Here is a 57,671-nt window from a genome sequence, read left to right on the forward strand (position 1 = left end):
CCCATGCACCCGCTTGCTACACCCATGCACCCGCTTGCTACACCACTCTACCACCACCACCAAAAACCAACGCTTTTTGGCGGTGGGTTCGGTACACATTTATCGGGTGTGTTTATTCATTTCTTGGATTGCGGCTTTTTCGAGTCGGGATACTTGGGCTTGGGATATGCCGATTTCTTCGGCGACTTCCATTTGTGTTTTCCCTTGGAAAAAGCGCATGTCTAGTATTTTCTTTTCCCGTTCGTTTAGACGGATCATTGCTTCTTGGATGGCAATGTGCTCGACCCATGTGGAGTCTTTTTCTTTTTCGTCGCTAATTTGGTCGAGGACGTAGATTGGGTCGCCGCCATCATTGTAGATTGGCTCGAATAATGAGACGGGGTCTTGAATGGCGTCTAATGCGTAGACGACTTCTTCTTTTGGTAGGTCTAATTCTTTTGCTATTTCCATTACGGTCGGTTCGGTCGTGCGGTCTTTTTCTGCCATGAGGCGGTCTCTGACTTGTAATGCTTTGTACGCGGTGTCACGTAATGAACGCGAAACGCGAATCGGATTGTTGTCGCGTAAGTAGCGGCGGATTTCTCCGATAATCATCGGGACAGCGTACGTTGAAAACTTGACGTTGTGGCCTAAGTCAAAATTATCGATGGATTTCATCAGTCCTATGCAGCCGACTTGGAATAGATCGTCGACATATTCGCCACGATTGTTAAAACGTTGAATGACGCTAAGTACGAGTCGTAAATTTCCGTTTACGAGTGTTTCTCGTGCAGATTCTTCTCCGGATTGGAGCTTTTGGAAAAGGATGCGCATTTCATCGTTTTTAAGTACAGGTAATTTAGACGTATCAACTCCGCAGATCTCAACTTTGTTGCGTGTCACATATGTTCCCTCCCACGGCGTCATCGCAGTGAACGGTTCGTTCTTCCTGCTCACGTTCAGTATGTCCGCGGGAGGACTTTTTATGCGATCAATCTTTTCGTTTTATCTTTCAGATAGACAATAAATGGTATAAAAATGGCGGTAATCCTTCGCTTTTTCATTAAACCATTTTATTAAATTCTTTTCTTAGGCGACGAATAATTCGTTTTTCTAGTCTTGAAATATATGATTGAGAAATTCCTAACATATCTGCGACGTCCTTTTGTGTCTTCTCTTTCGTACCCGCAAGTCCAAATCTCAGTTCCATAATTTGTTTTTCACGGGGGTTGAGTGTTGTTAACGCGCGGCGCAATAATGATTTATCTACTTTATCTTCAAGATCTCGTGTAATGATATCTTCTTCGGTTCCCATAACATCTGATAATAATAATTCATTTCCGTCCCAATCAACATTTAACGGTTCATCGAATGAGATTTCAGAACGGGTTTTGTTGTTGCGTCGCAAATACATGAGAATTTCATTTTCGATACACCGCGATGCGTATGTTGCTAGTTTGATTTTTTTCTCGGGATTAAATGTGTTCACCGCTTTAATAAGGCCAATCGTTCCTATACTAATCAAATCTTCAATGTTAATGCCGGTGTTTTCGAACTTCCGAGCGATGTAGACAACAAGGCGTAAGTTCCGTTCAATGAGGCGACTGCGTACTTCAGGATCACCGTTTGGAAGCTTTTCTAAAAGCTCTGCTTCTTCTTCTTTGCTAAGAGGTGGAGGCAACGCTTCACTGCCGCCGATGTAGTACACTTCGTCGGGTTTAATGCCTAGTTTTTGGAGTAGCTTATACCAATGAATCGTAAGTTTCATCTTGGATTTCTTCCACAATGTAAATCCCCCTCCGTTCGGCTTTATTCAGCTGGCACCATTTCAGGTGGGATGATGCATTGAAAACGATCTTCTGATGATACAGCGCGCGTTTCAAATGCAATCAATGCCCGATTTAAAATGTGAGACGAGTCACCACTGACCATTTCAATTTCTGCTGCTTGGATCGCAAATAAAAATCCATGTTCTTTGCCGATCGCTTGATATGGGATGATTCGAACATTTTCATTCCAAGGATTTTCTCCTTCAGTCCCTTCAGCGTTCAACCATGTTGAGAAGCTTTCGAGTGATTCATTCGTTAAAACAGATTCAAGAACGGAAAGAGTCGCAACCATAACTGGCTTTCTCGTAATGGGATCTTTCAAGTGGTTTCCGGTGTCAATGAGTGCTTTTGCATAAACGGATTCAACGATACCGTCCATTTGAATGCGAACGTTTATGATTTTATTTTCATTGCGTTTCTCTTCTTTTAGTGAGTGTTTTGTAATTTGCGTTAAGAGAATCACAACGGGTAATGTGGATAAGACGAGCAGCCCGTGCATATGATCTAACGTAGCCCAGCTTGAGGTCTGTTTCCACGTGTGTAGTAATTGTGATGATTGCCAAAACCACGTCATCGCAATAACGGCCCCGCCAGATAACAATGAAATGACATAAAACGTAAACGTCGTTTTAATGAACCGCGCGAATCGCTTAAAACCAAAAGCAAGGTATACGGTACAGATACAAACGATTACTTGGCTCACTGGATGCAATAACATTGCACCGTAGTCGGTTAACCATAGAAATAGCGGTAAGCTCGTAATGAGTGCGACAAACAATACTCTGAAAAGAGAGAATTCATATCCTTGCCATTTGCCAGTCATGTAAAGGAGACTAGCAGTAACGACCGTATTTAATCCATAGATGACATCTATGTATAAGGTCAATGAACGCCCACTCCCTCCTCTCTAGACGGTTTCTGTTTTTCCTTGATTACTAGTATAGAGAGAATCGATTTCGAAGTATGTCATTTTCTCAGAGCATGTCTCTTACTCTTTTTACACGTTTACGTATAAATGTGTCGAAATCCACGGCGACGTTGTAAGGAACGTCTGATTAATCACGATTTCACCATTCGACAATGCAAACATAAAAAAATAAGAGTCCAATAATTGGACTCTTATTTCTTATCTTCTTCTTCGACGATTGCGTAGAAACGCTGGTACGTCGATCGATTCGTCTTCTTGTTGTGGCTCTGGTTGTGGCGACTCCTCGTAAACTGGTTGTTGTCGTTGTTCACGCGTCGGCTCCACTTCTTCACGTGGTGCTTGTTGGCGTTGCATCGATGAACCGCGAACTTTTTGCTGTTTCGCTTTCTTATCAGCAACGTCATCAAAACCAGTCGCGATAACTGTTACGACGATTTCTTCTTTCAGATTTTCATTGATTACGGAACCGAAGATCATGTTTACTTCAGGATCCGAGGCATCGGAGACAATCTCCGCTGCTTCATGAACTTCAAACAAGCTCAAGTTCGAACCGCCCGTAATGTTCATGAGTACCCCTTGCGCTCCGTCTACAGACGTTTCAAGGAGTGGACTTGATATCGCCTTCTTTGCCGCTTCAGCTGCACGGTTCTCACCAGTTGCAATACCAATACCCATAAGTGCTGAACCTTTTTCACTCATGACTGTCTTCACGTCGGCAAAGTCTAGGTTGATTAAACCAGGAGTAGCAATTAAATCCGAGATCCCTTGTACACCTTGACGAAGAACGTTGTCTGCTTCACGGAATGCTTCAAGCATTGGCGTGTTCTTGTCAACAATCTCAAGCAAGCGATCATTTGGAATTACGATCAGTGTATCAACTTTTTCCTTGAGTGCTTCAATTCCGTCCTTTGCATGAGTCGAACGTTTCTTTCCTTCAAAAGAAAATGGTCGAGTGACGACACCTACCGTTAGCGCGCCGATTTCTTTGGCAACTTCTGCAATGACCGGTGCTGCTCCTGTTCCTGTACCTCCACCCATTCCAGCGGTGATAAATACCATGTCAGCACCTGTTAAACATTCTTCGAGCTGCTCTTTGCTTTCTTCTGCTGCTTTCTTTCCAATATCTGGGTTCGCTCCTGCACCTAAACCACGCGTCAACTTTCCACCTAATTGTAGTTTCGTTTCCGCTTGTGATAATTGCAATGCTTGAGCATCTGTGTTTACAGCAATAAATTCTACGCCTTGTAGACCGTTTTCGATCATTCGGTTTACCGCGTTGGAACCGCCGCCTCCGACCCCAATAACTTTAATTTGGGCGAGTTGGTCCATGTCCATTTCAAACTCTAGCATCTCAGGTCCCCCTCATCAGTCAAATGTGCCTGTCCTATTCAAAAAACACTTTAAAGAAGTTACGTACGCGTTTTTTTTACGCCAGGGCTATCTTCATTCGATTCTTCTACTTCATTCGCAGAATGTCTTGATTTGCGATTTTGTTCTACTTTTGGTTGTGCGGATTCAGTTGTCGCAGCGACCATCTCTTTATTATGCATTCTAACATGCTTGTGAGCAAATTCAATGAGTCCAACTGCATTTGTGTACCGTGGTTCTCTGACACCGATATAATCTGGAATCGCCATCCGGACGTTTCGACCGAGTACATCACGAGCAAGCTCGAGTGTTCCAGGAAGCATAACTCCGCCACCTGTGAGTACGACTCCTCCAGGAATATCACCTTCTGCATCTAACGTATCGTTTACGAGTTCGAAGATCTCTTCCATACGAGGCTCAATGATGTGAGCAAGATCTCGTTGCGAATATTCTTCGCCACTACCTTGACCCATCGGTGTAATTGTCGTAGTGACTTCATCACTACTGTCATCAATAAATGCATGACCGTGTTCCGTTTTCAATTGTTCAGCTTGTGTCATTGTCGTGCGCAACCCAACAGATAAATCATTGGTGACATGTGATCCGCCAATTGGCATCACATATGTTGAGTGCAAACCACCGTTCTTAAAATAAGAAATGGTCGTTTGGCCACCACCAATGTCTACGAGTGCAACACCGAGCATTCTTTCATCGCTTGATACAGCAATTTCACCTGCAGCAAGTGGCTGCAAGAAGATGTCTGTAATTTCAAGGTTCGCTTTTTCAACGCATCGAAGTAAGTTATGTAAAACGGTTTTTGATCCTGTGACCAATAACCCTTCCATTTCCAAACGAACTCCGATCATCCCAGTTGGATCTGTAATTCCGTCATACCCATCAACGATGTATTGTAAGGGTACGATATCAACAATTTCACGATCGTGAGGAATGCTCACGACTGAAGCTGCATCGGTAACGCGATCAATATCTTCTGCTGTAATTTCTTTGTTTGGACTTGATACAGCTACGATTCCGTGTGTTTGATGGAGATCAATGTGGTTTCCGTTAATGCCGACAACCACTTGTTTAATTGACATCCCTACCATTCGCTCTGCTTTATCGACGGCTTCTCGAATTGCATTTACAGTGGCATCTATGTCAACGACTGCACCTTTTTTTAATTCCAGTAGAAGCTGCATTGCCTACTCCAATAATGTTCAACATTCCTGCTGACATTTCCCCGATCATGACACGTACCTCGGCTGTACCAATATCAAGACTGACATAAATTGTGTTGTTGTCCATGAACGGTACCTCCTACTTGTAATGAAACGGCTTCGTTTCTATTACATTTCTTCTTAGTAATGAACCGAAATAAAATGACTACCGTTCTTCTTTAATTCGATTCGGGGATGTGAAAATCCTTTATCAGTTGTGAAAAAGAATTACTATGTACAAGTCTACACTAGAATTGGTAAGGAGGAAAGCGAAAAACGCTCTAGATAAACGCTAGCACGAAAGCCACAGTTCCCAAATGGGAACTGTGTCCATTAGATCAGTTATTTTCTCCTTCTTCAATGGGCTCTTCTGTAACTGGTTCTTCCTCAGTTTCTAGCCCACCATCACCCGTATCAATGTGCTCTTCATGAATCTCCCGGCATACTCTTCAGGATTAAACGCTTCAAAGTAAGGGCTCATTTTCATGTGTAAAATTCCGTCCGAAGGCTCTGAGATTTGCCTTGCAACCGTTGGATAAGGCGCCATGTAGCTTGCGAAGTTTTCAATCGTCGTTTCTACTTCAATTCCGTCATTCATGAATAAGCGAAGAAGTGTAGGATCGTCATCACTCGGATGAATCTCCGATATGTGATTGATCATTCCGCTACCAAGCTTGTCCAATTCAACGAAAAACGCTTCTAACAGCTCTTCGTTTTGCCAGTTAAAAATAATTGGTGCATCACTTGGATAGGTGTCGAGCGATTGTTCTTCCATTAATTTCCCATTCCCATAGACGGGAATAAATTGATCGTTGTTATGCAAATAAGCCGTACGATCCGTTCTTGGACAATAATGCGTAATGTTGTCGGGAGGATCGTTCAATTGTCGCTTCTTCAATGTATGGAATCTGTTCAACTCGCTCTTTTGCACTACCGAGCGATTGTGACCATATGCTCTCACCACTTACGAGTGCACTTTGATCAATAATCTCACGAGTTTCTCCAGTGTAATTTCCTTCAACTTGAATTTGCTGCACATGACTTAGAGGAGATTGAAAGTAGACGACGATCCCAATAAGGATAAAGAAGATACTTAAATAAAAAATGAGACGGCGGTTGGCTCGCTTTTTCCTCTGTTCTTTTAACGCTGGTATTCGGTCGCTCACAGAGACGACATTTTGTTTGTCTGCCATAGAAATGTCCTCCTACCGTCCTACAGCCCTGCTGTTATTCTTTGACTAATGTTTGAATGACTTTGATTAAACGATCACTCGCATCAGGTGTTCCTGCTTTTTGTGCTGCAAGCTTCATGCTGCTTTGCGTTTCTCCGTCAAAAATGTTGCGTAAGTCAGAAGCAAACTGTTCTGCTCCCCATTCATTTTCTTTACGAACAATTGCTGCACCTGCTTTTTCAAGCGCTCGTGCATTGTGTTCTTGATGGTTGTTTGTTACATACGGACTTGGAATCAGAATTGATGGAATCCCAATTGCTGTAATTTCTGAGAGGGTCGTTGCACCAGCACGACTCACGATTGCATCGACACTTTTTAAAACGCTCGGCATATCTGAAATGAACGGACGAATCACAACGTGTTGATTCGTCTCAATCGTTTCTAGTTGCTCTTTCACTTTATCATAATGAACGTCACCCGTAACATAGAGAAATTGACAGATTTTGTCTTTTAACTGCGGAAGTGCTTCCAAAAACGCTTCATGAATCGGTCTTGCGCCTCGACTACCTCCGACAATCAATACAGTAGGTACATTCGCATCCAGTCCATATTCATTTTGTAAATCGACGTTGTCTGCACGTAACGCTTCTTGAGCTCTTGGATTTCCAGTGTATACCGTCTTTTCTTTTGGAAAATAGTTCGTCGCCTCATCAAAGCACGTCGCGACACGATCGACGTATCGACTCAAAAATTTATTCGTTAGTCCAGGAACACTGTTTTGTTCATGAATGATCGTTGGAACGTTTAACTTCGCAGCCGCATACATCACAGGACCCGCAACGTAGCCGCCTGTTCCAATCGCCACATCTGGTTGAAACGAACGAATTAATGATTTCGCTCGTTTCGTACCCGTTAAAAAGCGCTTAATCGTTTTCACATTTTCGAAGGAAAGCTTTCGCTTAAATCCACTAATCTCAATCGTATCAAACGGCAATGGATGGTTCGGAACGATGTTTGCTTCTAATCCATTGGACGTACCGATATATAAGAAATGAGCGTCTGGGTACTGACGTTTAATTTCATTTGCAAGGGCAAGTGCAGGGTAAATGTGACCGCCTGTACCTCCACCAGTTAATAATACTTTCATTTTCCCACCTAATTTCAAAATATTAAACGCTTCTTGCGTGAGCGCTAATGTTTAATAGAATCCCTAAAGCAACGAGCATGAGCGTAAGCGACGAACCACCATAACTTAAGAGCGGCAGCGTAATCCCTGTTACTGGAATTAAGCCGATGACAACGCCGATGTTAATCGCTACTTGTACGAAAAGCATACCAACAATTCCGACCGCAAGATATGTGCCGAATGAATCAGGAGCAAGCAATGCAGCTCGAATCCCTCTCCATAAGATGACTGTAAACAAGAAGATCACCATGCTCCTGCAATAAAGCCACCTTCTTCTGCAATCACGGCAAATATAAAATCCGTTTGAGGCTCGGGTAAGTAAAAGTATTTTTGTCTACTTTCACCAAAACCCATTCCAAACAATCCGCCTGGTCCAATCGCATAAAGTGATTGAATAATTTGAAACCCTGTTCCGAGTGGATCGCTCCACGGATCTAAAAACGATGTGATTCGATCAATCCGGTAAGGTGCAGATGCTATCAACCTACAAATCCTAATACGCCAATCCCACCGAGGACAGCAAAATGCTTAATCCTTGCTCCTGCAACGAATAAAATGATAAATGATGTTGCTACCATGACCGCTCCAGTACCTAAATCCGGTTGCAGCATAATCATGCCAAACGCTACAAAGATCGTTGCAAGCAGTGGCAAAAGCCCTTTTTTAAAGGACGACAGCAGTTGATTGTTGTTAGAAAGCCAGTGGGCCAAAAAAACCAATCATCGCAAGTTTCATAAACTCCGACGGTTGAATAGAGAAAGCACCTACACCAATCCAACTCTGAGCACCACCCCGAATTAAGCCGACGCCAGGTATGAGCACGAGAATAAGTAAACCAAAGCAGACAAAAAGTGCAGGTACGACATACCTTCTCATCTTCCAATAGTCAAAGTGCATCATAATGATGAGGCCAATGACACCGACAAATGCAAAGAGCGCTTGTCGCTTGGAGAAATAGAACGGATCGTTAAAACGATACTCCCCCAAGCGGCACTCGCACTGTACACCATAATAACCCCGATAATTAGCAATGCACCAATGGCAAATAATAGTAAACCATCGACCGGTTGTTTTGTATTTTTCACAGTTTCACCCCGTCACAACGCTGATTATGCTGTTCTTGTTTGAACAGTCCTAATACAGCTTATGACGCGTGTTGCCGTAACATGTCCACCCTTTATTGAATTGCTTCAACAGCTTTCAAAAACGCTTCTCCACGCTCTTCAAAGGTTTTAAACTGATCCCAACTCGCACAAGCTGGAGATAGTAAAATAACGTCACCTTCGTCAGAGATTTCATACGCTTGTTCAACCGCTTCTTCAATCGTTTCATGTAGACCAATCGACTGAACACCTGCCGTTTGACCAGCACGCTTTAACTTCTCTTTCGTCTCACCATACGTCATAAGTGCTTTTACACTCGTTAAACTGGAGACGAGTTCATCAAACTCATTGCCACGATCCAATCCGCCTGCAATGAGTACAATTGGCTCGTTAAAGGCGCGTAGCGCTTTATCAGTCGCTAATATGTTCGTTGCTTTACTATCGTTATAGACTCTTCGTCCATTCAACTCTTTAACGAATTGCAATCGATGTTCAACACCACTAAATGACATTAACACGTGAGCAATCGCTTCTTTGTTAATGTTGCACGTCGTAGCGACGGCGATCGCTGCGAGGATGTTCTCCAAATTGTGCATGCCTGGGAGTACGATCTTGTCAATAGCAATGATCGGCTCGCCATCAACTTGAATGACTTTCTTATTCTCATCTAAACTCACACCGTTTGATAACGTGGACTGGAGTGAGAACGGTAGCGCTTTTGCTTTAGAACGGTTTGCAATTTCCTTTACCGTTGGATCATCTTCGTTGTAAACGAGCACGTCAGTAGCATCTTGAAAAGCGGTGACGTTTGCTTTTGAATCAACATAATCGTCTTTTGTACCATGATAATCCAAATGAGCGTCGAAGATGTTTAACAAGACGGCAACTTCTGGCTTAAAGTTAATCGTTCCTTTTAACTGGAAACTAGACACTTCTGTGACCATATAGTCGTCTTCTTGAACCTTCTCTGCAACTTCACAAGCTGGCAAACCGATGTTTCCTGCTAAAAACGCTCGTTTATCGTCTGCAGCAATCATTTCTTCGATTAACTTTGTCGTTGTCGTTTTACCATTCGAACCTGTAATCGCAATGAGCGTTCCTTTAAGAATCTCACCCGCGAGCTCTACTTCAGTTACAACTGGAATGTTTTGTTGAATAGCTCCAAAAACGATTGGATTATCATAACGAATGCCCGGATTTTTTACGATAAAAGCTGGATTTTGTTCAAGAAGGTGCGGGGGATGCCCTCCGGTTACAAACGTAACCCCGAGGGCTTCTAATGCTTCAACGTTGTTTAACTCTTCTTTTGGCTTGTATTCATTAACGACAACATTTGCGCCATGCTTTATAAGAAGGCGAGCAGCCGCTTCACCGCTTCTAGCAAGCCCTAAAATTAAAATGTATTTATCTTGCAATTGGTTCATCATCATAAATCTAACACCCCAATGTATACGCCAAGCACCGCAAAGATTAATCCAGCGATCCAAAAGACGATAACCACTTTCCATTCAGACCAACCGACAAGCTCGTAATGATGATGGAGTGGACTCATCTTAAATACTCGCTTCTTCGTTAGCTTATAAGACGTTACTTGAATGATGACAGAAAGCGTCTCAATGACGAACACAGCACCAATTAAGACGAGAAGAATTTCCATCTCAATCAAAATTGCAATCGCCGCAATCGCACCACCTAATGCAAGGGACCCTGTGTCACCCATAAATACTTTTGCTGGGTGCGCATTAAAGACGAGGAAACCGAGTACCGCACCAACAACTGCCGCTGAGAAGATCGCAACTTCTGTAAATCCAGCAGCCCATGCGAGCACGGTGAAAGCACCAAATGCAATTGCAGATGTACCTGCAAGCAGTCCATCTAGGCCATCCGTTAAATTCACAGCATTGGAAGCACCGACGAGCATCACTGCAACGAGCAGCAAGTACAACCAACCGATATCAATGGATAGTGAAGTAGCTGGAATGTGCACACTCGTAGAAAATTCATATTGACGAAGTACGAAATAAAAGATCGCAGCAACGACAAGTTGTGCTAGTAGTTTTTGTTTTGAATTTAAACCGAGGTTTCGTTTCATGACAACTTTAATAAAGTCATCAAGAAATCCGACGAGACCAAAGGCTACGGTTACGAGCAACAATAACCATATGCGGTAATCGAGCTCTAGTTGAGGTACGAACGCGATGACGATAAACACCGTCAAAACGATACTAATGAGTACAACGATGCCTCCCATCGTTGGCGTACCACTTTTCTTTTGATGACTTTTTGGTCCTTCGTCGCGAATGCTTTGCCCAAACTTCATACGGTGAAGCATCGGAATAAACAATGGGGAAAGAGCAACGCATAAAACAAATGCAGTTGCAATCGCGATGAGTATAACGGGTTCAAACATGTAAGCTCTCTCCTTTCACCATTGTTTACGCTTGGCTTAACCGTTTCATAATCGCTTCTTTCGCAACTTCACGATCGTCAAAATCATGAAATACGCCGTTTACTTCTTGATACGTTTCGTGACCTTTACCAGCAATGACAATCACGTCATCTTTCGTTGCTTTAGAAATCGCATAATCAATCGCTTCCGTTCGGTTCACGATCACTTCATAACGATTTGTTTGTACACCTGCAACCATGTCACGCAGAATATGTTCTGGATCTTCTGATCTCGGGTTGTCACTCGTGAAAATCGCGAGATCTGCAAAGCTCTCAGCAATTCTAGCCATTTCTGGACGTTTCGTACGATCACGATCGCCACCACAACCAACAACGACATAGACATTTTTCGTTGCAAGGTCTTTAACGGTTTGCATAATGTTGTCAAGGCTGTCTGCAGTATGAGCATAATCAACAATAACAGCATAATCTTGGCCTAGATTCACCGTTTCAAATCGACCCGGAATTGGCTTACTTGCTTCTAAGCTTGATTTAATCGTCTCTAGGGAAATCCCCGAGACGTACGCTGCACTAGCTGCTGCTAACGCATTATAGACGTTAAACCTACCGACCATTTTAAGATCGAGGTCGATCGATTGATCGCCAATTTCTAACGTAAAAAAATGTACCTGAAGGCGTTTGACGTAAGTTCTTCCCGCGAACATCCGCTTTATCACTTAGTCCATACGTAATGACTGGAGCTGCTGTTGCTTGCATGAGTTCTGCACTCACTGGGTCATCGATGTTTAAAACGGCTGCTTTTAACTCATCCGCGTATCGGTTCCCGAGTTGAGAGAATAATAAACTCTTTGCGTGCTTATAATTGTCAATGGTTTCATGATAATCTAAGTGGTCAGCAGTCAGGTTCGTAAAAACAGCTACGTTAAAGTCCGTCCCACGAACACGGCCGAGTGCGAGCGCTTGTGAACTCACTTCCATTGCCACATCTGTGACGCCTGCATCAGCCATGTCACGGAAGGTTTTTTTGTAATAGCAATGATTCTGGCGTTGTGTTCTTTGATTCAAACGTCTCGTTCGCATACTTTGTATACAATGTTCCGATTAAACCTAATGAACGTTTTGCTTCGTTAAAGATGTTTTCAATTAAGTGTGTTGTTGTTGTCTTTCCGTTCGTTCCTGTTACTCCGATCACATTTAATTGCTTTGTCGGATCGTCATAAAACTTCGCCGCGATTTGAGCCAATGCACGATACGAATCTTTTACGACAATAACTGGAATCGAAACGTTAAGTACCTCTTCAGCGATAATCGCACTTGCACCTTTTTGCTCGGCTTGTTCGGCGAACTGATGACCGTCCACTGTAAAGCCTCGAAGTGCAACGAAGACGACCCTGATTGAATTTTTCTAGAGTCCATTTCTACAGATGTAATTGTAGGGTTATGTGAAGTTGATTTTTGGAAGACGAGTAGGTCTTCGGTTAGATCATGTAATTTCATTTTTACCACTCACTTTCATTCTCACAAGCAATTATTATATCATTAATAGCTTCTTATATGGTTACAATTTCTAAGTACACGCAAAAAAACTTACGAAAGACTCTTATGTATAAGCAATCAGCCAAGGAAATTAGTCCCTTGGCTGTTCTTCATCCCCCATAAAGATCCGGACTGTAGATCCTTCTTCCACTCGTTCGCCTGCTGCTGGTGATTGACGTTGGATAAATTCACCATTTCCTTGGATATCAAGTTCTAACGGATAACTCGCATCGTGAATGTCTCGAAGGGTCAATCCAGTAAGATCAGGAACTTCCAAAACCGGTACGTCCGTCCACGTTAATTTCTTCTCGATTTGATCCTCTCGCTTAGGCACACCGATCGCTTCTAAACTATCACCAATAATCTTACCTGCAATCGGTGCGGAAACAACGCCACCGAACTGAACCGTGTTTTTCGGATTGTCTACAGCGACGTAGACGACGATTTGTGGATCATCTGCTGGGGCAAATCCAATAAATGAAACGATATGATTGTTTTCCAAGTATCGACCACCAGAAGCCTTTTGAGCGGTACCTGTTTTCCCACCTACTCGGTACCCATCAACAAATGCTTTTCCACCTGTGCCTTGAGCGACTACGTTCTCAAGGGCACGACGCACTTCTTTAGACGTCTCTTCTGAGATGACGTTACGTTTTGCAATTGGCATTTGACTGTCGATCACCATATCTGTATCAGGGTTAATCCAATCTTTTGCAATAAACGGTTGGTATAACGTTCCACCATTTACTGCTGCGGCAACGGCGGCAACTTGTTGAATCGGTGTAACGGCAACCCCTTGACCGAATGCGGTCGTCGCACGTTCGAGTGGACCGACGTTTTCTTCTTTAAATAGAATGCCAGATCCTTCACCGTCCATATCAATGCCTGTCTCTTCACCGAAACCAAAAGCTCGAATGTAATCAAACAACTTCTCTGTACCTAAGCGCTCCCCAAGAACAACAAAGCCTGGGTTACAAGAGTTTTGTACAACTTCTAGAAACGTTTGACTGCCATGCCCACCTTTTTTCCAACAGCGAAGCCGATGTCCTGCTACTTCAATTGACCCACTGTCGTAATAATGATCGTTATCTAAGTCAACTTTATTCTCTTCTAGTGCTGCTGCAAGCGTTATGATTTTAAACGTTGATCCGGGTTCATACTGCGCCCAAATCGGGCGGTTCTGATTGTAAATCTCTGGTGATACGGCTTGATAATCGTCTGGGTTAAAGTGAGGGCGACTGGACATGCCAAGGACTTCTCCAGATTGTGGATCCATCGCAATCGCGAGCGCACCGTCTGGGTTGTACGTTGCTTCTGCATTATCAAGCTCACGTTCAATAATCTTTTGCACCCGATTGTCGATCGTTAACTTTACGTCCATTCCATTTTGTGGCGGTTGGTATTGATCAGCCATGTCTGGAAGACGACGACCTTGTGCATCTGAGAAGAAGGATACGTGACCACTTTGTCCTGCCAATTTCTCGTCATAAAAACTTTCCAAACCGACTAGGCCTTGATTATCGATACCAGCGAAGCCGAGTACGTGTGCGAGGTGTTCACCTTGTGGGTAATGACGTTTATTGTCTTCAACAATATATACACCTGAATGGCGCATTTTACGAATATCACTAGCCACCTCTTGATCGATTTTACGTCCATCTGGATTAATTCTTACGATTGAGCTGTTCTCAGTCACTTGACGGTAGATTCGCTCTTTGTCTCCGTCTAGTAAATCTGCAAGCATTGCCGCCGTTTCTTCAGGATGATCGATTTGCCGTGGAACGACGAGCACGGACGGTGCACTAACATTCGTTGCTAACACTTCACCGTTTCGATCAAGGATCTCTCCTCGTTCTGCTTCAAAAGGTAAATCACGCTCCATGAATCTTCAGCAGCTCCTGTAAGCCAACCACCAAGACCAAACTGTACATACCCTAGTCTTGCCATTAATACAATTGCCAAAACGAGGCCAATGATTAAAAAGAAAAAGAGGCGTTTACGTACGAGCGTTTTTGTTATTTTTGACATAAAAGGGCCACCTTTAACGAGAGGTTCAAAAAAAAGGAGGGCTAATGTGTAGCGTATACGTTCGACGCTTTTCAAAAGTCCTCCGATTACGGTCTGTCCCTTTTACGATATGCTTGTACGGTTCTAATCAGAACTGCAAACGATTATTCTACTGGTTCCTCTTCTTCTGGTGATTCTTCTACTTCTTCTGTTGGTAACTCTTCAGATGACTCTTCCGCTTCATCTGGCGGCGATTCTTCATCTTCATCATCTAAAGCACTTCGGTCTGTTGTAAATGCAACGTCAATCGTTTCTACTCCAGATAATGACGCCCCAGGTTCTAATGATTGATTCATCGCAAACCCGTTGCCTTCTACACGTATGTCAAGGTCTGCAACGACACCAAACTTCATTACATCTCGTTGCGACCATCCTGTAAAGTCAGGCATGATACTTTCGCCACCCGTATGAAGAAAGATCTTTTCACCTGCTAGAACTTTCTCGTGAGCATCAGGGTATTGTTTTTCAACCCGGTTGCCATCACCAATTACAACTGCATCAAGGTTATGCTCTTGCAACTCTTCCACAGCACGATTAATTCTAGATCCAGTCACATCAGTCACTTCAGCACCTTCTGGTTGATACTCATCAGCATCAAGATCATATGACGTTAAATTCAAGTATTGGATACTCTGCTTTAACACCGTATTAAAAATCTCAGCGACAGCTCCGTTACCACTTCTACCATCAGGCATATTCGGTCGATCTACAGCAACGTAAACGATAAGTTCAGGATCGTCATACGGGGCCATTCCTAAAAAGGAAAAGATGTTTTGATTATGGCCGTTCAAATATCCACCTTCGCTCGGAATTTGTGCCGTACCCGTCTTCCCTGCAACTTCAATTCCTTCCACTTGATACGGTTGCCCCGTTCCAATATCACTGTACACAACATCGCGTAACTGACTTTTCACTTGGTTTGCTGTTTCTTCAGAGATCGGCTGACCTGATAGCTCAGGTTCATGTTCATACGTGACGTCTCCTGTATTCGGGTTAACGATTTTGTCGATTAAATATGGCTGAACCATATCGCCACCGTTGGCGATTGCCGTTGCCGCTTGAACTTGTTGAATCGGTGTAACAGCCGATGCTTGTCCAAACCCTGAATAGATGGCCCCTAAGTCATTTTCAGACATTAAGCCTGAAGCTTCCATCGGCAAACCAATCCCAGTTGGTCTTCCAAATCCGAAGCGTTCCATATATTCATAGAATCGGTCTGCGCCAAGTTTGTCATTAACAATACTTGCAAAAGCAGTGTTTGCCGACCTCGGCATCGCTTCTTTATAGGGAATGTCTCCCCAACCTCGTCCTTGATTGTGGTCACGAATGAGCGGAGTATCACTATATCCAGTGCTATACGTTCCCGATTGGAAATACTCTTCGTCATCGTATACGCCTTCTTCAATCGCTGCAGCCATCGTAAACATCTTCATCGTCGAGCCAGGTTCGAAATGGTCCGACACGGTAAAGTTCATATGGTTCGAGATCGATTGATAATAATTTGGATTAAACGACGGACGATTACTCATCGCGAGTACTTCACCTGTTTTCGGATCCGCAACGATCGCCATCATGCGCTCAGGATCGTACAGCGTTTCAGCAACCGTTAGTGCTTGTTCAACGGCAAGTTGAATGTGCGAATGCAACGTCAAGTAGACGTCTTGTCCATGATACGCTTCTTCCATCTCGCGCGCCTCACCAGGCAATGGCACACCGTTTCGGGCACGTAAATAACTATACGAGCCCCCACTTCCAAGCAGATACTCATCTAACGACGATTCCAACCCCATGCTGGTTCATCCTCGCTTCGATCAAAATATCCAACGACATGAGAAGCAAAGTCTTGGTTCGGATAATATCGTCTTGGTTCCGTTTTGAATTCAATCCCCGCAAGCTCTAAGTCCTCAATGTTCTCTTTTTCTTCATACGTTAATTGACGAGACCCGCTCCCTAATTCAACTTGGAAACGATCTGCATCGACACCTCTTTGCAACATGTCTCTTAATTCGTTCGTTTCAAGACCAATATAAGGCGCTAACTGCTCAGCAGTGTGATCAATATCTTCTACAGCTTCATAGCCATAATCATCTTTAAGAATGGCTTGGACTGAATAAGAGGACACTTCTTCTGCAATGGCACTTCCGTTACTCGTGTAAATCGTTCCCCTTTCACCATGTAACGGTTGCTCACTCGTCCACTGACTTTCTGCATACGCCATATAGTCGTGCTCGCTCGTCCCTTTTGCTACTTGTACATATAAAAAAACGTCCGCCAATTACTGCCAAAAAAAGCGCAGCAACGGCGAACACGGTTAACGCTCGGTATACGATCGTTGTACGTTTCACAACACCACCACCTTGCTCGATGCGTACTATTCGTTACCTGTTACAACCTGCACATTGGCTTCATTTAACTCCATACCATGCTCCTGTGCTAAGTGTAGAATTCGCTCAGGGTCACTTAATTCCGCGACTTGTAAATCCAATCCAGCATTACGCTCTTGTTGAGCTGCAATGTCACGCTCCAACGTGTCAATGCTACTGTTTTGACCGTAAATGGTCGCGTAATTGGAGATCATAAAAAGGGCAGTCGTCACAACAATGGCAAGAATCATGAACATGATGCATTTTTCACCAAGAGTAATTCGTTTTTGAATACGCTTTTTTACGGTACGTACATCTTGACTTTGATGATGCTCTTCAACATGTTGATGTTTATGTGCGAATTGACTCATTGCTGCCTCCCTCGATTTGATTACTTTATTTTTTCTACGACGCGAAGACGAGCAGAACGGGCTCTACGGTTGTGTTCAATTTCCTCGTCACTCGGTAAAATTGGTTTCTTCTTCACCCAGCGCATCGACGGTTCTAATTCTTCCGGGATCACTGGCAAACCTGGCGGAAGCTTTGGTAAGCGACAAAATTCGTCTAATGTCGACTTCGTTAAGCGATCTTCTAACGAATGAAACGTAATGACCGCAATGCGTCCATTCAAGTTCATCATAGATACAAAATCGGATAACGCACGCTCAAACGATTGCAATTCATCATTAACTGCAATACGAATCGCTTGAAACGTTCGCTTAGCAGGATGTCCCCCAGTCCTTCTCGCTGCAGCTGGAATTCCTTCTTTAATGAGCTCAACGAGTTGGTCGGTCGTTTCGATTGGCTCTTTCATTCGTGCTCTTTCAATCGCGCGTGCAATTTGCTTTGCAAATTTCTCTTCCCCGTAGCGATAAATCATCTGTGATAATTGTTCGAAACTCCACTCATTAACGACTTCTTTCGCTGACAACGGTTGACGCCTGTCCATTCTCATATCAAGCGGAGCATCCCCTTGGTAACTAAACCCTCGGGATTTATCATCAAATTGCGGTGAAGATACACCAAGGTCGAACAAAACGCCATCAATCTGTTCAACGCCTAGTGAACGAAGCGTCGGTACCGCTTCTTTAAAGTTGACGTGAGTAAGTATTAAACGCGGTTCATCTGCGAATCGTTCTTTCGCTGACAAAATCGCTTCCTCATCTGCATCAAAAGCGTACAGCCTACCTTGATCATTTAACTGTTCTAAGATGTGCGATGAGTGCCCTCCCCTGCCGAAAGTACAATCGACATAGACACCATCGGGTTTGATATCCAAATAGTCAACGGCTTCTTGTAGAAGCACAGTTTCATGCTTAAAAATCGTTGCACGCTCCTTTCTTTAGAAATCAAGATCTTCCATTGATTCAGCAATCTCGCTAAACGATTCTTCCGACTCAGTAAAGTAGGCTTCCCAAATAGAAGAATTCCAAATCTCAACTCTTCTTGAAACACCAATAATGGCACATTCCTTCTCTAAATTCGCATAGGTTCGAAGCGGTAGCGGGATGTTGACTCTCCCTGTTTATCAAAAGATGTCTCTTGAGCACCCGAAAAGAAAAAAACGGGTAAACGCTCTGGCATCCTTTTTAGTAAATGGCAATGATTTTAACTTCTGTTCAAGTAGGTCCCATTCAGATCTAGGGTATACGAAGACACACTGGTCCATTCCTCTCGTTACGACAAACTGGTCCCCCAATTGTTCGCGAAACTTTGATGGAATAATGAGCCGTCCTTTTTCATCGATGGCGTGGGTATACTCTCCCATGAACATGTTCGCCATCCCCCTCCACTTGATATTTTTAACTTACCACAATCCCCCACTTTACACCACGTTTTATACTCGATTTTTTTTACGTCAATTTCTTTACAGTTTTATTACCTTATGAAATGACGCTAATTTTGTCGTGATTACAAACGAGAATAAGCACGGGAAAACCTTGACAAATCAGGCTTTACCGTGCTCTCATAACTACAGCTTTCACTTATTCAGTAAATGTATCACTATTATCAATCTCACTACACGCTAAATACCGTGAAAATTGACGTAAACTTCACGGTGCATTTTACTCGATGTCGAGGATCGTTTCATTCCTGCTGTAAGTTTTGACGGGCTCTGTCTAATTAGACGTTTCTTCCGACGGATTCTACAGTCTTCAGACATCGCTTTTTTTCATTGCCTTACGATAAAAGACAAATAATTCAATCAATAAAAAGATAAAAAAACCGGCACTTTCCTTCTACATAGAAGAAAAACACCGGTTTAATCGATTAACCCACTTTACTCGTGGGGACAAGTGGGGGATTTATTCGTAATAGACGAGATGTTGATACTCTTCAAACGTCGCACTAAAGAGAAGGGTTCGTAAACGTTCAATCCCAATCTCATTTATCACTTGGACGATCGTTAACATTCGCTCTTGCGGTTTACCGTTAGGCGATAAGTGAGCCTCCGCATGAGTTAGTTTGTTAATATCAACGTTCGCTTTGTGGTATTGCCAGCTGTCGATTCTGTCTCGCATCGATTCAAATGTTCGTTTCATTTCATTTAAACGACGATCACTATATCGTTCTTCGCTTTTAGAAAATGAAAGAAGCGCTTCTCTCATTTCTTTCTCCGCTTCTTCTAGAAGACTGACACTACGTTCATACAGTTTCTCACTGTCCACTTTATGGTAATTCTCTTTTAGCTCTTCTCTTCTTGCTCGTGTACCTTCTGAAACGATTTCTAAAGGCGTTTTTTTGGCTAATACGAACGCCCTTTTCGCTACGTCGGTTTACAAACGTTTGTTGTAAGCGCAAGGTGACAGGAGGAACTTTGCGGTTAAATTGATGGAACAATGGCTTAAGCATCGACCAATATTTAATTTCACCTGGTCCCGCTACGAAATACAATACAGGCAACATCTGCTCTTGAACAAACGGCCTCGTAAATACGTTGCTACTAAAGCGCTCAGGATATTCTTGAGCTTCTTTTGCCCATTGTTTCGACGATTGATTAAAGCGATGATCACTAATTGAAAGCGTTCCGTCTTCATTTGCAACCAGCTTCTCTCGATAGCCGTCAATATGGTAAAACAGATGAGCGTGATCTTTGGAAAGGGTAATAAACGGCTCTTCCCCTTGCTCTTCCATACGCTCACTGCTTCTCACAAAACTTTGACGTACATCGTCATTTTGCATAAGCAGCGTTTCAAATATGTTCCCCATCATCTTTCTAAAAATGGGTTCTTCAGGGTCAATGAGCACGAGTCCTTCATCTTTAAAGATCCAAGACATCATCTCAGCAAAGAAATGAGTAAACGTGCTAGAACGTGCCGCGAACTGTTGCAGCTTGTCACGCAATGATTTCGTGTGGTCCGTCTCACCGAGCGCGATTAGAATCTCATCAATCATCTTCTCCATCGCTTCTTTGTTAAGAGGCTGATGCGTGACTGGCGCCCCTGCTTTCGTCTCTCCAGTATACTTCACTCGCTTGACACTACCCGTTGTGCTGTGTACATACACGTGGTTCACTTCATCAATATCATGATCTTCTCCAGCGATCCAAAAAAACTGGGATCACTGGCGTTTGCAGACGCTCTTGTTCGATCTTCGCTTTTTGGATGATCGTTAAGGCTTTCGCAATTGTATAGATCGGTCCAGTAAAAAGACCTGCTTGCTGTCCCCCTACGATGACCGTAGCGTTTTGATCTTTTAATTTCTCAATTTGCGCTAACTGCATGTCATTGTATTCAAACTGCTGATGATATTCGTGCAGCGCCTGACGCAAATCATCGTGGTTTAACTGATAACTCTTTAATTCTTCAAAACGTTCGGTTGAATGACCGATCGGTCGATAATCAAACAAACATTGAACTTCATCATCGCCACTTGCGTATCCACTCAACCATTTATCCAAATTCATTGAATATCTTTCTATTGTCATGATTCCCGACCTTTCTTGACGAGTTCGTGCGTTCACATCAAGCTTATGCTGTGAAATATGTAGTTACACTCGAAAGGATTCCGATGCATAACAACGTAACATACATCGGCACTAAAACGATAAAATACGTTCGCCAAATCGCTGTAAATAACTTTCTACCGTAAAGATCGCCGAACTTCTTCCACTGGGCAAATGTTAACCACATACCAATGAATAAAAATACCAAGGCAATCCAAATAAAGCCGATCGTAAACAGTTCATACCAAATCATCATTACTGCAAAAAAAGAAAAATGGCACACTACAATCTGCAGCAATTTTTAACGCCCTCGTTTTATTGCTCATAAAACGTACGAGCAAAACTGATAGTAACAAAAAAACGACGAGCGGAAAAGTAATAAGCACTGTAAGTAAAGTAATCATCGTCAAGTCTCGCTACAACTCCCTTCGAGCAGCAGCAAAGGTGTCTATTCTTTTGGTGTACGCAGCCCATTCTCTACTACTCAGTTTAGCATAACCCAATCAAGAAATGCTTAACTGTCTTTCAACGATTTTTGTCGTCACCTACGACAAAAATGTTAATTTATAGTAGTATAGAATTGTAATACAGACAGCGAAGGAGGCACTTCATTGGACGTACAAATTGAGCAACTCCGAATTAATTACAAAACACTTGAGGATTTTAAAGCATTCCGGGAAGTTGGAATCCAAGAACTTTCTATGAAAGAAGAATTAGAGCAAGATATGATTGAAAATAACAGCAAGTCTCCTTTTTTTCGGCATTTACATCGGTGACAGGCTCGTAGCGAGAATGTGTTTATATGAGATTGACAAGGCCTATGACTTGTATTTCTCCCCAGCACAAAAATACTTAGAGCTTTGGAAACTCGAAGTTCTTGAACCTTATCGTAACCAACGATTCGGTAAAGCACTCGTTGAACACGCGAAATCATTTGGTTATCCAGTTAAAACGAATGCACGCCAAGGATCTGATCAGTTTTGGCTAAACATGAAATTTGATGCGGTACATTACGATGAAATTCGTGATCGTGGAGAGAACCCTTACGTTTGGTACCCATCTAATGTAAAAGCACAAACCTTACAAAAAGACGAGTCGCAATAATTGCGACCCGTCTTTTTTATATTCGCGAATGACTTTTCGCTTTTTCTAGAAGTGAGATAAACGATTGGTAATCATGTTGAACAGCTTTTAGTTCTCGTTCTACTTTCGTAAGCTTTGAGACGAGTGCTTCGTTTTCTAATTGCTTTTTCTGTAATTCACTTTCGATCCGCTTTGTGTACAACTCTGATTCATCGAGTGTTTGCAAGTAATCAATAACATCTTTCATACTACTTAACGTAGAACTTGTTTTAGTTGGTACATTTACATCCGCTACACTTGCCACTTCCGCATGCGCTTGTTCATAATGACGATTCTCTTTTGCAGCCTCAATTTCTTTCGTATATTGCTTTCGAATGGTCGCATTCCAGCGAAAGCCACACGCAGCTGCCGTTCGCTTTAAGCGACTGCCTACCTCTTCAAAAGCTTGTAATTGTGTTTTGCCTTCTCGAATGTGAGCTAATACGAGGTCACTTAGTAACTGATCTTCCTCTTGGCTCCATGCGTCTTGACGAATTGCTGTCATTTCCATCCCTCCAACCCTCATAGTAAGTAGAATCCGATATGTACTTTTATGCAAGAATTCGTAAGTCTATGATTCATAAGAGAAATAAAAAAAAGCCCCTCTATCATATTGATAAAGGGACTTCCTTACTGTTTACGCTTCTACAACACTTTCACCTTTGTACGTTCCGCATGATTTACATACGCGGTGTGAACGCTTAAGCTCTCCACATTCCGGGCATTTTGTCATACCTGGTACAGCAAGTTTTACGTGCGTACGGCGTTTGTTTTTACGAGTACTAGATGTTTTTCTTTTAGGTACTGCCATGTCTCTTGCCACCTCCTTTAACAAATCGATACTACCTTAAACATTATCCATTTCAACATGCATGAAGGCTACGCGCAACCATCTATGATCATCTTCATTATTGATCGTTTTGAAAATACTTAGCTAAGTCTTTCAAACGGGGATCAATGGCGTTTTGGTCATCATCATTCTCTTTGCTTTGCTTTTCGCTTAATTCCCAACCGTTCCCAGATGTTAGTCCATCTTTTTTAAGGTCTTCATCTTCATTAATGACACGAATTGGAATTACAAGTAGAATGTTCTCCTTAATATATGGGAGAAGATCAACATAACCATTTTCCGGTTCATGCAGCGTTTCATCTTCATCATCAGTTACTGGCAAACCATCAATTCGAAATCGCTCAATGATGTCAATTTCAAATGGCGACGTTGTATCGACCAACGTGCGAGCGCAAGGTAACACGAACGTACCTGTCGCTGTAAACTGAAAGGTCGCATACTGGCTAGTAATCTGAACAAAACCTTTGATATGAACAGGCGAGATATCACGCAGTTCTTGATCGCGTTCTACAAGTTCAGATACGTTCACATCCTTCTCGAAAGGGATCGTATCTTTACGGCTTGTTAGAAGTTGTTGAATCGTCCAGCGCATTAATTATCACCTCAAAGCAACAAAAGTAATTATAGCTGTCATTATGCTTGTTTGTCAACATTTTTTTCTTTACATTATACTGTAAGCGAACGATGATTTCACATTCAAATTACGAAAGAAGGGTAATTATGAAAGCAATTGGGCTTATCGTGGAATACAACCCTTTTCATAACGGTCATCTCTATCATTTACAAACCTCAAAAAAACATGCGAAAGCAGACGTCGTCGTTTGTGTCATGAGTGGGTATTTTTTACAACGCGGCGAACCTGCAAGTTATTCGCGACAAACGCGAACAAAGCTAGCCCTTGATGCAGGTGCTGATCTAGTCGTTGAACTCCCCTACGCTTATTCTAGTCAACATGCAAGCTTATTTGCACGAGGTAGCGTTTCAATTCTTAACGACTTACTCATCGACTCGTTTTACTTTGGCAGTGAATACGGTGATATCGATGCATTTATGGAATTAGATCTGTTTATGCAACAACATGAACAAACGCTAGAATCGCACGTAAAAAAACGCATGAATGAAGGAGCGTCATACCCTAGAGCACAGTCTGAAGCATTTCTTGAATTAACACCACCTACGACATTCCCAGATTTAAGTCAACCGAATAACATTCTAGGTTATCAATACGTGAAAGCCGCAAGAGAATTAAACGCGTCAATTCAGCCTGAAACGATTCAACGCACCGGAAGTGGATACCATAGCGAAGACCTTGAAGAAAAAAAGTTCAATCGCCAGCGCAACTGCAATTAGACGTGCACTGTCAAACGATGAACTTGAAGACATTCGCCCTTTCGTGCCAAATGAAACCTACGCTGTGCTAAACGAGCATCCACTCGTGTCTTGGGATGACTATTACAAGTACTTACAACATGAATTATTAACGACTGACATCACGGTTCTTGCTTCTTACTATGACGTTCAAGAAGGATTAGAATATCGGCTAGTCGACGCAGCAAAAAAAGCGGACAGCTCCAATCGTTTATGAATCTCGTAAAAACCAAGCGATACACCTGGGTTCGAATTCAACGTACACTCGTCCACATTTTAACAAAAACGACAAAAGCGAGCATGGCTGACACATTAGGTGCGAATCGCCAACCATCTGCGGTTCGTTTATTAGGATTTTCTAAGGCAGGACAAGCTTATTTAAGCAAAATTAAGAAAGAAACAACGCTTCAACTGTACGACCGTCCACCGAGGCAAAAAAACGCACAAATGCGACTCGATGAAAAAGCCGCATTTGCTTATTGGAGCTATTTACCAACTTCAATCCGCCCTGACTTCTACCAACGCGAATATGAAAAACCGATCGTTTTAAGCGATAGAACGTAAATAGTCAATCGCTTCTTGAAGTGTAGAAATTGGAACGACTTGCATGTCGGTATTGATGTCTTCTGCTGCTTCTCTGGCTTGTTGATAGTTTGAAAGTTCACCAAGCTCTTCATCATTAGGCGCAAAGAAAATGTCAATGCCGCTTGATCTGCAGCAACTACCTTTTGAGAAATGCCTCCGATTCTGCCAACATTTCCGTCTTCATCAATGGATCCTGTGCCTGCTACGTTAAGTCCCCTTGTAATGTCATCCTCTTGCAATTGATTATAGATTTCTAATGAAAACATTAATCCTGCTGAAGGGCCACCAATGGCTCCTGCTTCAATCGTAACTTCCGGATCAAATGTCACGGTGCGGTCATTAACAGGATAGATAATCCCTAATCCGACTGCATCCTCTGGCTGACCATTTTCATCTCCTGCATTCGGGAATGATTGCATCTCAACATCAACTTGTATTTGTTCCCCTTCACGAATGACGCTTAACGCCGCTTCTTCACCTGCCGTTTTCTCAGACAATGCTTCGGTTAACTCTGTGAAATTTAGAATCGTTTGCTCATCAACGCCAACGATTAAATCACCGGCTTCTAGTACATCTACTGCACCCATTCCATCAACAAACTGAGTAACAAAAACCCCATTTTCTTTAATATCTACACTTGCTCCCGCTGCTCGGTAGGCTGCAATTTTTGCAGCATCTTGAGATTGCCTCATCGATTCGACTTGGCGATGATGGTATTCTTCATCACTTTCGTTCTCAGTCATAATCATCTCTTCTGGTGTTAACACGCGGTACGGGCTTAAAAACGACCATAAATATAAAAAGGGGTTGGCTCTACTTTGCAAAATTGTCGTTAAGTAAAACTCTCCCTCTTCAAGGTCTGAACCCCCTTCAACCGTAATGATTTCTTGAAGACCAGTGGCATCTCCAGGTTGAGAATAATAATAACCAATTGGGATCTGTTGAATCAAAAGTACAGCGAGTAAGCTAATTGCTATGATCCACAGCGTCTTTGTAGGTTTACTTCGGTTGTTCTTCTCGCTCATCGCTTCTCCTCCCAATTTAATATGCGCCGCCTTATGTCTTCTACGTAATGACTGGCTTCTACTCTTCCTTGTTCAACTAGTGCTTCAATTTCTTGAAAAGCGACAGTACTATGCTGCTTCAAAATCGGTCGCATCAGCACATCAGCTTGGAGCCATTTGCTTTCAACGATCTCTCTTCCCATAATTTCCATACTTTGCATTATGACATCATAAATAGACGTGATCGGTGGGTCCTTTGGAAAAAAATGAAACATCAACCGCAATCACGATATCTGCGCCCATATTGCGAACCGCTTGAATCGGTACACGATCGACAATCCCACCATCAACGAGAATCTTCCCATCATATTGTACGGGTACAAAAATGCCAGGAATGGAAATGCTCGCTCGAACGGCTTTTGAAATGCTACCTGAATCTAGAATGACTGATCTCCCTTTTTGCAAATCTGTCGTAACGATGGAGAGTGGGATCTCTAAGTCTTCGATATTTTTGCCTTGAGTGAGCATATAGATTAATTCTTCAATCCGCTTCCCATTGATGAGACCCATTTTCGGAACCGTAAAATCAACAAAGTACTTTCGTTTAAACAAAGATGCTAATTCTTCCAAATCAGTCGCTGAATGCCCAAGTGCAAATAGCGCACCAACAAGTGAACCCATACTACTGCCTGCAATATAATCAATCGGAATGTTTTCTTTCTCAAATACGTCAAGGACTCCGACGTGAGCAATTCCCCGCGCTCCGCCAGAACCTAAAGCAAGACCAACTTTCGGTTTTCGTTGTTCCACATTTCACTCCTCCGTTTAATACCAAAGAAATGACTTCTATGATAGCTTACCAGTTCTTTCGAGACTCATTCCTTATTTTAAAAGAAAACGAGAGCTCGTTCTATTTTTGTGAACGAAACGTAACTATGAAAGTACAATGCCTTGTCCTGAGTCCACCAATGAGGAGGCTGTTCTTTTGTCACTTTCAAAATGGAATTCTCTTTTTCTAGCTTGTTCTGTACTTTTAATGGCAGCCTCATTGATGCTCTTCCCTCAACATTCATTGGATGCATCATTACGAGGGTTATCGATTTGGTGGGAAGTCGTTTTTCCGTCGTTACTACCGTTTTTTTTATAATTTCTGAGCTTCTCATCGCCTTTGGCGTCGTTAGTTTTCTAGGCGCTATATGGAACCATTAATGAGACCGTTATTTCGTGTGCCAGGCACTGGTGGTTTTGTATGGGCGATGGGACTTGCCAGTGGCTACCCAGCAGGTGCAAAACTAACCGCACGCCTTTGGAAAGACAAACGAATCACGACAATTGAAGCTGAACGTCTCGTTGCATTTACAAACTCTTCAAACCCTCTATTTCTGTTCGGGGCAATTGCGATCGGTTTTTTTCACGACCCTGCTCTTGGAATTGTTCTTGCGTTTGCCCATTACGGAGGCAACGTCCTCGTCGGAATTATGATGCGATTCCACGGAAGAAATCACATACAGACGAGACAAAAAAAAGAAAAGTTTTCCTTCCTTAAAAGAAGCTTTTCACATGTTACATGAAGAACGTCTTCAAGATACGAGACCGATCGGACAAAAACTTGGCGATGCCGTTCAATCATCGGTACAGACGCTATTAATGATCGGTGGTTTCATTATTCTATTCTCTGTGTTAAATGAAGTTCTATCTTTGCTGCACATTACGCAATGGTTGGCACTGATCGTGACATTGGCATTAATGATTTTCCAATTTCCGACTGAGTTAAGCGTACCAATTATTTCAGGACTTTTTGAAATGACGCTTGGTAGTCAACTCGTCAGCACAACGACAGGAGCAACACTAAAAGAGCAAGCCATCATCGTTAGTTTCTTACTCGCATTTGCAGGATTTTCCGCTCAAGCACAAGCTGCTAGCATTCTTGCGGCTACGGATATTCGATTTAAACCATTCTTTTTTGCAAGGGTCATGCAAGGTGTCTTCGCTGCAACGTTAACGTTTTTCGTATTTGATTGGCTGTATCAACCCGTGTGCAAGAAACGGCGTCTGGAGGCGCGTCACAAAACTTCCTTGCAACGTTCATGGATGGCTTTTACACGTGGGGTCCGATCGTTACACTCGTTACATTGCTCATCTCTATTGTCATTTGGCACCAAAGACTGATCATGAATCGTTAACGTTGATATTTTTCACGTAGCGCACGCTCCACTGGAGGTGGCACGAGGTCTTCTGCATTTCGCCCATATCGAGCCACTTCTTTTACGATGCTTGAACTTAAGTAAGAGTAATTGTTATTTGTCATCATGAAAAACGTCTCAACTGACGATTCTAATTTTCGATTAATTGAGGCGTTTTGCATTTCATATTCAAAGTCACTAACCGCTCGTAACCCTCTCACAATGACACTTGCATTCTTCTCTTTCACATAGTCAACGAGCAAACCTTGAAACGAGTCAACGGATACGTTGGTAATATGTGTTAACGACTCTTCTAACAATTGCACACGCTCTTCCACTGAAAACAATGGTGTTTTTCGTTGATTGTTTAAAACAGCGACGATAATTTCGTCAAAAACTTTTGCGCCGCGCTCAATAATATCAATATGTCCATTCGTAACAGGGTCAAAACTGCCTGGATAAACTGCGATCGTCGTCATATCCTTATTCCTCACTTTCACTCATTCGATACATCGTAATTGTCGTATCTCGGTAGCGTTTTTCATGAACCGTTTCAAGCGACTCGATCACTTTCGGTAACGTGACACCCGAATCGTGTTCACATACAATTACACCATCTGGATGCAAGAGAGTACCGTCTACAATCGCTTGAATATCTTCTTCAATCATTTGCTGTTTGTAAGGTGGATCGATATAAATAAAATCAAATTGGATACGTTCACTGCTTAAACGTTTAAGTACTGATTGCGCACGTCCTTGTTGAATCGTTAAGCGTTGGTCGACACGGCAATGTTTCGCATTTTTCGTAATCGTTGTAATCGCTTCTTTTGAAAGTTCTACAATGTGCATTCGTTCCATTCCACGACTGATCGCCTCAATCGATATGGCTCCACTACCCCCATAAAGATCAAGACCAATGCCTCCATCAAAGTAAGGTCCAAGTCGATGAAATAACGCCTCACGAACTTTATCAGCAGTCGGCCTCGTTGTATTTCCTTTTACAGCTTGTAATCGCATCCCCCGCTGTTCTCCTGCTATGACACGCATCATTAACTTCCTTTCTATCTTGCATTCATAAAACCCTTTTAGTTTATCATACCTTGAAAGTGACAATTCAAGAAAAAGATTCACATCGGTTTGTATATTCTTGCACGTTTACGGACATGATAGAGTTAGCAACATGATCCCATGTTGCAAGTAACCGCGGAGAACGCTTACGTTTCCCCATAAGCGCTTCCTCCGGTTTCTCCTCTCCCATTGCCTGTCGATAACAACAGGCTCCGCGTGTCCATAAGGGCGCGCGGCTTTTTTTTGTATAAAAGAAGCTTGAGTATGAGTACTCAAGCCATTAAGTATGCAAATGTTCATTTGTTCTTTCCAATTGAGTGTCATCTTCGAAATTCAAATCAAGTTCCCTTCGAACCGACCATTCTAAGTTGTGGACAAAATTCAATCGTCCAATTTGTTCGGATACACTGTTGGCATCGTCGACATTGCAATATAAGACAACATATTTCATTTTCTTAGATACGTATTGGACGTGTCCATACTTGCGTAAATGCCTGACGTGTTTTAACGATTGTACCCAGACTACTAGTCCCTGTCTTTGTTGATACATACGTACCGCCCCTTACGGTAAAACCGGAATGTTATTCCATTAGTTTATCATGGGAACAAGTTAGTGACAACGCCGTTACAACGTTGCCAACGTTTGTACTCATGACTTCGTTCAAAAACAAGAGTGAAGATCAATCATTTTCCAAGAAAAAGCAACGAAGCCTCACGCCATTGTGCTTGCAAGCCTATAGAGAAAATGATATTATATGTTCACTTTCATATGTACGTTAATGATCGAAATGCGATGACAGGACAAGTAAAAGGACGTTATGCTACAGAGAGCGAAGCACCCGCTGAAACCTTCGCGCCACTAACTCCTTTGAAACCTACCTTGAGCAGTCAGTTAACCGCTGACCGTCTACTCTGCGATAAAGAGTACAAGTGAACCACATCGCTGTGGTTAATCAAGGTGGTACCGCGGAAAAGCTCCTATTTCGTCCTTAATACGGATGAAATAGGAGCTTTTTTTCGATTGAGGTGACTAACATGAACACAAAACGCATCGTCATAAAAATTGGCAGTAGCTCACTGGCAAAGCGTGATGGTGGAATTGCTCACGAACGAATCATTCACTATAGTCGTGCAATTGGTGAATTACACCAACGAGGGTATGAGATTATTCTTATATCTTCAGGCGCCGTTGCTGCAGGCTTTCAAAAAATCGGCTACCGAACACGACCAACAACGACTGCCAAAAAACAAGCAGCCGCAGCAGTTGGCCAAGGGTTGTTAATGGAAGCTTACGAGAAAGCGTTTCTAAAACAGTCAATTGCTGTAGCGCAATTGTTATTAACGAGAAGCACGTTTTCCCACGAAGAGCAATACAACAATGCCTATCAAACATTGGCTGAGCTTCTCAGAAGACGAGTCATTCCTATTATTAATGAAAATGATTCCATCGCCATTGAAGAACTAACGTTTGGTGATAATGACTGGCTTTCAAGTCTTGTTGCTGGTCTATTAAACGCCGATCAACTGCTTCTACTTACGGATGTTGATGCGTTTATAACGCCCATCCAAGTCAACCTGACGCAAAAAGAATTGAGCAGTTAACTGTCATTACCGATTCATTTATCAATGAGATGGATGACAAACGATCAAGCCTTGGAACTGGTGGTATGAAATCGAAGCTAGAAGCCGCAAAACGAGCGCAATCGTTAGGAATTAATACGTTCATCGGTCGTGCAGAAAGTGAAGAAGAATTAATCCAAGCAGTCAATGGAAACGGCAAAGGAACGTACGTTGAGCGTCAACCGAATACATGGACGAAAAACCGCCAATGGGTTGGTCTTCATTCAGAAATTGAAGGGCGTATTATGATTGATGATGGAGCAAAGGATGCGATGCTCTACCGTGGCAAGAGCTTACTAGCGGTTGGAATTAAAAAAAGTCGAAGCATCATTTGAAAAAGGAGCCATTATTGCAGTCTACGACCGTGACGGGTTACTCGTCGGTAAAGGTCGTTCTTCATTGTCTTCAAATGAATTAGGAACAGCAAACGAGACTTCAATCGTTTGTATTCATAGAGATCATTGGGTAAGCCATCAGAAAGGACAGATGATTGATGAGTCTAACAAAACAACAAGCGACCGCTTGTAAACGAGCGAGTAACGCTATTGCAAACGCAAGCCTCGAAAAGAGAAATGAAGTATTACGTCTGATTGCACAAGGTTTAGATGAAGCGAAAGACGCCATTCATGATGCGAACGTAAAAGACATCGATGATGCCGTACAAAACGGAATCTCAAATGAATTAATTGATCGCTTAACGTTAACGCCAGATCGAATTGAATCAATGAAAGAAGGGTTATTTACTCTTATTGACAACCGGACCCATTACGAAAAGAAAACGAACAATCGTGGACACGAGAAGACGGACTCGTCATTAAAAACGTCCGCTCTCCGTTAGGCGTTATAGCAATGGTGTATGAAGCCCGCCCAAATGTCACAATTGACGCAGGAAGCCTTTGTCTAAAAGCAGGTAACGCTTGTTTACTAAGAGGAAGTTCATCAGCGAAACGTTCAAATGAAGTGCTCGTAACGGTGATGCAAGATGCCCTTACGAAAGCAAGCTTATCCCGAGACATCGTTCAACTCATCTCTCCAGATTCAAGGGAGAGTGTGAATGAACTCGGTCAATTACGAGGACTTGTCGACGTGATGATCCCGAGAGGAAGTGCCTCACTGATCCAAACCGTTCTCCGTCAATCAATCGTCCCTGTGATTGAAACTGGAGAAGGCAACTGCCACCTTTATATTGAAGGAACAGCCGATAAACAAATGGCCATTGACATTGCCATCGATAGCAAAACCGACCGTCCTTCTGTCTGTAATTCAGTCGAAACCATTCTCGTAGATCGTGAATGGGCGACCCTTCACGGTCATGACTTGATTCACGCGTTAATTGATAAAGGCGTGACCATCTATGGTGATGACACGTTGCAAACTTTAAACGAAAACGTCTTACCTGTCACCGAAGAACACTTTGAAACGGAGTTTCTTGATTACGTCGTTGCAATGAAAACCGTTAACGATAGCGGAGAAGCGATCCGTCACATTGATCAGTATAGTAGTCATCATTCAGAATCGATTGTCTCGAACAACGAAGCGATCGTCGAGCGTTTCCAACAATTGATTGACTCAGCTGCTGTGTACCATAACGCTTCGACCCGCTTTACGGATGGTGGAGAATTCGGATTCGGTGCAGAGATTGGCATTAGTACGCAGAAGCTTCATGCAAGAGGACCTCTTGGCCTTGAAGCACTCACAACGAACAAGTACGTCATCCAAGGAAGTGGACAAACGAAAGGAGTTCAATATAGTCATGAAACCTAATCTGTTGTTTGTTGGAGCCGGGGCTATGGCTGAAGCGATCATCGCTGGTGTACGTGCGACTGATCAAACGAAACAAACGACGATCAAAGCGATGAATAAATCCAATCAAGAACGCTTAGCGTATATGAAAGAACGCTATGAGATCGAAACATTAACCGATGTTAAAGAAGCAATGAACGAAAGTGATGTTGTCGTGCTGGCAATGAAACCAAAAGACATTGAATCTGCGATCATTCAACTACGACCTTTTGTAACGAAACATCATGTATTTTATTCTGTACTTGCAGGAACAAAAACGGACTATATTTCCTCATTACTCGGTACGAAAAATGCCGTGATACGAGCCATGCCAAACACTTCCGCAACGGTCATGCAATCAGCAACTGCGATTTGTAAAGGTGAATATGCAACGGATGAAGACGTTGAACTTGCACGATCGTTGTTTTTACACGTCGGTACTGTAACGACGGTAACGGAGACACAAATGGATGCCGTTACCGGCATTTCTGGTAGTGGTCCTGCGTACATGTACTATGTTATTGAAGGCTTGATGGAATCAGCAGAACGCGCCGGGATTGGTTCTGATGAAGCGAAACGATTAATCGTTCAGACGATGATCGGTGCTGCCACTCGCTTTAGTCACACTGAACAAACACCAAAAGAGCTCTATAAAGAAGTGATGAGCCCTGGCGGGACGACTGAAGCAGCATTTAAGCATCTCGAAATGTTTCAAGTGAAAGAACACATTGCTAAAGGTGCCGATGCGGCCATCGGTCGATCAAAGCAACTTGGCGACTACGATGTGGATCATACTTCAATCGGAGGTTAAGTGATACGTGAGCTCAGATAAACATTGGCGCCTCAAACTTCAAGACTTCGTTGAGCATCGCTTTTTTTACGATTGTCGTGATGCTCTTTATCTTTGTTAATGCGGTTATCGTCGGTCTTGAAACGTACCCAGAACTGTACATTCCTTATCAAGAATGGTTCTACATTGCTGACCGTGTGTTGCTTTGGATTTTCACCGTTGAAATTGTGTTACGACTCATTTCAAGCGTCCCATTTTATACTTTTTTTCAAGAGCGGTTGGAACTGGTTTGACTTCTTGATTATCTTAGCCGGTCACCTGTTTGCAGGTGCACACTTCGTGACGGTTCTCCGAGTGCTTCGTGTACTTCGAGTGCTTCGTGCGATCTCTGTCATTCCGTCATTACGAAGACTCTTGATGCACTTATGCGCACGATCCCTTCCCTCTTCAACATTATGTTTTTAATGAGTCTCGTCTTTTACATCTTTGCTGTCATCGGTACGATGTTATTTGCATCAATTTCTCCGGAGTATTTCGGAAGCCTCGGGCGCTCTATATTGACGCTCTTCCAAATTGTAACGTTAGATTCATGGACAGAAGCGGTAATGCGACCGATTTTAGAGATTGAGCCGTGGAGTTGGATTTACTTTATTGCGTTCGTTTTAGTCGGTACGTTTATTATCTTTAACTTATTCATCGGGGTTATCGTAAACAACGTTGAAAAAGCAAACGAAGAAGACACCGCAAAACATAGCACCGAAGAAACAGACTATCAAAAGCTTCAAAACGAATTACAAGAAGTAAAACAAATGCTTCGAGACATAAAAAACTCGGATCCAAAATAGGATCCGAGTTTTTTGTTATTGGGTTACTTTAGCGAAGAACTCTTTGTATAATGCTTGTAGTGCATCATCGGCTTCACGCTCTTTTACTCCAAATGTAAGCGATACTTCTGAAGAACCTTGATTAATCATTTCTAAGTTAACGCCTGCACTTGATATCGCTTGAGTTGCTCTTGAAGCTAGACCAACGGTCTCATGCATGCCTTCTCCTACAACCATTAACATCGCAAACCCGTGCTCAATGTAGCAGTCATCGACACCGAGTTCATTTTGAATGCGATTAATAAGGCGATTCTCGCTATCAATGGAAAACTGAGATGTTCTTATGATGACCGACGTATCATCAATTCCAGAAGGTAAATGTTCATAAGATAGGCCTTCTTCTTCAACCATTTCTAAAAGCCTACGTCCAAATCCAATCTCGCGGTTCATTAAATACTTTCGAACGTAAATAATACTAAACCCTTTATCAGCAGCGATCCCAGTGACAGGGAAGTACGTATTCTCTTCTTTACGACGAGCGGTAATTAATGTCCCTTCACTTGATGGGTTATTCGTATTCTTAATGCTTACTGGAACGTCATGTTGAAATGCTGGAATTAACGCAACATCATGAAAAACTGAAAAACCAGCATACGAAAGCTCGCGCATTTCGCGGTACGTCATATGGTGAATCTCTTCTGGATTTTCAATGACATTTGGATTTGCTACATAAACCGAATCAACATCTGTGAAATTCTCATAAAGGGAGGCCTTTACACCAGCAGCTACAATGGCACCTGTAATGTCTGAACCACCTCTTGGGAATGTCGTTAAGATCCCATCCTCGGTATACCCGAAAAAGCCCGGGAATACGATCACGCGCTCTTCATCACGTAATGCTTTTAATTGTTCGTAAGCTTCTGGAATCACACTGGCGTCCCCAGGTTCGCCTTCAACGAGAAGTCCAGCTACTTTCGGATTCATATAAACTGCATCAATGCCTACATTCGAAAAGTGAGCTGCGATTAGTTTCGCATTATTATCCTCGCCTGCGGCTTTCATTTGATCCATAAATTGATCATCATTGTCCGCTTTGCTATAAAAGTCAACGCGAGCGTGAAGATCTTGTTCTACTTCTTCAATTGCTTCACTTGGCAATGCGAGCTCTTTTGCAATCGATTGATAGCGCTCAATCACTGCTGCCAGCGCATCGTCTGTTGATTGACCTTTAATACACTTCTCACCTAAGTCAATCAGCATGTCGGTTACTTTAATGTCGTCTTTCGTTCGTTTTCCCGGCGCTGAAACGACAATAATTCTTCGTTCAGCATCTTCTTGTACGATATTCGTGAGCTTTTCAATTTGTGGCCCACTCGCCACTGATGTTCCGCCAAATTTTACAACTTTCATTTACTCTCTCTCCCTTTTTCTTGGTGTACATTCATAGCTATAGACGGTCTTCTTCCGACCATTGTTGTTCTCCTAGTCCAAATAATTGCAGCATCGCGAAAAAGATGGGGACGTCTGATTGAGTGTAAAAATCAGTGGAGCATGAAGACTCTGCATCATAATCCAACGATTTGGCATGGCCAAACGTCGTCTCTTGAAGGAAGTTCGTCATTTCTGCTTCATCAAAACACGAAGGAGCTGCATACGTTTGTGTCGTATGATCAAGGATCGTGCGAGTATCACTCGGGGCACTCACGCTGATTGGCACAAACATTCCACCGATGATAAGAATTGCAACAACAGATAATAGCGTAATGACAATTTTTTTATCCTTGCGTTTCATATACAATCCCTTTCGTTCCTATATCTTCTTTTATTATACTTAGATTCTTAATTAGAATCTAGGAATATCCTTTATTAAGACCGTGAACCGTCGTTCATTTCTTGACAATTTTTCAAGGAACTTCTACGATAATACATAAGATTGTAAAAGTAATGTGTTAATTTTTCTTCACTCGTAAGGGGATCTGATGCTATGACGCTCAACGTTTTGAAAAATCGTCAACTGATGACGAAAGAAATTAATGATCTAATCGTCTCTCACGAAAAAGTTGCACACGTTCAACTAGAGAACCGACTTGATCATGCATTACTTGTTCTTATTAAATCGGGATATACAGCCGTACCTGTACTTGATCGTGACTACCGAGTAAAAGGTCAGATTAGTAAAACAGAAATCTTAGACTCTATTCTCGGTTTAGAGCAATTGGAGATGGAGCGTCTTCATGATATTACTGTGGAGACGGCCATGAACAAAAACATCCCACGATTACGCACGGACGCTACATTCCAAAAAGCATTAACGACGTCAATTAATCATCCGTTCATATGTATTGTTGACGATGACGATGCCTTCGTCGGAATTTTAACGAGACGATCAATTCTCGCCTTGGTTCACAGATATTTGCAATAAAGAAAAGCTATTAAGAATCAACTGTTCTTAATAGCTTTTTTATGGAATCAACTACAGCTACAGCTCCCACCTGATCCACATCCCCCACTACAAGACGAAGAGTCAAAGTAAGGATTTGAAGAAGGAACTTTAATAAACGGCGACACTGAGCTTGCCAGTAGCTCACCAATCGAAGATAACAACTTCTCTAAGTCCCGTTCTGCTTTTCGAAATGCAGCGACTGTTTCACACATGTCCATTTCGCGCTTTGCTAGTCGCATAGCTTTCGTTACTGTATGATAATCTGGATGGTATTTACCAAACCGTTGAACTTCTTCAAAACGCACCTTTTCATCATTAAAGGCTACGATACAAGACGTTGCATAAGCATCTTCGTTCATTTCTCTTTTTGTATCGAGATAAGTAGTGTACACATCACTACGAGTGATCATAAAAGAAAGTTCTTCGGAAACATCCAACAGGTCAACAGGTGTTGATACGACACTTTGCACTGTAAAACACCTCCAAACCCCAGTATAACATGCGTAGAGTTACAATTGAATGGTTTCCTCATATTCATGTAGTAACGAACCTTTTTCATCATAGAGTTCGATGACTAATTGGTGCTTCCCACTCGGAACGTCCTTAAGCATAAACGCGGCTTGCTCGACTTTTTCTTTTTCCCCATCAAGAGTGACGATGAAATAGCCTTTTGGACGTTCCTCATCATGACGATTAAACGTCACTTCAGGGACGTACGTTTCAACGTAAATCGTACTCCCAATTTGGTGCGTTTGTATTTTTGTTTCAGTATTCTCAGTAGACACTTCTTGAATGGCTGGCAACGGTTCAATCGTTATATCGCTTTGCACGAAAGGTGACATGAGTAACATAATCATCCATACGGACATAAAAACGACCTCCTTTGTCTTATTATGCCAAAGAAGGTCTAAAACTATGCTACCTACGGAACATGCTTAACAAACTCATCGTCATCCCAAGTCCTTGGTTTACTTTAGCTACTCGTTGGGGCCACGTTTGACCGTTGAATACTTTCGCTTCTTTCTCCATGTCAACGAGCTGTTCAGGATGCCGTGCGAGCTTACGGTACCATGTCGGTTCTGCACGTAAATAGCGCTTAAGATCTGGACGACTCCGAATGTATTCCATTACGTCACTTCTCATCGTATCAACCGCCTTTTAAAACCCTCTAAAGGAAAACGGATTATCCCTCGTGCTACTACGAACTGGAGCACCTGTATTTTGGAACTGCCCCATCAGTTGTTGCACGTTGTTCATCACACCACTAAATTGACCTAAATAACCTTGAAGCTCGTTTACGTTCATTTGACCGAGTTTTGAGACGACAGAGGCAACGGTTGGGTTGTTATCAAGTAAGCCTTGTAAATTGCTCGCAGCTCCTCTTCCATCTGCACTGGCAGCTGCTTGTTCTTGATTGGCGCCTACTCCTACTTGTTCAGTTGGAGCTGCTGCGGTACGCGCAAATCCTTGCCAGCTTTGATCGTCTGATCCTAAGATACTCCAATCTTGATATAACCCATTCCATGAACGGCGTCCTTCACGGACTTCCTGAATTAACCCTGGATGATTTTTGATAAATGCCTTAAAATCAATCACCGAAGGGTCCATGTGCTCATCTGGCATGATACCCCCTCCTTTTGCTTTTACATTACGCATCCACTCTTGTCTATGTTCATCAAAATTCCTTATGCTAGCAATTGCATATTTAAGCGTTTTTCTATAAAATAAAGATTGGATTGAGCCTTTTAGGAGGGAACGGGATGAAAATAACAGACTTCAACTTTCCAGACAAAGAATTGAAATTTGGAAACTTGCTTCCAGTCATGGACAAGCACGGATTTATCCACGCAGAACAATGGGATTACGAACGTGTTACCTTTGATTATGAAATGAAAGACGAACGCGAAGGTGCAACGTACTTCTTACGAGTACCTGCCTACGCAATCGACGGAGATATTCCAGGGGAAGATACTGTCGTGAAATTAATGACACCGATTCTCGGTAGACATTATTACCCACACGGTGTCGAGTACGATGAAGAATTCCCAGACAAAATCGTATCAAAAGTGAAGTCTAAACTTCAAGGCGTTGAAGAAGGATTGAAAGACTTCTAAACCGTTAAGACAGCTGTATACTCAGCTGTTTTTCTTTTTACGAAAAAAGCGGCCACGCATGAATTGCGTAGCCGCTTTTTGTCATTACCCGTAATAAGGTGAGATCATAATGTAGATTAGTACCCCTGTAATACTCACATAAAGCCATAGTGGCATCGTCCAACGAACAATTTTCTTATGCTTTGTTACTTGATTTGTCATTCCCCAGATGACTGAAAACAGTACGAGCGGTACGATAATAGCCGCAAGTGGAATGTGTGTAAGTAGAATAAAGTAATAAATCCCCGCCATAATTCCTTCTCCACCGTAAGTGTAGAGTCTGCAAGTAAATGGTGTGCCACATACGTTACGAGGAATAGCGTTGTTGTTGTTAACGCTGCATAAATAAACCGGCGATGTACTTTTACGTTGCGCTTTATGATTGCAAAGAGTGCCGCAAGTAAGAACACCGTCGTAAAGCTATTGTAGATCGCATTCATCATCGGTAAAATCGTCACATCAAACGACGCGTCCGCGCCTAGCCCGTCCATAAAAAAACAATAGAGCGATTAAACCATTAATAACGATGGTTAGCGTGACGACAATCCACGTGTAATTTTTGTTTGTTTTCGGTACATAATCTGCGTTTCCCAAAGAAAACAACCTCCTGTCGTTTCCATTATACTGCAACGACTACTCACACTCAAAACGTCTCCTTGACGATTATATGACAAAAGAGCGACCGAATTCGGCCGCTCTTTCTTGTCACTTAATATTTCGTCACACCGATTAGAAGCATTAACGCAACAATCGTAGGAATAACGAGTACGATTCCGGACACAATAAACGTATTCGGCCAACCGTGGTCTTTATCCTTTAAGTGCATGAAATAGTACAGTTGTAAAAACAACTGGATCCCTGCTAAACCTAGAATAAACGGAATCGCAAATGATCCTGGAACGACATCAGCACCAACAGCAATAAATGCAAGTAGTGTGATTGCGATCATAAAACCAAATGCAATCGTTTGAATTCGTTGCTCCCGATTAATCTTTCTAATTTCTTCAGGAGTCATTGAGCTTTTCTCAAACGGTTGAGATAAATTTTCACCCATTTATGATCAACCTCCGATTCCCATTAGGTAGACAACCGTGAAGATGAAAATCCACACGACGTCGATAAAGTGCCAGTAAAGACTAGCTACGTAAAACTTTGGAGCATTCGTAAGCGTAATTCCCGATTTGTTGTAACGGATTAATAGTAAACTGATCCAACATAAACCGAACAATACGTGGGCTCCGTGCAAACCTACTAGCGCATAGAAAGATGATGCAAATGCACTCGTCGTAAAACCAAGTCCATAATGTACATATTCCACAAACTCATAGATCTCAAAACCTAAGAATGCAGTACCGAGAGCAACTGTCACCCACATCCAAATCTTCATCTTCTTAAATTGATTTTTCTTCATCGCAAACATTGCGAACACACTCGTTAACGAGCTTGTAAGAAGAATCATCGTCATAATAAAGACGAGTGGCAGTGAGAATATATCCGCCGCTTCCGGACCAGATCCTGTTCCGTTACGTAAACCTAAGTACGTTCCAAAGAACGTGGCAAACATCGTTGTTTCACCGGCAAGGAAGACCCAGAAGCCAAGAAACTTGTTCTTGCCTTCTAAGGTTGCCTTTTCCGGGTGGGAAGGAAGTCCTTTGGATAAATCAGTTGTTTCAGCCATTCGTTCCCACCTCTTTCTCCATCTGCTCAACGGTTTCTTTCGAAATATGATAACCGTGGTCTTCTTTCACAGAATGCAAGGCCATTGAGCCGAATGTAATAATTCCACCGACAGCAATTACAATCCAAGGACTAATAATCGCATTTTCCATGTTTAACATAATAAAACCAAATCCGGCGAAGAATAGTCCAAGACTAATCGTAAACGGATAGATTGAACCGTTTGGCATGTGAATGTCACCAATTGGCTCTGCTGGCTTCATCGTTCCATCACCATGAATCTTTTCATAGAATAATGGATCAAGAGAACGAACTTGTGGTGTTTGAGCAAAGTTGTATTCAGGTACTGGTGTTGGTGTCGCCCACTCAAGTGTACGACCATCCCAAGGATCTCCACCTTCGCGAGGTGATTTCATTGCAGAATATACAACGTTAACCACGAGCAAGATAATTGCCGCACTCATGACAAATGCACCAATCGTAGAGATCATGTTCATCGATTCCATCCCTTGACCTTCAAGGTATGTATACACACGACGTGGCATACCGATCAGTCCAAGAATGTGTTGAACGAAGAATGTTAAATGGAAACCAACATAGAACATCCAGAACATAATTTTACCTAATGTTTCATTAAGCTTATGACCGAACATCTTCGGATACCAGTAGAACGTTGCACCGATGAGTCCAAGAACGATACCACCTAATATGATGTAGTGGAAGTGGGCAACAACGAAATACGTATCGTGGTACAAGTGGTCAACTGGTGCCATTGCAAGCATAACCCCTGTTACACCACCGAGTACGAACGTCGGTACGAATGACGATGCACAAAGCATTGCCGTATTAAATGTGAGCTTACCGCCCCACATCGTAAAGAGCCAGTTAAAGATCTTAATACCGGTAGGTATACCGATAATCATCGTTGCAATCGCAAACACAGAGTTTGCAATCGGACCAATTCCGACGGTAAACATGTGGTGCATCCATACCATGAAACCGAGGAAACCGATGATTAGTGTTGCAAAGACCATTGCTGTATAACCGAAAAGACGTTTCTTAGAGAATGTCGGGATAATTTCAGAAATCATACCGAACGCTGGTAATACGAGAATGTATACTTCCGGGTGTCCGAAGATCCAGAAGATGTGTTGCCAAATGACAACATTACCACCCTCACCAGGGATAAAGAACATACCATCAAACATACGGTCTAACATAAGAAGTGCAAGACCAGCTGCAAGTGGTGTAAATGCAAATACGATTAAGATTGATGTAACGAGCGTCGTCCAACAGAAAAGTGGCATACGCATCATCGTCATACCAGGTGCACGCATGTTGATGATCGTTACGATAAAGTTAATCCCCGATACGAGTGTACCAATACCGGACACTTGTAAACCGAGTACGTAGAAGTCAATTCCAAGTCCACCGTAATCACGGCTTGCGAGCGGAACGTACGACGTCCACCCTGCATCTGGTGCTCCTCCGAAGAACCAACTCAAACTTACGAGTATTCCCCCGAAGAAGAACAACCAGAAACCGAGGGCGTTCACGAACGGAAATGCTACGTCTCGTGCACCGATTTGCAGTGGCACGATGTAGTTCATAAACGCAAATAATAATGGTGTTGCTGCTAAGAATAGCATGATCGTACCATGCATCGTAATAAATTCATTAAATGTCTGACCACTTAAAAAGTCATTCATCGGGAACATCAATTGAATTCTCATAAAGACTGCCATTAGGCCGGCTTTTAAGAAGAACAACGTACCCGAGATGAGATATAAGACGGCCAGCTTTTTATGGTCGACAGTCGTCAACCAATCCCAAAGCACACTCTTTTGGAGCGTGTTTGTAGCCTCTCTTACCACGTGGATTAGCCTCCTTTATGCATACCCTTAAGCGATTAGTCTCGCTCAAGCCCTTCTTTCGTTTCAGGGTCTAACTTCTCTAACTGATTTAAATAAGCTACAAGGGCGTCAAGCTCTTCATCGCTTAAATCTGGATAAGCAGGCATGTTGTTCCCTTGCTTTAATGATTGAGGATCTTGAATCCAAGCTTTCAAGTTCTCATCAGTCACGTCAAGGTAGTTCGCGATTGTCTCACGATCTCCAAAGTTCGCAAGTGATGGACATTGCGCCTCCATCTCCATCTACTGCGTGACATTGCAAGCAGCTTTGCTCTTCAAAGATTTCACGACCTTCGTTTGCAAGTGATTCAGTTGGAGCTTCTTCTTCTTCTTGCATTGCAGTTGCCCACTCGTCGAACTCATCTTGCTCAAGAGCGATCAGTCTGAAGTCCATTAGCGCGTGTGACGGACCACAAAGCTCTGCACATTTTCCTTTGTATACACCTGGCTCACTCGCTTCAAGCCACATGTAGTTCTCAATTCCAGGAATGTTATCGACTTTACCCGCAAGTGCAGGTACCCAGAATGAGTGCATTACGTCTTCTGCTTCTAGAACGAATGCAACTTTCGTGTCAACAGGTACGTATACTTCGTTACCTGCTGTAAATGAGTCATCGCCAAAGTCATAATCAAACTGCCACCAGAATTGATGTCCAGTCGCTGTAATCTTCATGACATCGTCGCCGAGCTCTTCAGCACTTTCAGCGTCCAATTCTTCTTCATCAACCTCTTCTTCGTTTTCAGCTTCTTGAGCTTCAAGACCAGTGTTTGATAAGTAAAATTGTCCAGTTACTGTAGGTACAGCTAAAATAGCTAATAAAAATAGCGGAATAACTGTCCAAGCCACTTCTAGCTTTGTACTTCCGTGAACTTGTTCAGGGTATTCATTGTCTCCTTCTTTATGACGGAAACGAACAACTACGATAAAGAACAGTACGAAGACGACAATAATAACGATCGCCATGACGTAAAGACTTAAAATCATGTTGTCATAAATCCATTGCGACTGAGGACCCATTGGGTCTAAAGCCGTCAATCTTCGCTCACCACAGCCTGCCAAGAAAAGGAAGACTGCCATAAACGGCGCAAACTTGAAAAGTCTTCTCAAACCATTCATGAGTGATTAAACCCCACTTTCTTTCTGTTGCTGATAATACAAGTGTAACCGTTGACTCGTAAATTCATGTAAAAACATGATCGAATTCACATCAGACTTAATCCTCCGTATAAATAAAACGAACACTAGGAACGCTTATTGTTATACGAAGTCATCCGAAGGGGCATCCAAGTACATACAGCATGTTTTAGCCCGTCTTACAGTGACGAGCGTGGTCCAAAAACGAATTACAATTGCCGGTTAAATCTACTGAGGAAACGTACAACTTACACATCTAAAGTGAGCGCTATACGGTCACACCAACTGTAAACAAGTTGATGTTACTGACAAACGGTAGTAGTCGTATTCATTCTCTGTCGGACAAAAACGGTACAATCATTATTATGTAACTACTTGATCACACCATCTGTGAACGCGAAGCGTCATAGCGAGTACTCCTCAACCAAGAGCGGCAAAGCCCCGTTTATCGCTAACCGTGTCACCCCCTTTAAATCGTAAGAATGGCAATCAAGTAAATTCACTTGGACCAATCAAACCTACTACAGTCTACTACAAAAGTCATATAGAGCGTAGAGGTTATCATTTTAATGCTATTATAGCCTAAAATTAAAATGGTTTCATCAAGTATGACCAATCTGATGAATATTTCACATGAATTGCCACTAAATGTTCACTGAACGTAAATTGACTTCTGATGATAAAGTTCTTTACTATTTACATGAGTGGTTCTTTACGTGTCGAAACATGTCGCTCGTAATAGCCTATTTTACGTAATCATACTCTAATTGTTTTGTCAACAGGTTTTACCCTACTTATGAAAAGGTGATCATCTTGAACAGAGGTTTGAAGTTTTTTTGGGATTCTAACTTCAATCGGTATGATTATTGTACTTTTACAAGGTGCAATTGTCACGAAAACCGATTCTGGTGACGGCTGCGGAGAAACGTGGCCATTATGTTTTGGAGAAGTTCTCCCAAGCAACATGGTATTTGCAACAATTGTCGAATATAGCCACCGTCTCGTTTCAGGAATTGTCGGGTTGCTCGTTATTATCTTGGCAATTTGGTCGTGGCGAAAGTTACGTCACACTCAGGAAACGAAGTTCTGGGCGCTAATGGCCGTCTTATTCATTGTTTTCCAAGGGATGATGGGTGCAGCTGCTGTTGTGTTTGGTCATTCGAATATCGTCCTTGCATTGCACTTTGGTATTTCAGCCATTTCTCTAGCAACTGTTGTCATCTTAACGATTCTATCATTTGAGAACGACAACCGACCACAGCCTCGAGTCACGAAAGGCTTTAGAAATTACGTATTTGGTGTACTCGTTTACGCCTATGCGGTCATTTACACTGGTGCTTACGTAAAGCATACCGGCTCAACTTACGGTTGTACGAGCTTCCCTAATTGCGATCCACTTTCATCGTCGATTAATTTTCAGGCACTCGTCCAAATCATTCACCGCTCTGCGGCAATCTTACTTGTCGTTCTACTCGTAATTTTAGCGATCAAAGCGATGAAGTTTAAGAGTGAAAGTAAAACATTATCCATTAGTGCGTGGACAGTCGTTGCTCTCGTCCTCATTCAAGCTACTGCTGGGATTTTAATTGTTTACTTCCCAGATCAATACATGACGTTTGCACTCATTCATTCACTCGTCGTTTCGATTATGTTTACGATGATTTGCTACATCGCTACAATTATTGTAAGACGACCTGCTTATTAACAAAAAGCCCTCGATCGAGGGCTTTTTGTTTTTTAGAATGCATCCAACAAGTTCGGCTTATACTTCGGTATTGCCCGCTCTAACAACTGTGCAGTATCATCACTGATTGATAGTTGCCCACGTTCTCTAAGAATTGAAAGGTCGATATATCGAAATAACAATGGCACGAGTGTACGAATATCTACAGTGATTGCATCACTTCGCGCATCAGCTAATGTTTCAACATGTGTGCGTTCTACATGATAATTGCCATTGTTCCACTCAGCAAACTCATCCGTAATCGCAAACGTCACACTTTCACCATCTTCTAACTGAAATGGGTACTGCTCTAAAAACCGCTGCGCATCCACAATACGTGCCATGAAAAATGGCTTACGCTCTTCTTTCACTTGAGGGTTATCCAAATAAAATTGCCACGGTGTTTGCGATAATTGTCGCACTTTTATCGTCTTTGCCATCGAATCATGGTCTGCAATAAATCGCCATAGCTGTTCATAGGCTTCTTCGTTCAACGCAACAAACTCTGGCACGACAAGTTCATTTTCTTTTATCTTATAAAAAAAGATAGCCTCGGTCTTCACCATGCTGGTCTACGTAAATGATCGCACGATATGTTTTAGTGAAATGATTAAACTTACGGTTTAACCACCACCATTCATCCCGATTAATCATCCCGGTGTAACGTGTCGCTAATTGCTGATAGACATCTTGCAGCCTTTGCCAATTTTCTTTTGTAACGTGATCAAAACTTCCAGTACCGTCTTTTGATGGTTTTGGAAATTGTTCTTTACTCGTAAACACAGCGGTCGAGTGATCACAATACAGTTCCCAACCGAATTTTCTGTAATAGCCGACAGAAAAGGGATCAAGTAGAGAAAGCGTTTGTCCTTTCTCTACCATATCCGTCAGCGCATGTTTTATTAATGTACGAACGAGTCCTCCTCGACGATGCTCTGGCCACGTCGATACGCCTGTAACCCCGCAAGCTTTCATCGCTACGCCTTGAACGTATACGTTCATCGGTAACATTGACACTTTTGATGCGAGTCGCTCACCTTCAAAAGCGCCCCAAATGTTTGAAGGTTCAATACGAGAGCGTATATCTTCTCGATCTTCCTTTGAAAAGTTACCTTGGAAAGCAAATTCACCAAGTTCAATGACTTGGTCTATTTCATTGTCATTTAACCTACGGATCTCCATTAACTACTCCTTTGTTAGCTCTCGAACTCTAGCAGTAAATCACCTGCTTCAATCGCTTCATTGTTGCTTATATGAACCGATTTAATTCTGCCGTCCTTTGGAGCTTGTACTGTTGTCTCCATCTTCATCGCCTCAGTAATAATCAGGTGATCACCTTTTTTCACATCTTCACCTTCTTTTACGATCACGTTTAAAATGGTCCCTGGCATCGTTGCTGCGATATGTGCAGGGTTTTTCTTGTCAGCCTTAGCTTTTTCTCTGACGTTCGTTTTAATACTACGATCTTTAATCACGACTTCACGTGGTTGGCCATTTAATTCGTAATAAACAATTCGGTCTGCTTTTTCGTTTGGCTCTGATACTGAAATCAATTTAACGATTAACGTCTTTCCTTCTTCAATGACGACTTCAATCTCTTCACCTAAACGAAGCCCGTAAAAGAACGTGCCAGTATCAAGAACCGATACATCCCCAAATCGACTTCTAAACTGCTCAAATTCCTCAAATACTTTCGGATACATCGTATGATTTAATACGTCATGCGCCGTTACTTCTCGTTCCAGTGACTCGAACAGTTCTTTTTCTACTTGTTCAAAATCAACCGGGTCCATATGTTTTCCTGGACGATCTTTTAGTGGTTCACGGTTTTTTAAGATGATCTTCTGAAGCTCTTCTGGAAATCCACCGTGAGGTTGTCCGATTTCACCTCTGAAAAGTTCAATCACTGATTCCGGAAAATCAAGCGACTCTCCTTTTTCAAAAATGTCTTTTTCTGTTAGCTCGTTTTTGACCATGTAAAGTGCCATGTCTCCAACAACTTTCGAAGAAGGCGTCACTTTTACAATATCGCCAAACATTTCATTGACTCGCTTATACATGTCTTTCACGTGATCCCATTGATTTTTCAAACCGACTGCTTTTGCTTGCTGTTGCAAATTGCTATACTGTCCGCCTGGCATTTCATGTTCATAAATCTCAGGATGAGGCGCGAGCAAACCATTCTCAAAGCCTTTGTAATAATGACGGACGTCTTCCCAGTATCCCGTGAGTTTTTTCACATCTGTCACATTCATTTGAGGTTCTTTGTTCGTACCCTTCAAGGCATAATAGAGACTTTCCATACTCGGTTGTGATGTTGAGCCTGCCATCGAACTAATGGCCGTATCAACAACGTCGACACCTGCATCGATTGCCCGGCTATACGTAAATACCCCATTTCCGCTCGTATCATGCATATGCAAATGAATTGGCAGCGAAGTTGCTGATTTTAGTTCTCCGATCAATTGAAACGCAGCTTCTGGTTTCAAAAGACCTGCCATATCTTTAATCGCCAAAATATGTGCGCCTTCACGCTCCAGTTCTTTGGCAAGGTTTAAATAATAATTCAAGTTGTATTTCGTTTGTTTCCCTTCGAGTAAATCTCCTGAATAACAAATCGCAGCTTCGGCGAGTTTACCACTCTCTCGAACGGCTTTAATTGCAGGTTTCATTCCTTCTAGCCAGTTTAATGAATCAAACACACGGAACACATCAATGCCCGCTTCTGCTGATTTCTTCACAAACTCTTCGATAACATTGTCAGGGTAGTTTTTGTAACCGACCGCATTAGCCCCACGCAACAACATTTGGAACATCACGTTTGGAATTTTTTCACGTAACGTGACGAGTCGTTCCCACGGGTCTTCATGCAAGAAGCGCATCGACACATCGTACGTTGCTCCTCCCCACAACTCTAGCGAGAATAAGTCAGGCATGAGCCTCGCCGTTTGATCAGCAATCGCTTTTAGGTCGTGTGTTCGTACACGTGTAGCTAAAAGTGACTGGTGCGCGTCTCTATACGTCGTATCTGTAATTAGCGTCCGCTCTTCTTTTTTTTAAGCCACTCAACAAATCCGTCAGCTCCTAGTTCATCAAGACGTTGTTTCGTTCCCGCTTTAGGAGTCTTTGTTAAATCAACTTCTGGAATTCGAGGGGCCAAATAAATTGGCTTCTTCTGCTTTTCTAAATCTGGGTAGCCATTCACAATCGTTTCACCAATAAACGTCAACATCTTCGTTCCCCGGTCTTTCTTTCTAGGAAATACGAACAATTCTGGTGTCTGATCAATAAATGACGTATTGTACTCCCCATTTAAAAATGAAGGGTGTGTAACGACATTTTCTAAAAATGAAATATTCGTTTTAATCCCTCTAATTCGAAACTCTCGTAAATTTCGGAGCATTTTCTGTGCAGCAACTTCAAACGTTGTTGCCCACGTAGAAACTTTTACGAGTAACGAATCATAATGGGCACTAATGACCGCTCCTTGAAAACCGTTACCAGCGTCAAGTCGCACACCAAATCCACCACTTGAACGGTACGCATTAATTCTACCCGTATCTGGCATAAAGCCGTTCTCAGGGTCTTCTGTCGTCACACGCGACTGAATCGCAAAACCGTGCAACGTAACTTGATCTTGTTTAGGTAACGCGAGTTCTTTGCCGAAAAGCGTTGCACCGTCTGCAATGTACAATTGTGCATGAACGATGTCTACGCCTGTAACCATTTCAGTAATCGTATGTTCCACTTGAATCCTCGGGTTGACTTCAATAAAATAAAATTCCCCATCAGCGCCTACTAAAAACTCGACCGTACCTGCGTTATAATAATTAACACTTTTCGCAAGTTGCACCGCTGATTCACAAATTCGTTCACGTAACTCATCTTCTAAGTTAATGCTCGGCGCAATTTCTACGACTTTCTGATGGCGTCGTTGGACTGAACAATCACGCTCATACAAATGCAAGATATTGTCACTATGATCACCGAGAATTTGAACTTCAATATGCTTAGGGTTTTCAATTAATTTCTCAACGTAAACTTCATCGTTGCCAAATGCACTTAGCGCCTCTGATTTGGCACGATCATACGACTCTTTTAACTCTTTCGCTTCCCTTACAATCCGCATACCGCGACCTCCGCCGCCTAAACTCGCTTTAATAATAAGCGGATAGCCGTGTTCGCTCGCAAACGCTTCCACTTCGTCTAAACTTAATACCGCACCGTCACTCCCTGGAATTACTGGAATGTTTGCGTTAATTGCAGCTGTACGTGCCCGTATTTTGTCACCGAACATTTCTAAGTGTTCTGACTTTGGACCTATGAATACAATCCCTTCTTGTTCACATCGCTTCGCAAATTCTGTATTCTCTGCTAGAAATCCATATCCTGGATGAATCGCATCCACACCGATTCGCTTCGCGAGTTTTATCATCGCTTCAATATCTAAATAAGCCTCAATCGGCTTTTTATCTTCGCCTATTAAATAGGCTCATCTGCTTTATAACGGTGAAACGCTCCTGAATCTTCTTTCGAGTACACCGCAACAGTACGTATGTCAAGCTCCGTACAAGCTCTAAAAATACGAATCGCTATTTCTCCACGGTTTGCAACGAGTACTTTAGAAATCGTTTTTAATTTACTCATCGAAGTTCCTCCCACCAAATATGTATTTCTCGTTCTAGATGTATATCATATCACGTTCATTTCTAGGTCGGCTACTAATCGGCACATGATTGTGTCGAATGTACTCGTAAAAACACTAAAAAAAGCCATTCTATGTAGATAGAATGGCTCTATTTATTCACGACAGTTGCATCATGTAACGCGGCTAATTTACGTTCTAGTTCTGACAATATGTTCTTTCCAGCTGTCTCATCAATAAGATTCAATCGAATCGCAAAATCAATTTCACGAGACAAACCATACATCTGTGTATCGAGCACTTCCTCATACAATGGGCATTGCGGCATCGTTAGGTTATCCATCTGCACTTCGATCAATTGCCTGATCTTCTCAGCATCTGCTTTTAGGATGGCGAAGGCCTGCTCTCTGCTGTCCATCACTGTCTCCATCTGCACATGCATCCCTCCAGTTTGAACTCTCTTACCATCATATCGGCTACAGCTAGAAAATGCAAGTTGAATCCTACAAGTAACCGCTTAAAAAAATGCTAAGATCGTAATTTTGTGAAATGCGCTTTAAAAGTTCAATCCCTACGACGCTATTTCCCTTCTCATCTAACGCCGGACTGTAGATGCCTATGCCAATGCCACCAGGTAAAGTACCTAAAATTGCACCTGACACACCACTTTTTGAGGGAATGCCTGCTTCGATCGCTAATTGACCTGAACTGTTATACATGCCACACGTTACCATAAACGTCTTAACGAGTTGAGCAATTCTCGGTGAGACGAGCTCTCTTTCATGTAGTGTACTATATCCCCTGTTGCCGAGCACTTGACCGATTCTAGCAAGGTGACAACAACTCATTTCAATTGAACATTGTTTCGTATAAATATCAATCACTTCATCAATGTCGCCTTCTAGAATGTTGTTCGCCTTTAAATAATAAGCGAGCGCTCGATTTTTGTCTGTTGTGTCATATTCACTTTGCGCAACGTCTTTGTTGTACGTAATGTCTTCATCGTCGGCAAGTTCACGTATAAAATGCAAAATCCGCTCAAACTTCTCTTCTTTTGTATTGCCTTTAATCATGGATGTAATCGTCAGTGCTCCGGCGTTAATCATCGGGTTAAGTGGCTTTGATTGGTCGGTTAACTCAAGCCTTGCCATTGAATAGTACGGATCCCCTGTAGGTTCCATACCGACGCGCTCAAACACATACTCTTTCCCACGATCTTCAATCGCTAATGCGAGCGTCAACACTTTTGATACGCTTTGAATCGTAAACGTTGTCCCGACGTCACCAAAGCGATGACAAGCCCCGTCTTTTGTAAAGATCGAGCAGGCAACAATCGACGGGTCGCTTTTTTTTCAGTGCAGGTATGTAATCAGCAACATTCCCAGATGATGAAAGCAGACGAACTTCTTCAATTGTTTTTTTCATTTCTCTTACAAAATTCTCAGTTAACATACACTACCACCTCCTATTTAGTAAGTTGCCCTTTCTCTTCTATTATCATCATAATAAAGTAGCATAAACGAAGACAAGCTGTTACGATTATTGATGTAGGAATTAGAGGAGGATTCAAATGGATCAACACATACTTACACTATCGGGAGAAAGTAAATTCACGATTACCATCGACCAACGGTATGGATCTTTGATAATCGCAAACTCGATGTGGACCAACACTTTAACGAACAATCAGGACAAGATAAGCCAGAAGAGCCAGAATTCGGACCGAGAAGATGGCAAACGAATCAAATCCGCACGAAAAAAGAAGCCCTCATTGAAGGCTCCTATGGATGGTTCTTAAACCTTTTATTGAAAATGCTGAACCGACAGAGCAAGCGAAGACGCTCGTTGCTATTCGCCGAAACGGTGAAGAATACAGTGCGCCTATTGACGTTGCGAAAGAATGGATCGCAGTATTCTCTGAAAACGGTCAAGTCATTAAAACGAGTGGTCCTCTTCACATTTATTATGGTGACGGTTCCAATCGCGAAAATCCGATCACTGATGTTGTCGGGCTTCGGCTTGATGCATAATGAAGATCATCTCTTAAAGAAGATCTGCTGCTAATTGGGCTAGCGCTGAGCGCTCGCCCTTTTCTAATGCCGTATGACCGCTAATTGAAACGTTTTTAAAGCGTTCAATCACGTACGTCAGTCCATTGTTATACGCATCCAAATACGGATGGTCAATTTGCTCTGGGTCTCCAACGAGAACGACCTTACTGTTTTCTCCGACACGTGTAAGAATGGTCTTGGCTTCGTGTTTCGTTAAGTTTTGCGCTTCATCAATAATAATAAATTGATTTGGCAAACTACGGCCACGAATATACGTTAAAGCTTCCACTTGAATGCCACCCATGCCAGCTAAAATATGATCGAGTTCCTCTGGCTTGTTCGTATTAAACAAGTACTCCAAATTATCATAAATCGGTTGCATCCACGGGCGAAGCTTTTCTTCTTTCTCCCCTGGTAAATACCCGATATCTTTCCCTAGTGGCACGACGGGTCTTGCTACGAGTAGCTTTTTGTAACGTCCTAAATCTTCAGCTTGATATAGTCCCGCTGCAATCGAAAGCAACGTCTTGCCTGTCCCTGCCTTTCCAGCAAGGGTGACGAGTGGTAATTGCGGGTCCAGCAACAATTCAATCGCCATTTTCTGCTGAACATTTCTCGGCTTCACTCCCCAAATGTGCTCACGCTCATATCGGAGTGGTTCAATATGTGTTGCAGAGTGGTTCACTTTTGCTAAACCTGAAACAGAAGGTTGCAGTCGATTCTTTAACACTAAAAACGTATTTGGCTCTAGCTCACCACATTTCAATTCGTGAACTGGCAACGTTTGATTTCCATAAAAACTCTCAAGTACTGTTCCATCAACTTCAAGACGGCGATATCCTTTGTACAATTCGTCATTCACGACAACACGATCATACAGAAAATCTTCCGCAGTTAAGCCAAATGCTTCGGATTTAATTCGAACGAGCGCATCTTTTGAGACGACAATGACTTTCCTTGCTTGCTCAGCCGCTTGTTGTTCCACGTTTAAATTTAATGCTACTGCAATTAAACGATTATCATTCGTTACATCCGGAAGAGTCACGCCAACGGTTTTGTATGAGCTATGATTTAATTCGACTCGCACAAAACAATCGCTTCCAACTTTAATACCTTTATGAAGCGGTCCTTCTTCTCGCAACTTATCAAGAATCCTTGCCACTTCTCTTGCATTTTTTCCTAGTTCATCCATGTTCTTTTTTTTCGCATCAAGCTCTTCTAATACGACAGCTGGAATAACAACATCATGAGGCTTAAAGGAAAACAGCGCGTATGGATCTTGCAAAAGAACATTGGTATCAAGAACGTAAATATTCTTCAATCGATTACCTCCCGGCATTGAGGGTCCCCATCCGTCATGCATTGATCCTCTACTACTTTTTTATGCACAGAGAGCTTCAATGTTGACAAGTCTTTCAATTTCATTGCACGATTACTATATGAAAAACGATTTTTATCTTTTTTTGAACGAGGTGAACGAAACGTGCGAGCGAAATGCTTACTATGTGATCGCGTTGATTCTCTAAACGACGAAGACCCACAAACAAAGAAGTTACGTAACCGACCGATTCATACGTACACGTGTAAAGATTGCTATGAGCGCATTGCTAAACGAACAGAAGAGCGTCTTGCGACGGGCAATTATCACATCCCCCATCATAAAAACAATCCATAAAAGAAAAAACGGTACAGGTGAGAGTCCTCACCTGTACCGTTTTAATTTGTCTGTTCTTTTTGCGGTTTGCTCCGTTTGTGCATTCGTAGTCGGATTCGGTAAATCCCGAGTATAAGACCGGCTACAATGAGTGATTCAACTACTGGATAAAACACGCCAAAGAACGCAATAATTAATGAGCCTATTAAAAGCGCTGCATAGACGACGATGTTTTTTAGAAGCGGTAGTTTCCTTGCAAACCCAAGGTTAAACACGACAATTGAAAGGATTACGACGGTCAAATATAACAACCAAAACCCTAATGCAATGTTTTCGTGTAAATTAAATAATCCCGCTGCAAAAGACACATCATCTACAGTCATCTCTCGACCTTCCACGATCGATTCCTCCTTTTCCTAATCAAAGGTTACGAGGTTTTCTTTTTACGTTTCGTTTCACGTTCACGCATTGCCGTATTTAACGTCTTCTTACGTAAACGAATGGAATCAGGTGTTAATTCACAGTACTCATCATCACCTAAATACTCTAATGCTTCTTCAAGTGTGTGAATACGAGGTCGTTTTAACGTTGTTGTTTGTTCTTTGTTTGCTGAACGAATGTTGTTTGCTGCTTTTTCTTTCGTAATGTTTACAGCAAGATCGTTGTCACGATTGTGTTCACCAACAACCATTCCTTCATATACTTCAGTACCAGGTTCGATAAACATGACACCACGATCTTCAAGTTGAGTCATGCTGTACGTCGTTGCTTTTCCTTTATCATTCGAAATTAAGACACCTTCACGACGCCCTGCGATGCGACCGTCAAAAGCAGGTTGATACGAATCGAACGAGTGGTTAATGATTCCGTAACCTTTTGTTTGACTCATAAATTCTGTACTGTACCCTACGAGACCTCTAGACGGGATCTTAAACTCAAGACGAACTTGTCCATCCCCTTGTTGCTCCATGTTGAGCATCTCGCCTTTACGTGCACCGAGCGCCTCCATAACAGAACCTGTATATTGGTCTGGAACGTCTACTTGAACGTGCTCATAAGGCTCACATTTCACACCGTCAATTTCTTTAATAATAACTTCTGGCTTTGATACTTGTAGCTCATAGCCTTCACGTCTCATGTTCTCAATGAGAATCGACAAGTGCAATTCACCACGACCTGAAACCGTCCAAACATCTGGTGATTCTGTTTGCTCAACTTTCAAACTAACATCTGTTTCTAACTGACGGAACAGACGCTCTTCTAATTTACGGCTCGTCACATGGCTGCCTTCAAGTCCTGCAAATGGACTATTGTTCGTAAGGAACGTCATTTGTAGTGTCGGCTCATCAATTCGAACGAGCGGTAGCGGGTCGATGTTGTCTTCGTGACAAACTGTCTCCCCTACGTTGATATCATCAATACCGGCAATGGCAATAATGTCTCCAGCAGAGGCATGTTCAATTTCAACCTTCTCTAAACCGTGGAAACCGAACATTTTACTCACGCGGAACGATTGCTCTTTCCCGTCACGTTTTACAACGACACAACGATCACCTTTGTTCAGTGAACCTCGAAAAATACGCCCAACACCAATACGGCCTAAGAAATCGTTGTACTCAAGCATCGTTACTTGGAATTGTAATCCTTCGTCACTGTTTTCAACAGGTGCAGGAACTTCTTTTACGATCGTGTCAAAGAGAACTTCCATACCGCTATCCTCTTCGTCTTCTGGACGTTTAGAGATTCCTTGAATCGCTGATGCATATACAACAGGGAAATCAATTTGCTCATCTGTCGCCCCGAGCTCGATGAAAAGATCTAGCACTTCATCTACAACTTCGTCTGGACGTGCGTTCTCACGGTCAATCTTGTTTACAACAACAACAGGCGTTAATTCTTGTGCTAATGCTTTCTTTAATACGAAGCGCGTCTGTGGCATACAGCCTTCGTATGCATCCACGACGAGAAGTACACCGTCTACCATCTTCAAGATCCGCTCAACTTCACCACCGAAGTCGGCGTGTCCAGGTGTATCTAGAATGTTAACCTTCGTATCGTTGTATTGAATCGCTGTGTTTTTTTTGCGAGGATCGTAATGCCTCGTTCTTTCTCAAGATCATTCGAGTCCATCGCTCGCTCAGCGACTTGCTCATGCTCTTTAAATGTCCCTGATTGCTTTAATAATTCGTCTACAAGTGTCGTTTTTCCATGGTCTACGTGTGCGATAATCGCTATATTTCTTAATTCATGTTTATTGTTCACTAGATGACTTCTCCCCTTATAATCCGTTACTTATACTGTTCAACTTTTCTATTTTAGCACATCTCTCTTGACAACTCCACTTCATAAAGTGCCTTTCCAATTACGACAATTTCCGTTACACTAAATGTAGAATAATAAAAGCAGGTGAAAATGTTGAAGAATATTCATTGGCCCGTGTTGCTTTTAGCCGTCCTAGCTGTATTAGGTATTGCCACATACGGTGTTGCTGTTGCTGAACGCAGTTTCTTGATTGCCATCTTGGCAACTGTTATGGTCGTTATTGCCTTTATGGGTTCTTCCAAATATCGATCCCGTAATACTGCTTCTTAAACGTTAAAGAGCGTTCCACATCGGAACGCTCTTTTTTTTATGATTGTAATCGACTCAAAAACTCTTGGCTTACGTTTGGCACGGCGGCTAAGTACGTACTCTGGTCTTCAATAGAGATTGGTGAACCATCGACTTTTACGCATTCACAGCCGGTTTCTTCTAACAACACTTTTGCCGCAGCAAAATCCCACGGTGATAGACGTAAGCTCATATAGCCGTCTAGACGCCCTGCAGCAACATACGCACTTTCAAGAGCTGCTGAACCATACGAACGTACCGCACGCACGTCTCGTACAATCGTCTGAAATCCTTGTTTTAATGATTCGTCAGCTTTACCGACGAGCCACCTTGCGTTAAAACCTAAAATCGCTTGCTCAAATGGCACCGACGCTCTTTTTGGCAATCGCTTCCCGTTCATGTACGCCCCGAGACCGCGGACCGCTGTAAACCACTCTTCACTTTTCACATCATAAACGATCCCAACATATCCAATGCCTCGTTGATAAATTCCAACGGATACGCAATAGTTCATCGACTGATGAACGAAATTCGTCGTCCCATCAATTGGATCAATAATCCACGTAATCGTGTCGTCGTTATGAACATCGTCATGATCTCCTTCTTCCCCGACAATGCGATGCGTCGGATAGAACTTTCGAATTTGATCGGTCATCAGGCGTTGAATTTCAATATCTTTATCTGTCACTAAGTCATCTGCATCTTCTTTCGTATCTATATGTAAGGATTCACGCTCCACATCGACAATGCGGGTTGCTGCAGTTTTTACAAAAGATACCGCCTCGTCTTTTAAAGCTGACCAGTTCATTTGTTGCGTCTCCAATTCACTCGCTCCTTCTCCCAGCCATCCATTTCTCTTCCACTTAGTTTAGCTTACATGACATTGAAAGTAAAAAAAAGCGGGCTTCTGCCCGCTAAAAACTCCCTATATGATTAACCTTCAAGCCGTAATAATTCCTGCGTGAGTTTCTTCAATTTAAGCTTCACTTGTTCTATTCCCTTTTCATCATTCGCTACCATATAATCGTGTAGGGTGACCAATTCATAATCAATCTCTAGACGTACAACAGGAATTCGTTTCTCAGCGTCGTTTCTCTTCATCGCTTGAATCACTTGTTCCATTACATACACCCCTCATTTTTTTGTCCGAAAAACTTAGGGCCGCCTATGAACTTGGCGGATGGCCAAGCCTTTCGATCACCTGCGACACATGATTAAAAATTCTGATTTCGGATATTATATCATATGCGCTTCGATTTTCAAATGACATTCTAATTCGATGTTTTAGGTAAATGCACGTACACGAATTGTGACTCATTGTATGACAAGACATCCTCAACTTAGTACAATATAAATAGAAAGGGGATCA

At 42.5% G+C, this 57,671-nt stretch carries 57 protein-coding genes, 13 pseudogenes and 1 other annotated feature; of the genes and pseudogenes, 15 read left to right on the forward strand and 55 right to left on the reverse strand.

Annotation, left to right across the window (positions count from 1 at the left end):
* Positions 1-99 precede the first annotated feature (99 nt).
* From sigG to JCM19055_RS31675, 24 genes and pseudogenes are all read right to left on the reverse strand, one after another.
* Positions 100-882 carry an RNA polymerase sporulation sigma factor SigG gene (sigG, locus tag JCM19055_RS11415; RefSeq protein WP_042359814.1) on the reverse strand — a complete coding sequence of 261 codons (783 nt, stop codon included), beginning with the start codon at positions 880-882 and terminating at the stop codon, positions 100-102.
* 160 nt (positions 883-1,042) lie between these two features.
* Positions 1,043-1,747 carry an RNA polymerase sporulation sigma factor SigE gene (sigE, locus tag JCM19055_RS11420; RefSeq protein ID WP_042359894.1) on the reverse strand — a complete coding sequence of 235 codons (705 nt, stop codon included), beginning with the start codon at positions 1,745-1,747 and terminating at the stop codon, positions 1,043-1,045.
* Between the two features lie 41 nt (positions 1,748-1,788).
* Complete coding sequence (locus tag JCM19055_RS11425; RefSeq protein ID WP_042359815.1) at positions 1,789-2,694, reverse strand: sigma-E processing peptidase SpoIIGA; 906 nt, start codon at positions 2,692-2,694, stop codon at positions 1,789-1,791.
* Between the two features lie 240 nt (positions 2,695-2,934).
* Positions 2,935-4,086, reverse strand: coding sequence for a cell division protein FtsZ (ftsZ, locus tag JCM19055_RS11430; RefSeq protein ID WP_042359816.1), 1,152 nt, complete (start codon positions 4,084-4,086; stop codon positions 2,935-2,937).
* 59 nt (positions 4,087-4,145) lie between these two features.
* Positions 4,146-5,303, reverse strand: coding sequence for a cell division protein FtsA (gene ftsA / locus JCM19055_RS11435; RefSeq protein WP_370543091.1), 1,158 nt, complete (start codon positions 5,301-5,303; stop codon positions 4,146-4,148).
* Positions 5,263-5,409 carry a hypothetical protein gene (locus tag JCM19055_RS31670; RefSeq protein WP_370543092.1) on the reverse strand — a complete coding sequence of 49 codons (147 nt, stop codon included), beginning with the start codon at positions 5,407-5,409 and terminating at the stop codon, positions 5,263-5,265. The genes ftsA and JCM19055_RS31670 overlap by 41 nt, the downstream gene beginning before the upstream one ends.
* Before the next feature lie 306 nt (positions 5,410-5,715).
* Entirely contained in the window at positions 5,716-6,204 is a 489-nt protein-coding gene (locus tag JCM19055_RS23760) for a cell division protein FtsQ/DivIB (protein WP_193745397.1), read from the reverse strand.
* On the reverse strand, positions 6,137-6,514 hold the full coding sequence (locus JCM19055_RS23765) for a cell division protein FtsQ/DivIB (protein WP_052366250.1): 378 nt from the start codon (positions 6,512-6,514) through the stop codon (positions 6,137-6,139). Before JCM19055_RS23765 ends, JCM19055_RS23760 begins: the two co-directional genes overlap by 68 nt.
* A gap of 34 nt (positions 6,515-6,548) precedes the next feature.
* Positions 6,549-7,640 carry an undecaprenyldiphospho-muramoylpentapeptide beta-N-acetylglucosaminyltransferase gene (gene murG / locus JCM19055_RS11445; protein WP_042359895.1) on the reverse strand — a complete coding sequence of 364 codons (1,092 nt, stop codon included), beginning with the start codon at positions 7,638-7,640 and terminating at the stop codon, positions 6,549-6,551.
* 22 nt (positions 7,641-7,662) lie between these two features.
* Positions 7,663-8,764: pseudogene (spoVE, locus tag JCM19055_RS11450) on the reverse strand (stage V sporulation protein E).
* Positions 8,765-8,856: 92 nt separating this feature from the next.
* Positions 8,857-10,212 carry a UDP-N-acetylmuramoyl-L-alanine--D-glutamate ligase gene (gene murD / locus JCM19055_RS11455; RefSeq protein ID WP_265182054.1) on the reverse strand — a complete coding sequence of 452 codons (1,356 nt, stop codon included), beginning with the start codon at positions 10,210-10,212 and terminating at the stop codon, positions 8,857-8,859.
* Positions 10,209-11,192, reverse strand: a complete 984-nt coding sequence (mraY, locus tag JCM19055_RS11460; RefSeq protein ID WP_042359817.1) for a phospho-N-acetylmuramoyl-pentapeptide-transferase — start codon at positions 11,190-11,192, stop codon at positions 10,209-10,211. The genes murD and mraY overlap by 4 nt, the downstream gene beginning before the upstream one ends.
* A gap of 25 nt (positions 11,193-11,217) precedes the next feature.
* A pseudogene (locus JCM19055_RS11465) lies at positions 11,218-12,688 on the reverse strand (UDP-N-acetylmuramoyl-L-alanyl-D-glutamate--2,6-diaminopimelate ligase).
* A 130-nt stretch (positions 12,689-12,818) separates the two neighbouring features.
* A pseudogene (locus tag JCM19055_RS11470) lies at positions 12,819-14,755 on the reverse strand (stage V sporulation protein D).
* A 143-nt stretch (positions 14,756-14,898) separates the two neighbouring features.
* The gene (locus JCM19055_RS11475) at positions 14,899-16,584 is read right to left on the reverse strand and encodes a penicillin-binding protein (protein WP_052366251.1); all 1,686 of its coding nucleotides are present in this window, start codon (positions 16,582-16,584) and stop codon (positions 14,899-14,901) included.
* Positions 16,563-17,069 carry a hypothetical protein gene (locus tag JCM19055_RS23770; RefSeq protein ID WP_152549850.1) on the reverse strand — a complete coding sequence of 169 codons (507 nt, stop codon included), beginning with the start codon at positions 17,067-17,069 and terminating at the stop codon, positions 16,563-16,565. Before JCM19055_RS23770 ends, JCM19055_RS11475 begins: the two co-directional genes overlap by 22 nt.
* A gap of 96 nt (positions 17,070-17,165) precedes the next feature.
* Complete coding sequence (ftsL, locus tag JCM19055_RS11480) at positions 17,166-17,528, reverse strand: cell division protein FtsL (protein ID WP_042359818.1); 363 nt, start codon at positions 17,526-17,528, stop codon at positions 17,166-17,168.
* Between the two features lie 20 nt (positions 17,529-17,548).
* Complete coding sequence (gene rsmH / locus JCM19055_RS11485) at positions 17,549-18,481, reverse strand: 16S rRNA (cytosine(1402)-N(4))-methyltransferase RsmH (protein WP_042359819.1); 933 nt, start codon at positions 18,479-18,481, stop codon at positions 17,549-17,551.
* Between the two features lie 18 nt (positions 18,482-18,499).
* A pseudogene (mraZ, locus tag JCM19055_RS11490) lies at positions 18,500-18,931 on the reverse strand (division/cell wall cluster transcriptional repressor MraZ).
* 532 nt (positions 18,932-19,463) lie between these two features.
* On the reverse strand, positions 19,464-19,883 hold the full coding sequence (gene bshC / locus JCM19055_RS11495; protein ID WP_152549851.1) for a bacillithiol biosynthesis BshC: 420 nt from the start codon (positions 19,881-19,883) through the stop codon (positions 19,464-19,466).
* Positions 19,828-20,673 (reverse strand): bacillithiol biosynthesis BshC, encoded by an 846-nt coding sequence (gene bshC, locus JCM19055_RS11500; protein WP_193745399.1) that lies wholly within the window; start codon positions 20,671-20,673, stop codon positions 19,828-19,830. Before bshC (JCM19055_RS11500) ends, bshC (JCM19055_RS11495) begins: the two co-directional genes overlap by 56 nt.
* Positions 20,674-20,683: 10 nt before the next feature.
* Positions 20,684-21,085: a bacillithiol biosynthesis BshC gene (gene bshC, locus JCM19055_RS11505; protein ID WP_081833636.1), complete on the reverse strand. Its 402-nt coding sequence runs from the start codon at positions 21,083-21,085 to the stop codon at positions 20,684-20,686.
* Between the two features lie 43 nt (positions 21,086-21,128).
* Complete coding sequence (locus tag JCM19055_RS11510) at positions 21,129-21,359, reverse strand: DUF3397 family protein (protein ID WP_152549852.1); 231 nt, start codon at positions 21,357-21,359, stop codon at positions 21,129-21,131.
* Entirely contained in the window at positions 21,343-21,507 is a 165-nt protein-coding gene (locus JCM19055_RS31675; RefSeq protein WP_152549853.1) for a DUF3397 family protein, read from the reverse strand. The genes JCM19055_RS11510 and JCM19055_RS31675 overlap by 17 nt, the downstream gene beginning before the upstream one ends.
* 207 nt (positions 21,508-21,714) lie before the next feature.
* On the opposite strand from JCM19055_RS31675, the pseudogene JCM19055_RS11515 reads away from it, so the two are divergent.
* A pseudogene (locus tag JCM19055_RS11515) lies at positions 21,715-22,207 on the forward strand (N-acetyltransferase).
* 16 nt (positions 22,208-22,223) lie between these two features.
* On the opposite strand, the gene JCM19055_RS11520 reads toward JCM19055_RS11515, so the two are convergent.
* The 3 genes from JCM19055_RS11520 to JCM19055_RS11530 all read right to left on the reverse strand — a co-directional run bounded on the left by JCM19055_RS11520 (position 22,224) and on the right by JCM19055_RS11530 (position 23,667).
* Complete coding sequence (locus JCM19055_RS11520; RefSeq protein WP_042359824.1) at positions 22,224-22,730, reverse strand: RsfA family transcriptional regulator; 507 nt, start codon at positions 22,728-22,730, stop codon at positions 22,224-22,226.
* A 132-nt stretch (positions 22,731-22,862) separates the two neighbouring features.
* Entirely contained in the window at positions 22,863-23,036 is a 174-nt protein-coding gene (gene rpmF / locus JCM19055_RS11525; protein ID WP_042359825.1) for a 50S ribosomal protein L32, read from the reverse strand.
* A 97-nt stretch (positions 23,037-23,133) separates the two neighbouring features.
* Positions 23,134-23,667, reverse strand: a complete 534-nt coding sequence (locus JCM19055_RS11530) for a DUF177 domain-containing protein (protein ID WP_042359826.1) — start codon at positions 23,665-23,667, stop codon at positions 23,134-23,136.
* Between the two features lie 128 nt (positions 23,668-23,795).
* Between JCM19055_RS11530 and JCM19055_RS23775 the strand changes: the two genes are divergently transcribed.
* Together JCM19055_RS23775 and JCM19055_RS29425 are read left to right on the forward strand one after the other, a co-directional pair.
* Positions 23,796-24,425, forward strand: a complete 630-nt coding sequence (locus tag JCM19055_RS23775; protein ID WP_052366253.1) for a nucleotidyltransferase family protein — start codon at positions 23,796-23,798, stop codon at positions 24,423-24,425.
* Positions 24,364-25,007: pseudogene (locus JCM19055_RS29425) on the forward strand (nucleotidyltransferase family protein). Before JCM19055_RS23775 ends, JCM19055_RS29425 begins: the two are co-directional and overlap by 62 nt.
* Here JCM19055_RS29425 and JCM19055_RS11540 read toward each other — a convergent pair.
* Both JCM19055_RS11540 and JCM19055_RS11545 read right to left on the reverse strand, forming a co-directional pair.
* Complete coding sequence (locus tag JCM19055_RS11540) at positions 24,959-26,053, reverse strand: PDZ domain-containing protein (RefSeq protein WP_052366256.1); 1,095 nt, start codon at positions 26,051-26,053, stop codon at positions 24,959-24,961. The pseudogene JCM19055_RS29425 and the gene JCM19055_RS11540 sit on opposite strands and share 49 nt — an antisense overlap.
* Positions 26,050-26,842, reverse strand: a pseudogene (locus tag JCM19055_RS11545) (patatin-like phospholipase family protein). The gene JCM19055_RS11540 and the pseudogene JCM19055_RS11545 overlap by 4 nt, the downstream one beginning before the upstream one ends.
* 136 nt (positions 26,843-26,978) lie before the next feature.
* On the opposite strand from JCM19055_RS11545, the pseudogene ylbJ reads away from it, so the two are divergent.
* A pseudogene (ylbJ, locus tag JCM19055_RS11550) lies at positions 26,979-28,215 on the forward strand (sporulation integral membrane protein YlbJ).
* On the opposite strand, the gene coaD reads toward ylbJ, so the two are convergent.
* From coaD to JCM19055_RS11565, 3 genes are all read right to left on the reverse strand, one after another.
* Entirely contained in the window at positions 28,212-28,694 is a 483-nt protein-coding gene (gene coaD, locus JCM19055_RS11555) for a pantetheine-phosphate adenylyltransferase (RefSeq protein WP_042359827.1), read from the reverse strand. The pseudogene ylbJ and the gene coaD sit on opposite strands and share 4 nt — an antisense overlap.
* Positions 28,695-28,698: 4 nt before the next feature.
* Positions 28,699-29,262 carry a 16S rRNA (guanine(966)-N(2))-methyltransferase RsmD gene (rsmD, locus tag JCM19055_RS11560; RefSeq protein WP_042359828.1) on the reverse strand — a complete coding sequence of 188 codons (564 nt, stop codon included), beginning with the start codon at positions 29,260-29,262 and terminating at the stop codon, positions 28,699-28,701.
* A gap of 301 nt (positions 29,263-29,563) precedes the next feature.
* Complete coding sequence (locus JCM19055_RS11565; RefSeq protein ID WP_042359829.1) at positions 29,564-29,833, reverse strand: YlbG family protein; 270 nt, start codon at positions 29,831-29,833, stop codon at positions 29,564-29,566.
* A 234-nt stretch (positions 29,834-30,067) separates the two neighbouring features.
* Positions 30,068-30,277: a binding site (T-box leader), on the forward strand.
* Positions 30,278-30,318: 41 nt separating this feature from the next.
* On the opposite strand from JCM19055_RS11565, the pseudogene proB reads away from it, so the two are divergent.
* From proB to JCM19055_RS11585, 5 genes and pseudogenes are all read left to right on the forward strand, one after another.
* Positions 30,319-31,431: pseudogene (gene proB, locus JCM19055_RS31680) on the forward strand (glutamate 5-kinase).
* On the forward strand, positions 31,397-31,741 hold the full coding sequence (locus JCM19055_RS31685; protein WP_370543093.1) for a hypothetical protein: 345 nt from the start codon (positions 31,397-31,399) through the stop codon (positions 31,739-31,741). Before proB ends, JCM19055_RS31685 begins: the two are co-directional and overlap by 35 nt.
* Positions 31,717-32,667: a glutamate-5-semialdehyde dehydrogenase gene (locus tag JCM19055_RS11575; protein WP_370543104.1), complete on the forward strand. Its 951-nt coding sequence runs from the start codon at positions 31,717-31,719 to the stop codon at positions 32,665-32,667. Before JCM19055_RS31685 ends, JCM19055_RS11575 begins: the two co-directional genes overlap by 25 nt.
* Positions 32,657-33,496, forward strand: a complete 840-nt coding sequence (gene proC / locus JCM19055_RS11580; protein WP_042359830.1) for a pyrroline-5-carboxylate reductase — start codon at positions 32,657-32,659, stop codon at positions 33,494-33,496. Before JCM19055_RS11575 ends, proC begins: the two co-directional genes overlap by 11 nt.
* Positions 33,497-33,576: 80 nt before the next feature.
* Positions 33,577-34,320 (forward strand): annotated as a pseudogene (locus JCM19055_RS11585) (ion transporter).
* Between the two features lie 15 nt (positions 34,321-34,335).
* Here JCM19055_RS11585 and JCM19055_RS11590 read toward each other — a convergent pair.
* The gene (locus tag JCM19055_RS11590) at positions 34,336-35,709 is read right to left on the reverse strand and encodes an aspartate kinase (protein ID WP_042359831.1); all 1,374 of its coding nucleotides are present in this window, start codon (positions 35,707-35,709) and stop codon (positions 34,336-34,338) included.
* Between the two features lie 37 nt (positions 35,710-35,746).
* Positions 35,747-36,091: a hypothetical protein gene (locus JCM19055_RS11595; RefSeq protein WP_042359832.1), complete on the reverse strand. Its 345-nt coding sequence runs from the start codon at positions 36,089-36,091 to the stop codon at positions 35,747-35,749.
* A 192-nt stretch (positions 36,092-36,283) separates the two neighbouring features.
* Between JCM19055_RS11595 and cbpB the strand changes: the two genes are divergently transcribed.
* Positions 36,284-36,721, forward strand: a complete 438-nt coding sequence (gene cbpB, locus JCM19055_RS11600) for a cyclic-di-AMP-binding protein CbpB (protein ID WP_042359833.1) — start codon at positions 36,284-36,286, stop codon at positions 36,719-36,721.
* A 47-nt stretch (positions 36,722-36,768) separates the two neighbouring features.
* On the opposite strand, the gene JCM19055_RS11605 is transcribed toward cbpB, so the two are convergent.
* Genes JCM19055_RS11605 through ylbD form a run of 4 tightly spaced genes read right to left on the reverse strand, consistent with a single transcriptional unit; the run spans position 36,769 to position 38,365 of the window.
* Complete coding sequence (locus JCM19055_RS11605; protein WP_081831629.1) at positions 36,769-37,212, reverse strand: YlbF family regulator; 444 nt, start codon at positions 37,210-37,212, stop codon at positions 36,769-36,771.
* A gap of 39 nt (positions 37,213-37,251) precedes the next feature.
* Positions 37,252-37,611: a hypothetical protein gene (locus JCM19055_RS11610; RefSeq protein ID WP_042359834.1), complete on the reverse strand. Its 360-nt coding sequence runs from the start codon at positions 37,609-37,611 to the stop codon at positions 37,252-37,254.
* A 49-nt stretch (positions 37,612-37,660) separates the two neighbouring features.
* A complete protein-coding gene (locus tag JCM19055_RS11615) occupies positions 37,661-37,885 on the reverse strand; it encodes a YlbE-like family protein (protein ID WP_042359835.1) in 225 nt (74 codons plus the stop codon).
* 15 nt (positions 37,886-37,900) lie between these two features.
* Complete coding sequence (ylbD, locus tag JCM19055_RS11620) at positions 37,901-38,365, reverse strand: spore coat protein YlbD (RefSeq protein WP_042359836.1); 465 nt, start codon at positions 38,363-38,365, stop codon at positions 37,901-37,903.
* 137 nt (positions 38,366-38,502) lie between these two features.
* On the opposite strand from ylbD, the gene JCM19055_RS11625 reads away from it, so the two are divergent.
* A complete protein-coding gene (locus tag JCM19055_RS11625; protein WP_042359837.1) occupies positions 38,503-38,856 on the forward strand; it encodes a YugN family protein in 354 nt (117 codons plus the stop codon).
* 84 nt (positions 38,857-38,940) lie between these two features.
* Here JCM19055_RS11625 and JCM19055_RS11630 read toward each other — a convergent pair.
* The 6 genes and pseudogenes from JCM19055_RS11630 to coxB form a co-directional block, all read right to left on the reverse strand.
* Positions 38,941-39,489: pseudogene (locus tag JCM19055_RS11630) on the reverse strand (DUF420 domain-containing protein).
* A 115-nt stretch (positions 39,490-39,604) separates the two neighbouring features.
* Positions 39,605-39,949: a cytochrome C oxidase subunit IV family protein gene (locus JCM19055_RS11635; protein WP_042359838.1), complete on the reverse strand. Its 345-nt coding sequence runs from the start codon at positions 39,947-39,949 to the stop codon at positions 39,605-39,607.
* A gap of 6 nt (positions 39,950-39,955) precedes the next feature.
* Positions 39,956-40,573, reverse strand: coding sequence for a cytochrome (ubi)quinol oxidase subunit III (locus JCM19055_RS11640; protein ID WP_042359839.1), 618 nt, complete (start codon positions 40,571-40,573; stop codon positions 39,956-39,958).
* On the reverse strand, positions 40,566-42,446 hold the full coding sequence (gene ctaD / locus JCM19055_RS11645) for a cytochrome c oxidase subunit I (protein ID WP_042359840.1): 1,881 nt from the start codon (positions 42,444-42,446) through the stop codon (positions 40,566-40,568). The genes JCM19055_RS11640 and ctaD overlap by 8 nt, the downstream gene beginning before the upstream one ends.
* A 35-nt stretch (positions 42,447-42,481) precedes the next feature.
* Positions 42,482-42,727 carry a cytochrome c family protein gene (locus JCM19055_RS31690; protein ID WP_370543094.1) on the reverse strand — a complete coding sequence of 82 codons (246 nt, stop codon included), beginning with the start codon at positions 42,725-42,727 and terminating at the stop codon, positions 42,482-42,484.
* Positions 42,678-43,601 (reverse strand): cytochrome c oxidase subunit II, encoded by a 924-nt coding sequence (gene coxB, locus JCM19055_RS11650; protein WP_370543095.1) that lies wholly within the window; start codon positions 43,599-43,601, stop codon positions 42,678-42,680. The genes JCM19055_RS31690 and coxB overlap by 50 nt, the downstream gene beginning before the upstream one ends.
* Before the next feature lie 877 nt (positions 43,602-44,478).
* Here coxB and JCM19055_RS11655 point away from each other — a divergent pair.
* Complete coding sequence (locus JCM19055_RS11655) at positions 44,479-45,324, forward strand: heme A synthase (protein ID WP_042359841.1); 846 nt, start codon at positions 44,479-44,481, stop codon at positions 45,322-45,324.
* A 32-nt stretch (positions 45,325-45,356) separates the two neighbouring features.
* Here JCM19055_RS11655 and eis (JCM19055_RS11660) read toward each other — a convergent pair whose 3' ends face one another.
* The 6 genes and pseudogenes from eis (JCM19055_RS11660) to JCM19055_RS29445 all read right to left on the reverse strand — a co-directional run bounded on the left by eis (JCM19055_RS11660) (position 45,357) and on the right by JCM19055_RS29445 (position 51,439).
* The gene (gene eis, locus JCM19055_RS11660) at positions 45,357-45,854 is read right to left on the reverse strand and encodes an enhanced intracellular survival protein Eis (RefSeq protein WP_265182055.1); all 498 of its coding nucleotides are present in this window, start codon (positions 45,852-45,854) and stop codon (positions 45,357-45,359) included.
* 22 nt (positions 45,855-45,876) lie between these two features.
* Positions 45,877-46,524: an enhanced intracellular survival protein Eis gene (gene eis, locus JCM19055_RS11665; RefSeq protein WP_042359843.1), complete on the reverse strand. Its 648-nt coding sequence runs from the start codon at positions 46,522-46,524 to the stop codon at positions 45,877-45,879.
* Positions 46,525-46,538: 14 nt separating this feature from the next.
* Positions 46,539-49,989: pseudogene (gene pyc / locus JCM19055_RS11670) on the reverse strand (pyruvate carboxylase).
* Positions 49,990-50,138: 149 nt separating this feature from the next.
* Positions 50,139-50,417, reverse strand: coding sequence for a YlaN family protein (locus JCM19055_RS11675; RefSeq protein ID WP_042359898.1), 279 nt, complete (start codon positions 50,415-50,417; stop codon positions 50,139-50,141).
* A gap of 73 nt (positions 50,418-50,490) precedes the next feature.
* Positions 50,491-51,321 (reverse strand): glutaminase A, encoded by an 831-nt coding sequence (glsA, locus tag JCM19055_RS11680; RefSeq protein WP_370543105.1) that lies wholly within the window; start codon positions 51,319-51,321, stop codon positions 50,491-50,493.
* On the reverse strand, positions 51,269-51,439 hold the full coding sequence (locus JCM19055_RS29445; protein WP_265182056.1) for a hypothetical protein: 171 nt from the start codon (positions 51,437-51,439) through the stop codon (positions 51,269-51,271). The genes glsA and JCM19055_RS29445 overlap by 53 nt, the downstream gene beginning before the upstream one ends.
* 335 nt (positions 51,440-51,774) lie before the next feature.
* Between JCM19055_RS29445 and JCM19055_RS23810 the strand changes: the two genes are divergently transcribed.
* A complete protein-coding gene (locus JCM19055_RS23810; protein WP_052366261.1) occupies positions 51,775-52,017 on the forward strand; it encodes a hypothetical protein in 243 nt (80 codons plus the stop codon).
* 13 nt (positions 52,018-52,030) lie between these two features.
* Here the strand turns inward: JCM19055_RS23810 and JCM19055_RS11690 are convergent, their stop codons facing one another.
* Entirely contained in the window at positions 52,031-53,377 is a 1,347-nt protein-coding gene (locus tag JCM19055_RS11690; protein WP_042359844.1) for a PhoH family protein, read from the reverse strand.
* A 144-nt stretch (positions 53,378-53,521) separates the two neighbouring features.
* On the opposite strand from JCM19055_RS11690, the gene JCM19055_RS11695 reads away from it, so the two are divergent.
* Positions 53,522-53,713, forward strand: a complete 192-nt coding sequence (locus JCM19055_RS11695; protein ID WP_042359845.1) for a YlaI family protein — start codon at positions 53,522-53,524, stop codon at positions 53,711-53,713.
* A 41-nt stretch (positions 53,714-53,754) separates the two neighbouring features.
* Here JCM19055_RS11695 and JCM19055_RS11700 read toward each other — a convergent pair whose 3' ends face one another.
* Complete coding sequence (locus JCM19055_RS11700) at positions 53,755-54,075, reverse strand: YlaH-like family protein (protein ID WP_042359899.1); 321 nt, start codon at positions 54,073-54,075, stop codon at positions 53,755-53,757.
* A 44-nt stretch (positions 54,076-54,119) separates the two neighbouring features.
* Positions 54,120-55,954: pseudogene (gene typA / locus JCM19055_RS11705) on the reverse strand (translational GTPase TypA).
* 150 nt (positions 55,955-56,104) lie between these two features.
* Here typA and JCM19055_RS11710 point away from each other — a divergent pair.
* Entirely contained in the window at positions 56,105-56,284 is a 180-nt protein-coding gene (locus JCM19055_RS11710; RefSeq protein WP_042359846.1) for a DUF5325 family protein, read from the forward strand.
* A gap of 37 nt (positions 56,285-56,321) precedes the next feature.
* Here JCM19055_RS11710 and JCM19055_RS11715 read toward each other — a convergent pair whose 3' ends face one another.
* Positions 56,322-57,125, reverse strand: coding sequence for an inositol monophosphatase family protein (locus JCM19055_RS11715; protein ID WP_052366262.1), 804 nt, complete (start codon positions 57,123-57,125; stop codon positions 56,322-56,324).
* Positions 57,126-57,235: 110 nt separating this feature from the next.
* Positions 57,236-57,424, reverse strand: a complete 189-nt coding sequence (locus tag JCM19055_RS11720) for a hypothetical protein (RefSeq protein WP_042359847.1) — start codon at positions 57,422-57,424, stop codon at positions 57,236-57,238.
* Between the last annotated feature and the right edge of the window lie 247 nt (positions 57,425-57,671).

It is taken from the genome of Geomicrobium sp. JCM 19055 (assembly GCF_000698185.1).
Taxonomy (GTDB): domain Bacteria; phylum Bacillota; class Bacilli; order Bacillales; family Marinococcaceae; genus Geomicrobium_A; species Geomicrobium_A sediminis.

Bases quoted from the DNA above. Each gene is read 5' to 3' on its own strand.
- sigE (WP_042359894.1), bottom strand. From the start codon at position 1,747: ATGAAACTTACGATTCATTGGTATAAGCTACTCCAAAAACTAGGCATT.
- ftsZ (WP_042359816.1), bottom strand. From the start codon at position 4,086: ATGCTAGAGTTTGAAATGGACATGGACCAACTCGCCCAAATTAAAGTT.
- ftsA (WP_370543091.1), bottom strand. From the start codon at position 5,303: ATGCAGCTTCTACTGGAATTAAAAAAAGGTGCAGTCGTTGACATAGAT.
- JCM19055_RS31670 (WP_370543092.1), bottom strand. From the start codon at position 5,409: ATGGACAACAACACAATTTATGTCAGTCTTGATATTGGTACAGCCGAG.
- JCM19055_RS23765 (WP_052366250.1), bottom strand. From the start codon at position 6,514: ATGGCAGACAAACAAAATGTCGTCTCTGTGAGCGACCGAATACCAGCG.
- murG (WP_042359895.1), bottom strand. From the start codon at position 7,640: ATGAAAGTATTATTAACTGGTGGAGGTACAGGCGGTCACATTTACCCT.
- murD (WP_265182054.1), bottom strand. From the start codon at position 10,212: ATGATGATGAACCAATTGCAAGATAAATACATTTTAATTTTAGGGCTT.
- mraY (WP_042359817.1), bottom strand. From the start codon at position 11,192: ATGTTTGAACCCGTTATACTCATCGCGATTGCAACTGCATTTGTTTTA.
- JCM19055_RS11475 (WP_052366251.1), bottom strand. From the start codon at position 16,584: ATGGGGTTGGAATCGTCGTTAGATGAGTATCTGCTTGGAAGTGGGGGC.
- ftsL (WP_042359818.1), bottom strand. From the start codon at position 17,528: ATGAGTCAATTCGCACATAAACATCAACATGTTGAAGAGCATCATCAA.
- bshC (WP_081833636.1), bottom strand. From the start codon at position 21,085: ATGACAATAGAAAGATATTCAATGAATTTGGATAAATGGTTGAGTGGA.
- JCM19055_RS11510 (WP_152549852.1), bottom strand. From the start codon at position 21,359: ATGATGATTTGGTATGAACTGTTTACGATCGGCTTTATTTGGATTGCC.
- JCM19055_RS31675 (WP_152549853.1), bottom strand. From the start codon at position 21,507: ATGATTACTTTACTTACAGTGCTTATTACTTTTCCGCTCGTCGTTTTT.
- JCM19055_RS11520 (WP_042359824.1), bottom strand. From the start codon at position 22,730: ATGACAGCAATTCGTCAAGACGCATGGAGCCAAGAGGAAGATCAGTTA.
- rpmF (WP_042359825.1), bottom strand. From the start codon at position 23,036: ATGGCAGTACCTAAAAGAAAAACATCTAGTACTCGTAAAAACAAACGC.
- JCM19055_RS11530 (WP_042359826.1), bottom strand. From the start codon at position 23,667: ATGCGCTGGACGATTCAACAACTTCTAACAAGCCGTAAAGATACGATC.
- JCM19055_RS23775 (WP_052366253.1), top strand. From the start codon at position 23,796: ATGAAAGCAATTGGGCTTATCGTGGAATACAACCCTTTTCATAACGGT.
- JCM19055_RS11540 (WP_052366256.1), bottom strand. From the start codon at position 26,053: ATGAGCGAGAAGAACAACCGAAGTAAACCTACAAAGACGCTGTGGATC.
- coaD (WP_042359827.1), bottom strand. From the start codon at position 28,694: ATGACGACGATCGCAGTTTATCCAGGCAGTTTTGACCCTGTTACGAAT.
- rsmD (WP_042359828.1), bottom strand. From the start codon at position 29,262: ATGCGTGTCATAGCAGGAGAACAGCGGGGGATGCGATTACAAGCTGTA.
- JCM19055_RS11565 (WP_042359829.1), bottom strand. From the start codon at position 29,833: ATGTATCAACAAAGACAGGGACTAGTAGTCTGGGTACAATCGTTAAAA.
- JCM19055_RS31685 (WP_370543093.1), top strand. From the start codon at position 31,397: ATGAGTCTAACAAAACAACAAGCGACCGCTTGTAAACGAGCGAGTAAC.
- proC (WP_042359830.1), top strand. From the start codon at position 32,657: ATGAAACCTAATCTGTTGTTTGTTGGAGCCGGGGCTATGGCTGAAGCG.
- JCM19055_RS11590 (WP_042359831.1), bottom strand. From the start codon at position 35,709: ATGAAAGTTGTAAAATTTGGCGGAACATCAGTGGCGAGTGGGCCACAA.
- JCM19055_RS11595 (WP_042359832.1), bottom strand. From the start codon at position 36,091: ATGAAACGCAAGGATAAAAAAATTGTCATTACGCTATTATCTGTTGTT.
- cbpB (WP_042359833.1), top strand. From the start codon at position 36,284: ATGACGCTCAACGTTTTGAAAAATCGTCAACTGATGACGAAAGAAATT.
- JCM19055_RS11610 (WP_042359834.1), bottom strand. From the start codon at position 37,611: ATGTCCGTATGGATGATTATGTTACTCATGTCACCTTTCGTGCAAAGC.
- JCM19055_RS11615 (WP_042359835.1), bottom strand. From the start codon at position 37,885: ATGAGAAGTGACGTAATGGAATACATTCGGAGTCGTCCAGATCTTAAG.
- ylbD (WP_042359836.1), bottom strand. From the start codon at position 38,365: ATGCCAGATGAGCACATGGACCCTTCGGTGATTGATTTTAAGGCATTT.
- JCM19055_RS11625 (WP_042359837.1), top strand. From the start codon at position 38,503: ATGAAAATAACAGACTTCAACTTTCCAGACAAAGAATTGAAATTTGGA.
- JCM19055_RS11635 (WP_042359838.1), bottom strand. From the start codon at position 39,949: ATGGGTGAAAATTTATCTCAACCGTTTGAGAAAAGCTCAATGACTCCT.
- JCM19055_RS11640 (WP_042359839.1), bottom strand. From the start codon at position 40,573: ATGGCTGAAACAACTGATTTATCCAAAGGACTTCCTTCCCACCCGGAA.
- JCM19055_RS31690 (WP_370543094.1), bottom strand. From the start codon at position 42,727: ATGGAGATGGAGGCGCAATGTCCATCACTTGCGAACTTTGGAGATCGT.
- coxB (WP_370543095.1), bottom strand. From the start codon at position 43,601: ATGAATGGTTTGAGAAGACTTTTCAAGTTTGCGCCGTTTATGGCAGTC.
- JCM19055_RS11655 (WP_042359841.1), top strand. From the start codon at position 44,479: ATGATTATTGTACTTTTACAAGGTGCAATTGTCACGAAAACCGATTCT.
- eis (WP_042359843.1), bottom strand. From the start codon at position 46,524: ATGGAGATCCGTAGGTTAAATGACAATGAAATAGACCAAGTCATTGAA.
- JCM19055_RS11675 (WP_042359898.1), bottom strand. From the start codon at position 50,417: ATGGAGACAGTGATGGACAGCAGAGAGCAGGCCTTCGCCATCCTAAAA.
- JCM19055_RS29445 (WP_265182056.1), bottom strand. From the start codon at position 51,439: ATGTTAACTGAGAATTTTGTAAGAGAAATGAAAAAAACAATTGAAGAA.
- JCM19055_RS23810 (WP_052366261.1), top strand. From the start codon at position 51,775: ATGGTTCTTAAACCTTTTATTGAAAATGCTGAACCGACAGAGCAAGCG.
- JCM19055_RS11690 (WP_042359844.1), bottom strand. From the start codon at position 53,377: ATGCCGGGAGGTAATCGATTGAAGAATATTTACGTTCTTGATACCAAT.
- JCM19055_RS11700 (WP_042359899.1), bottom strand. From the start codon at position 54,075: ATGACTGTAGATGATGTGTCTTTTGCAGCGGGATTATTTAATTTACAC.
- JCM19055_RS11710 (WP_042359846.1), top strand. From the start codon at position 56,105: ATGTTGAAGAATATTCATTGGCCCGTGTTGCTTTTAGCCGTCCTAGCT.
- JCM19055_RS11720 (WP_042359847.1), bottom strand. From the start codon at position 57,424: ATGGAACAAGTGATTCAAGCGATGAAGAGAAACGACGCTGAGAAACGA.